At 53.1% G+C, this 54223-nt stretch carries 46 protein-coding genes and 3 pseudogenes (1 of these 49 running past the window's edge); 25 read left to right on the top strand and 24 right to left on the bottom strand.

Annotated elements, in window-relative coordinates:
* The 3 genes in view from nanK to V6942_RS19780 are tightly spaced (at most 50 nt apart) and all read right to left on the bottom strand, a layout consistent with a single transcriptional unit that may run on beyond the window.
* Positions 1–150 carry the beginning of an N-acetylmannosamine kinase gene (gene nanK / locus V6942_RS19770; protein WP_333501703.1) on the bottom strand. It extends 723 nt beyond the left edge of the window, so the window shows 150 of its 873 coding nt (coding positions 1–150); it begins with the start codon at positions 148–150; the stop codon falls past the left edge of the window.
* A complete protein-coding gene (locus tag V6942_RS19775) occupies positions 147–836 on the bottom strand; it encodes an N-acetylmannosamine-6-phosphate 2-epimerase (RefSeq protein ID WP_333501704.1) in 690 nt (229 codons plus the stop codon). The genes nanK and V6942_RS19775 overlap by 4 nt, the downstream gene beginning before the upstream one ends.
* Positions 837–886: 50 nt before the next feature.
* Complete coding sequence (locus tag V6942_RS19780) at positions 887–2377, bottom strand: MFS transporter (RefSeq protein WP_182934657.1); 1491 nt, start codon at positions 2375–2377, stop codon at positions 887–889.
* Between the two features lie 321 nt (positions 2378–2698).
* Between V6942_RS19780 and V6942_RS19785 the strand changes: the two genes are divergently transcribed.
* The 3 genes from V6942_RS19785 (at position 2699) to V6942_RS19795 (ending at position 6238) form a co-directional block, all read left to right on the top strand.
* Positions 2699–3586 (top strand): MurR/RpiR family transcriptional regulator, encoded by an 888-nt coding sequence (locus V6942_RS19785; protein ID WP_106928205.1) that lies wholly within the window; start codon positions 2699–2701, stop codon positions 3584–3586.
* A gap of 122 nt (positions 3587–3708) precedes the next feature.
* A complete protein-coding gene (locus V6942_RS19790; protein WP_333501705.1) occupies positions 3709–4599 on the top strand; it encodes a dihydrodipicolinate synthase family protein in 891 nt (296 codons plus the stop codon).
* Positions 4600–4906: 307 nt separating this feature from the next.
* Positions 4907–6238, top strand: a complete 1332-nt coding sequence (locus V6942_RS19795; RefSeq protein WP_106928161.1) for an MFS transporter — start codon at positions 4907–4909, stop codon at positions 6236–6238.
* Here the strand turns inward: V6942_RS19795 and V6942_RS19800 are convergent.
* Positions 6210–6902, bottom strand: a complete 693-nt coding sequence (locus V6942_RS19800) for a transcriptional regulator (RefSeq protein ID WP_106928163.1) — start codon at positions 6900–6902, stop codon at positions 6210–6212. The genes V6942_RS19795 and V6942_RS19800 overlap by 29 nt on opposite strands.
* Before the next feature lie 62 nt (positions 6903–6964).
* On the opposite strand from V6942_RS19800, the gene V6942_RS19805 reads away from it, so the two are divergent.
* The 7 genes from V6942_RS19805 (at position 6965) to V6942_RS19835 (ending at position 15614) form a co-directional block, all read left to right on the top strand.
* Positions 6965–9223 carry an FAD-dependent oxidoreductase gene (locus V6942_RS19805; RefSeq protein WP_333501706.1) on the top strand — a complete coding sequence of 753 codons (2259 nt, stop codon included), beginning with the start codon at positions 6965–6967 and terminating at the stop codon, positions 9221–9223.
* Positions 9224–9546: 323 nt separating this feature from the next.
* Positions 9547–10458 (top strand): WYL domain-containing protein, encoded by a 912-nt coding sequence (locus V6942_RS19810; protein ID WP_182934654.1) that lies wholly within the window; start codon positions 9547–9549, stop codon positions 10456–10458.
* 30 nt (positions 10459–10488) lie between these two features.
* Positions 10489–11322, top strand: a complete 834-nt coding sequence (locus tag V6942_RS19815) for a GTPase (protein WP_182934653.1) — start codon at positions 10489–10491, stop codon at positions 11320–11322.
* Between the two features lie 11 nt (positions 11323–11333).
* On the top strand, positions 11334–11867 hold the full coding sequence (locus V6942_RS19820) for a hypothetical protein (protein WP_333501707.1): 534 nt from the start codon (positions 11334–11336) through the stop codon (positions 11865–11867).
* Between the two features lie 18 nt (positions 11868–11885).
* Positions 11886–13715: a dynamin family protein gene (locus tag V6942_RS19825; RefSeq protein ID WP_333501708.1), complete on the top strand. Its 1830-nt coding sequence runs from the start codon at positions 11886–11888 to the stop codon at positions 13713–13715.
* Between the two features lie 4 nt (positions 13716–13719).
* Complete coding sequence (locus V6942_RS19830; protein WP_333501709.1) at positions 13720–15363, top strand: dynamin family protein; 1644 nt, start codon at positions 13720–13722, stop codon at positions 15361–15363.
* Positions 15360–15614, top strand: a complete 255-nt coding sequence (locus tag V6942_RS19835; RefSeq protein WP_182934649.1) for a YkgJ family cysteine cluster protein — start codon at positions 15360–15362, stop codon at positions 15612–15614. Before V6942_RS19830 ends, V6942_RS19835 begins: the two co-directional genes overlap by 4 nt.
* On the opposite strand, the gene urtE is transcribed toward V6942_RS19835, so the two are convergent.
* The 5 genes from urtE to V6942_RS19860 all read right to left on the bottom strand — a co-directional run bounded on the left by urtE (position 15611) and on the right by V6942_RS19860 (position 21359).
* Positions 15611–16309: an urea ABC transporter ATP-binding subunit UrtE gene (gene urtE, locus V6942_RS19840; RefSeq protein ID WP_182934648.1), complete on the bottom strand. Its 699-nt coding sequence runs from the start codon at positions 16307–16309 to the stop codon at positions 15611–15613. The genes V6942_RS19835 and urtE overlap by 4 nt on opposite strands.
* A gap of 1 nt (position 16310) precedes the next feature.
* Positions 16311–17102 (bottom strand): urea ABC transporter ATP-binding protein UrtD, encoded by a 792-nt coding sequence (gene urtD / locus V6942_RS19845; protein WP_182934647.1) that lies wholly within the window; start codon positions 17100–17102, stop codon positions 16311–16313.
* On the bottom strand, positions 17095–18171 hold the full coding sequence (urtC, locus tag V6942_RS19850; RefSeq protein ID WP_333501710.1) for an urea ABC transporter permease subunit UrtC: 1077 nt from the start codon (positions 18169–18171) through the stop codon (positions 17095–17097). Before urtC ends, urtD begins: the two co-directional genes overlap by 8 nt.
* Positions 18171–19745: an urea ABC transporter permease subunit UrtB gene (urtB, locus tag V6942_RS19855; RefSeq protein ID WP_333501733.1), complete on the bottom strand. Its 1575-nt coding sequence runs from the start codon at positions 19743–19745 to the stop codon at positions 18171–18173. The genes urtC and urtB overlap by 1 nt, the downstream gene beginning before the upstream one ends.
* Positions 19746–20138: 393 nt before the next feature.
* Complete coding sequence (locus V6942_RS19860) at positions 20139–21359, bottom strand: MFS transporter (RefSeq protein ID WP_333501711.1); 1221 nt, start codon at positions 21357–21359, stop codon at positions 20139–20141.
* 277 nt (positions 21360–21636) lie between these two features.
* Here V6942_RS19860 and fos point away from each other — a divergent pair, with 277 nt between their 5' ends.
* The 7 genes and pseudogenes from fos (at position 21637) to V6942_RS19895 (ending at position 27597) form a co-directional block, all read left to right on the top strand.
* On the top strand, positions 21637–22035 hold the full coding sequence (gene fos / locus V6942_RS19865; protein WP_333501712.1) for a fosfomycin resistance glutathione transferase: 399 nt from the start codon (positions 21637–21639) through the stop codon (positions 22033–22035).
* 239 nt (positions 22036–22274) lie between these two features.
* Positions 22275–22751, top strand: coding sequence for a GNAT family N-acetyltransferase (locus V6942_RS19870; protein ID WP_106928187.1), 477 nt, complete (start codon positions 22275–22277; stop codon positions 22749–22751).
* A 344-nt stretch (positions 22752–23095) separates the two neighbouring features.
* Positions 23096–23410 (top strand): annotated as a pseudogene (locus V6942_RS19875) (IS30 family transposase); the annotation flags it as partial.
* Between the two features lie 170 nt (positions 23411–23580).
* Positions 23581–24471 carry a LysR family transcriptional regulator gene (locus V6942_RS19880; protein WP_333501713.1) on the top strand — a complete coding sequence of 297 codons (891 nt, stop codon included), beginning with the start codon at positions 23581–23583 and terminating at the stop codon, positions 24469–24471.
* A 149-nt stretch (positions 24472–24620) separates the two neighbouring features.
* The gene (locus tag V6942_RS19885; RefSeq protein WP_333501714.1) at positions 24621–25613 is read left to right on the top strand and encodes a zinc-dependent alcohol dehydrogenase family protein; all 993 of its coding nucleotides are present in this window, start codon (positions 24621–24623) and stop codon (positions 25611–25613) included.
* A 79-nt stretch (positions 25614–25692) separates the two neighbouring features.
* Entirely contained in the window at positions 25693–26568 is an 876-nt protein-coding gene (locus V6942_RS19890; protein WP_333501715.1) for an MBL fold metallo-hydrolase, read from the top strand.
* A gap of 399 nt (positions 26569–26967) precedes the next feature.
* Entirely contained in the window at positions 26968–27597 is a 630-nt protein-coding gene (locus V6942_RS19895) for a hypothetical protein (protein WP_333501716.1), read from the top strand.
* Between the two features lie 201 nt (positions 27598–27798).
* Here the strand turns inward: V6942_RS19895 and V6942_RS19900 are convergent, their stop codons facing one another.
* Both V6942_RS19900 and V6942_RS19905 read right to left on the bottom strand, forming a co-directional pair.
* Entirely contained in the window at positions 27799–28791 is a 993-nt protein-coding gene (locus V6942_RS19900) for a radical SAM protein (RefSeq protein ID WP_333501717.1), read from the bottom strand.
* 21 nt (positions 28792–28812) lie between these two features.
* Entirely contained in the window at positions 28813–29037 is a 225-nt protein-coding gene (locus tag V6942_RS19905; RefSeq protein ID WP_333501718.1) for a hypothetical protein, read from the bottom strand.
* 396 nt (positions 29038–29433) lie between these two features.
* On the opposite strand from V6942_RS19905, the gene vapB reads away from it, so the two are divergent.
* Both vapB and V6942_RS19915 read left to right on the top strand, forming a co-directional pair.
* Entirely contained in the window at positions 29434–29664 is a 231-nt protein-coding gene (gene vapB, locus V6942_RS19910; RefSeq protein ID WP_333501719.1) for a type II toxin-antitoxin system VapB family antitoxin, read from the top strand.
* Positions 29661–30016: pseudogene (locus V6942_RS19915) on the top strand (type II toxin-antitoxin system VapC family toxin). The gene vapB and the pseudogene V6942_RS19915 overlap by 4 nt, the downstream one beginning before the upstream one ends.
* 112 nt (positions 30017–30128) lie before the next feature.
* Here V6942_RS19915 and V6942_RS19920 read toward each other — a convergent pair.
* The 3 genes from V6942_RS19920 to V6942_RS19930 form a co-directional block, all read right to left on the bottom strand.
* Positions 30129–30719, bottom strand: coding sequence for a GGDEF domain-containing protein (locus V6942_RS19920; RefSeq protein WP_333501720.1), 591 nt, complete (start codon positions 30717–30719; stop codon positions 30129–30131).
* Positions 30719–31660 carry a cache domain-containing protein gene (locus V6942_RS19925; RefSeq protein ID WP_333501721.1) on the bottom strand — a complete coding sequence of 314 codons (942 nt, stop codon included), beginning with the start codon at positions 31658–31660 and terminating at the stop codon, positions 30719–30721. Before V6942_RS19925 ends, V6942_RS19920 begins: the two co-directional genes overlap by 1 nt.
* Positions 31661–32190: 530 nt before the next feature.
* Complete coding sequence (locus tag V6942_RS19930; protein WP_333501722.1) at positions 32191–33054, bottom strand: DMT family transporter; 864 nt, start codon at positions 33052–33054, stop codon at positions 32191–32193.
* A gap of 183 nt (positions 33055–33237) precedes the next feature.
* On the opposite strand from V6942_RS19930, the gene V6942_RS19935 reads away from it, so the two are divergent.
* Positions 33238–34032 (top strand): helix-turn-helix transcriptional regulator, encoded by a 795-nt coding sequence (locus V6942_RS19935; protein ID WP_333501723.1) that lies wholly within the window; start codon positions 33238–33240, stop codon positions 34030–34032.
* A 118-nt stretch (positions 34033–34150) separates the two neighbouring features.
* Here V6942_RS19935 and V6942_RS19940 read toward each other — a convergent pair whose 3' ends face one another.
* Positions 34151–34603 carry a GNAT family N-acetyltransferase gene (locus tag V6942_RS19940; RefSeq protein WP_333501724.1) on the bottom strand — a complete coding sequence of 151 codons (453 nt, stop codon included), beginning with the start codon at positions 34601–34603 and terminating at the stop codon, positions 34151–34153.
* Between the two features lie 254 nt (positions 34604–34857).
* Here V6942_RS19940 and V6942_RS19945 point away from each other — a divergent pair, with 254 nt between their 5' ends.
* The gene (locus V6942_RS19945; protein WP_333501725.1) at positions 34858–35478 is read left to right on the top strand and encodes a histidine phosphatase family protein; all 621 of its coding nucleotides are present in this window, start codon (positions 34858–34860) and stop codon (positions 35476–35478) included.
* Positions 35479–35621: 143 nt separating this feature from the next.
* On the opposite strand, the gene V6942_RS19950 is transcribed toward V6942_RS19945, so the two are convergent.
* Complete coding sequence (locus V6942_RS19950) at positions 35622–36125, bottom strand: DUF2569 domain-containing protein (protein WP_182934640.1); 504 nt, start codon at positions 36123–36125, stop codon at positions 35622–35624.
* Between the two features lie 282 nt (positions 36126–36407).
* The gene (locus V6942_RS19955; protein WP_106930895.1) at positions 36408–36974 is read right to left on the bottom strand and encodes a hypothetical protein; all 567 of its coding nucleotides are present in this window, start codon (positions 36972–36974) and stop codon (positions 36408–36410) included.
* Between the two features lie 277 nt (positions 36975–37251).
* Between V6942_RS19955 and V6942_RS19960 the strand changes: the two genes are divergently transcribed.
* The 3 genes from V6942_RS19960 (at position 37252) to iutA (ending at position 41006) form a co-directional block, all read left to right on the top strand.
* Positions 37252–37830 carry a TetR/AcrR family transcriptional regulator gene (locus V6942_RS19960; protein WP_182934639.1) on the top strand — a complete coding sequence of 193 codons (579 nt, stop codon included), beginning with the start codon at positions 37252–37254 and terminating at the stop codon, positions 37828–37830.
* A gap of 45 nt (positions 37831–37875) precedes the next feature.
* Positions 37876–38352, top strand: a complete 477-nt coding sequence (locus tag V6942_RS19965) for a DUF1348 family protein (RefSeq protein ID WP_106930899.1) — start codon at positions 37876–37878, stop codon at positions 38350–38352.
* Positions 38353–38810: 458 nt separating this feature from the next.
* The gene (gene iutA / locus V6942_RS19970; RefSeq protein WP_413774317.1) at positions 38811–41006 is read left to right on the top strand and encodes a ferric aerobactin receptor IutA; all 2196 of its coding nucleotides are present in this window, start codon (positions 38811–38813) and stop codon (positions 41004–41006) included.
* Positions 41007–41150: 144 nt separating this feature from the next.
* Here the strand turns inward: iutA and urtA are convergent, their stop codons facing one another.
* The 5 genes from urtA to V6942_RS19995 all read right to left on the bottom strand — a co-directional run bounded on the left by urtA (position 41151) and on the right by V6942_RS19995 (position 50134).
* Positions 41151–42422, bottom strand: a complete 1272-nt coding sequence (gene urtA / locus V6942_RS19975) for an urea ABC transporter substrate-binding protein (protein ID WP_106930903.1) — start codon at positions 42420–42422, stop codon at positions 41151–41153.
* Between the two features lie 64 nt (positions 42423–42486).
* On the bottom strand, positions 42487–43194 hold the full coding sequence (locus V6942_RS19980) for a GntR family transcriptional regulator (RefSeq protein WP_182934638.1): 708 nt from the start codon (positions 43192–43194) through the stop codon (positions 42487–42489).
* Positions 43184–46822: an urea carboxylase gene (uca, locus tag V6942_RS19985; protein ID WP_333501726.1), complete on the bottom strand. Its 3639-nt coding sequence runs from the start codon at positions 46820–46822 to the stop codon at positions 43184–43186. Before uca ends, V6942_RS19980 begins: the two co-directional genes overlap by 11 nt.
* Entirely contained in the window at positions 46815–48617 is a 1803-nt protein-coding gene (atzF, locus tag V6942_RS19990) for an allophanate hydrolase (protein ID WP_333501727.1), read from the bottom strand. The genes uca and atzF overlap by 8 nt, the downstream gene beginning before the upstream one ends.
* Before the next feature lie 191 nt (positions 48618–48808).
* Positions 48809–50134 carry a sensor domain-containing diguanylate cyclase gene (locus V6942_RS19995; protein ID WP_333501728.1) on the bottom strand — a complete coding sequence of 442 codons (1326 nt, stop codon included), beginning with the start codon at positions 50132–50134 and terminating at the stop codon, positions 48809–48811.
* Between the two features lie 337 nt (positions 50135–50471).
* Between V6942_RS19995 and V6942_RS20000 the strand changes: the two genes are divergently transcribed.
* Positions 50472–51098 carry a LysE family transporter gene (locus V6942_RS20000; RefSeq protein ID WP_333501729.1) on the top strand — a complete coding sequence of 209 codons (627 nt, stop codon included), beginning with the start codon at positions 50472–50474 and terminating at the stop codon, positions 51096–51098.
* Positions 51099–51141: 43 nt separating this feature from the next.
* Here V6942_RS20000 and V6942_RS20005 read toward each other — a convergent pair whose 3' ends face one another.
* Both V6942_RS20005 and V6942_RS20010 read right to left on the bottom strand, forming a co-directional pair.
* Positions 51142–53865, bottom strand: coding sequence for an autotransporter outer membrane beta-barrel domain-containing protein (locus V6942_RS20005; protein ID WP_333501730.1), 2724 nt, complete (start codon positions 53863–53865; stop codon positions 51142–51144).
* A 155-nt stretch (positions 53866–54020) separates the two neighbouring features.
* A pseudogene (locus tag V6942_RS20010) lies at positions 54021–54223 on the bottom strand (hypothetical protein); the annotation flags it as partial.

Consider the following 54223-nt stretch of genomic DNA (forward strand, 5'->3'; position numbering starts at 1 on the left):
CATAATCAGCGCATGCAGCGCCTCGCGCAGCGCGGTAGGCGTCTGGCTAGCGGGCGTCGGCAGTTCTCGGCGTGCAAGCACCTGCCGTTGAGCATTAATCAGCCCTGCAGCAAGTTTGGTGCCGCCGATATCAATCGCCAGCATCGTCATACGCGCTCTCCGGTTATCGCCTCGCGATACCACTGGCAGATATGCTCAAGGCGGGTAATGGCCGACCCTACGGTGACAGCCCAGGCACCGTGCTGCATCGCCTGAGCGGCCTGCGCTGGCGAGTTGTATCGCCCTTCGGCTATCACCCGGAAGCCTTTGTGGCTCAGTGTCGCCACCAGCGCCAGATCCGGCGCCTGCGGCACCTCGTCGGTGGTATAGCCCGATAGCGTCGTTCCCAGAATATCCGCGCCCAGTTCATGGCAGGCCGCGGCGTCCTGGATCGACGAACAGTCCGCCATGGCCAGACGCTGATGGTGATGAATGCGGGCAATCAGCTCCGCTACCGCCACCGGGCGCGGGCGCTCGGTGCCGTCGAAAGCGATAATGTCGGCACCGGTCTGCGCTAGCGCATCGACATCCTCAAGGTAGGGCGTGATACGCACCGCGGAATCGGCAAGATCGCGCTTGATAATGCCAATAATGGGGACGTCGATGAGCGGCCGCGTGGCCAGTAGGTTATTGATCCCTTCAATGCGCACCGCCACGGCTCCCGCCTGCACCGCCGCCAGCGCCATGGCGGCAACGATTTCCGGTTTATCTAACGGGCTACCGGGCACCGGCTGGCAGGAGACGATCAGTCCACCGTGCTGTTGAATGTTTGCATCCAGATTTTCTAACAACGACATAAGTACATCCTTAACTTCATTGTGCGCCCGGCGCGTCCGGGCGCCTTTAATTAATGCTTACCGCACGCCGGAACCGATTTCTCTGCATGCCGCGTCAACGCGCCGCTGAACGGCTTGCCGTCGATAGCATCATGGGTGCGCAGCGCTTCCGGACGGATCCAGCGCTGTACGCGGGAGGGCATATCCAGGCCGATGAGCAGAATCACGACAAACGTCAGGCCGAAGGAGAGCGAACCCAGCGCACTGCCCAGGCTCAGATGCTGCGCAACCAGTGCACCGATGACCGGTGCCGCCGCGCCGCCCAGCGCCCCCACGTTGTAGGTAAAGCCCAGACCTGCCGCTCGCTGGTCTGTATCGAAATACCCGCCGATAAGCTTCGGCAGAATCCCGGCAATCCCCTGCCCCAGCATCTGCTGGAAGAACAGCAGGATCCCCAGCCCCCAGATGCTGGAGCCGCCGATGGCAAATACGGGAATAATCAGTAACTGAGACGCCAGCAGGCTGCACACATAGGCTTTACGTGTCCCCAGCCAGTCGCCGAGGAAACCGCCGACGATGCAGCCCACCGCCGCGCCGAAGCCGCTGAAGAACAGCACCTGCGCAACGGTCGCCGGGTTGTAGCCAAGTTCGCTTTTCAGATAGGTTGGCAGCAGCGCCTGAATAGGCCACGAATAGAGGAAGGCGAACAGCACGACCACCATCAGCATGACGCCCGTTGGCCAACGCTTGCCGCTGCTTTGCACCATAAAGCTGATAAAGATCGCCGCACACAGCAGCGCCAGCAGCAGGATAATGGCCGGGTTATGCAGGTTTCCGGCAAAGCAGAACCACAGCGCCGCAGCGGCCAGGCAGGTCATCAGCACATTCAGCGCCCGCAGCCTGCCGCGATACAGAATATCGACCATGGTACGCACCGGAGTCTTATTGGCCTTGCGTTCTTTCCAGTCCTGCGTTTCAGGAATATTTTTACGCAACCACAGGGCGAAAATGATGGGCAGAATGCCGATGAAAAACAGCGCACGCCAGCCCCACACGGGGACAATCAGGCTGTAGACCTGCGCGGCGACAACCGCCCCTACTGAGAAGCCGGAGATCAGGAAACCGCTGGCCTTATTGCGCAGCTGTTTTGGCCAGCTTTCAATCACGTAGGTCGCACTGGAGCCGTACTCGCCCGCCATCCCCATGCCGATCACCATACGGGCGATAAACATGGAGGTGTAGCCCGGCGCCAACCCGCAGGCCAGCGTCCCCACCGAGAAGAGAATGATGCTGGTCACCATCGCCAGGCGTCGGCCATAGCGATCGCCCATCGCCCCTAACAGCAGGCCGCCGAACCAGCGAGAAATAAAGGCGGCGGAAATAATACTCGCCGCCTGGACGGTAGTGAGCTGAAACTCACTTTGAACCTCGGTTAACACCAGGGCAATTAAGACAAAGTCAAAACCATCAAGCAAATAGCCAAGCCATGCGGCTGAAAAAGCCCGCCACTGGGATTTATTAAGGTGTTTGTACCATGGAATGGCCTTTGTAATTCCACTCATGTTGCTCTCCTGTGATGAGCAAATTCCACTACCTATGTGCCTAAGGAGAGGGCGTCTCGCCCCCAAATGAAGTAAAACTCCATTTAATTTATTTACAAGAAGCAAAGCACCACAAGAAGCCTGCATGAAATCTGTGAACAACGTCATAGAGGTAAGCGTCAGGAAGTTTAAAAAAGGGATCTGAGTCACAGCATTAGCCCACACGGCCAGCCGCACGCGCAAAATGGCGGCAATTACGCGGTTTTTACGCCGATTTTCTTGCCTGACCGCAGACGCTGCCCCATCATGAACATCCACCGTCAGCGCGAAGAGCAGGAAGCAATGGAGAGTCCGAATTCACCGGTTAAGGCCGGAAAAATACTTGATACTCTGGGAGCCATGCAGAGCAGTCTGACCCGCGTCGGGCAGCGCATTGCCCACTACATCATGACCTCCCCACACCGAGTGACGCAGCTTTCTATCGCCGATCTTTCGCAGGAAATTAACGCCGGAGAAGCCTCGGTCATTCGCTTTTGTCGCCAGCTGGGCTACAAGGGTTTTCAGAATTTCAAAATGGAGCTCGCCATTGAGCTGGCGATGGTCGATAGCGACGACAGCAGCACGCTGCTGGACGCTGAAGTGGTGGAAAATGACGATGCCCATACGATTGGCCTGAAGCTACAGGGCGTCATCGCCAACGTGCTCTCTGAGACGCTCAACCTGCTGGACATGCACCAGGTTGAACAGGTCGTCGACGCACTGTACGCCTGTAACAGCGCCTATATCTTCGGCGTGGGTGCCTCGGGCATCACCGCTGAAGAAATGAAGCACAAGCTGATGCGCATTGGTCTGCGGGTAGACGCCCTGACCAATAATCACTTTATGTATATGCAGGCCTCCCTGCTTAAGCCAGGCGATGTGGCGGTCGGCATCAGCCATTCCGGCCATTCACCGGAAACCACCCACGCGCTGCATCTGGCGAAAGAAGCGGGCGCCACCACCGTTGCTCTCACCCACAATCTCGGCTCACCGTTAAGTAAAGTGGCTGATTTTACTCTGATTAATGGTAATCGACAGGGGCGATTGCAGGGCGACTCGATAGGGACAAAGACCGCACAGCTGTTTGTGCTGGATCTGATCTACACCCTGCTGGTGCAGAAAGATCCGGAACAGGCTAAAGCCAACAAACTGCGCACCATGGATGCGTTAACGGTTCCCCGTCAGGCTTGATTTAGTGCTATCGATCACACTCTGATACTCTCGCTTTTCGTCGTGGGTATCATTTCATCGCAAATTGGAGTTATGCTTCATTTAACTTTTAGTTAAGAAGAAAAACACCAATTGAGGTTTACATGGAAAAGCTAACAGGTCTTATCGCCGCACCGCATACCCCTTTCGACGCCCACGGTGAAGTGAACTATCCGGTCATCGACCAGATTGCCGAGCATCTTATTGGCCAGGGCGTAAAGGGCGTGTACGTGCTTGGCACCACCGGTGAGGGCATTCATTGTTCCGTTGCGGAGCGTAAACAAATTGCCGAACGTTGGGTGGCAGCCAGCCACGGTAAGCTAAGCATTACGTTGCATACCGGGGCGCTGAGCATCGCCGACTCCCTTGAGCTGAGCCGCCACGCCGAGACGTTAGATATTTTCGCGACTTCAGTCATTGGCCCATGTTTCTTCAAACCGTCCAGCGTCGACGATTTAGTCGAGTACTGCCGGCTCAACGCCGCCGCTGCGCCGTCAAAAGGCTTCTACTACTATCACTCGGGGATGTCGGGTCTGAACCTGGATATGGAGCAGTTCCTGATCGCGGCGGCAGATAAAATCCCGAACCTGTCCGGTATGAAGTTTAACTCCAGCGACATGTATGAATTTCAGCGCTGCCTGCGCGTCAACAACGGCCAGTTTGATATTCCCTTCGGCGTGGATGAGTTTTTACCGGCCGGGCTGGCCTGCGGCGCGATCGGCGCGGTTGGCAGCACCTACAACTACGCCGCGCCGCTGTATCACCGCCTGATCGACAGCTTTAATCAGGGCAACCACCAGGACGTCGCGGCCTGCATGGACAAAGTGATCGCCATTATTCGTGTACTGGTGCAGTACGGCGGCGTGGCGGCCGGCAAGCTGGCTATGCAGCTGCACGGCATTGATGTTGGCGACCCGCGTCGTCCGCTGCGCCCTATGACGGCGGAGCAGAAACAGGACGCACTGGCGAAATTCCGCGCGGCTGAGTTTATCTGAATGTGAGAGGGCGGCACGCACACCCTCGCCCCGGCCCTCTTCCTGAAAGGGAGAGGGGACATTTGAGTACCACAGTCTCCACCCGCACATTCAGTCCCCTCTCCCCTGCGGGGTGAGGGGGATACACTCCACCCCACATCCCTCCCCCAAATCCTGAAACCGGTTTTATTCCTGTACAAATCCAAGGCAGATCACACTTCTCCACATCCCACTTTGCATCACGCCAACTGTTTCTATAAAAGAAACACCAACAGCAATGATATGACGTCTCGTACCTTTAACACCCTCAAACCATGAGAACACCTCTATGTCAGAACAACCGATAACAGGATCTGCCGCCCGCTCGACCGGACGAGTACGCTTCTTTGTACTAGGCCTGGTGTTTATTAATATAATTATCAATTACATGGATAGAACAAACCTGTCCGTTGCGGCAACCCAAATGTCCGGCGAGCTGCAGTTTACCCCGCTGCAAATGGGGCTGATTTTCTCTGCATTTGGCTGGATCTATGCCGCTTTACAGATCCCCGGCGGCTTTCTGATTGACCGACTCGGTTCGCGTCTGGTGTACGGCGTGGGGCTGTTTATCTGGTCGTTGATTACCGCGCTGCATGCCATCGCCAACAGCTTTGGCTCGCTGGTTGGCCTGCGTTTAGGCGTGGGGGCCTTTGAAGCACCGGTGATGCCGTCAAACAACCGCGTGATCTCAAGCTGGTTCCCGGAGCAGGAGCGCGCAACGGCAATCGGTATCTACTCGTCCGCGCAGTTTGTCGGCATGGCGCTGATGACGCCGGTACTTTTCCACGTTCAGGATCTGTTCGGCTGGCGCGGGCTGTTCTTGATTACCGGCGTGGTGGGGATGATTTGGGGCGTGCTGTGGTACTGCGTATATCGCGATCCGCTGGATCACAAAACCGTATCGAAAGCCGAGCTGGATCATCTGCGTAAAGGCGGCGCGGTGATGGAGAGCCGCGAGAATGCCGCTAAACGCCCGTTCAGCTGGCAGGATCTGGGGCTGATGTTCAAAAGCCGCAAGCTGATTGGCATCTACTTCGGTCAGTTCACGATTTCAGCCACCTTCTGGTTCTTCCTGACCTGGTTCCCGACCTATCTGGTGCAGTACCGCCATATGGATTTTATTAAGTCCGGCTACGTCGCCTCTGTCCCTTACCTTGCCGCTTTCGTCGGCGTATTGCTGGCCGGGTTTGTATCGGACCGCCTGATTCGTCGCGGCGTCTCCACCAGCTTTGCGCGTAAAGCGCCGGTGATCCTCGGCATGGCGCTGACGCTGTTTATCCTTGGCGCCAACTACACCGATGACCCGACGCTTATCATCCTGTTTATGTCCATCGCCTTCTTCGGCAACGGCCTGGCAACGATTACCTGGGTATTTGTGACCGCACTGGCACCGCGTCATCTGATTGGTCTGGCGGGCGGGGTGTTCAACTTTACCGGCGCGCTCTCTTCCATCGTCGTGCCAATCGCCATCGGCGCGCTGATCGACGGCCACAACTTCGCGCCAGCGCTCGGCTTCATCGCCGTACTGGCCTGTCTGGGGATCGGCTCTTATCTGTTCGTGGTCGGCAAGATTGACCTCGACGGCGACAAAACTATGCCGTCAACCGGTCGCAAAGCGTAATGAGCTCGGCCAGCCGCGCGGCGGTCTGCTCCGGGGTGGCGTGATACATGCCGGCAAAGGCCAGCGCCGCCTTATGTGAGCCGAACTGAATCGGCTGCGCGAGGGAGAGTTCGCCGTCCTCGTGTGGCCAGACCACATGGCCCAGCTGGCGCTGCTGTTGAAGAAACGGCGCGATGCGCGTCATCTCTTCGGCGCTGAAGCGCTGAGCCAGTACCTCGTCCTCTTCGGCGGCGAGCAGCGCAATCCCGATGACCGACTGACAGGCCGGCATCATGTGAAAACCCGCCAGCGCCTGGCTGATATGGCTCCCCGGGCGTGAGTGGAAAATATAGATAACCTGGTCCTCCCACAGGACGCCCATCGCCACCACGATATCTTTCGGGGCGTAGGTTTCCAGCAGCGGGAGGGCCTTTGAGAACAACGTTGAACCACGGATCGCCTGGGCGGCCAGCGCGTGAATGCCGGGGCCCGGCAGGTAGCGGCGCTGCGCGTCCTGGGTGGTCAGGCCAATGGCCGCCATGGTCATCAGCAGACGGTTCACGCGGGTGGGGTTGATCCCCATCAGCCGCGCCAGTTCGCGACAACCGATAGCCCGATCGCTGGAAACCAGATATTGCAGGCAGCGAATGCCGTCGATAAGGCTTTGATTAGGTTGAGACGACATAGCGGGATCCCGTTTTTTTAAAGACTATTATTTTATCGCCAGAAAGGCAGGAATTACAATTTATGCAAATTTTCCAGCAAACCCATCAACGTGATTTTCCGCATCAGACCCTGCGTACCGATCTGCTGGTCGCCGGCGGCGGGCTGGCGGGACTGTGCGCCGCGCTGGCCGCCGCCCGCGACGGTTTACAGGTCGTGCTGGTGCAGGACCGTCCCGTCTTAGGCGGCAACGCCTCCAGCGAAGTACGCTTATGGGCCAACGGTGCCACCTCGCACATGGGTAACAACAATCGCTGGTCGCGCGAAGGCGGCATCATAGGTGAGATCCTCGAAGAGAACCTGTGGCGCAATAAAGAAGGCAACCCGATGATGTTCGACCTGCTGCTGCTGGATCTGGCGCAGCGCGAAAAGAACCTCACCCTGTTGCTCAACACTGCCATTTACGCGGTGGAACGCGAAGGCCTGCGCATCACCGAAGCCACCGGCTTTAACGCGGTTAACGAAACCTTCTACCATATTCAGGCCGCGCAGTTCTGCGATGCCACCGGCGACGGCGTGCTCGGGCATCTGGCGGGCGCTGAGTACCGCGTTGGCGCAGAAGACGCCGAAGAGCTGGGCGAAAAAATGGCTCCCGGTGATAACTTCGGCCACAAGCTCGGCCACTCAATCTATTTCTACACCCGCAAAAGCAGCGAGCCGGTAAAATTTGTACCGCCCTCTTTCGCGTTGCAGGACATTGAAACCATCCCACGCTACAAGCGACTCACCTCCACGCTGAACGGCTGCGATCTGTGGTGGCTGGAATGGGGCGGCCGTCTCGACACCGTGCATGACAGCGAGCAGATCAAATGGGAGCTGTGGAAAATCGTCTGGGGCGTCTGGGACTACATTAAGAACTCCGGCGAATTCCCGGAAGCTGAAAACCTGACCATCGAATGGGTTGGCTCGATTCCCGGCAAGCGCGAAAGCCGCCGCTTTATTGGCGATCATCTGCTGTGCCAGCAGGACATTATTGAGCAGCGTGACCACTACGATGCGGTGGGCTACGGCGGTTGGTCCATCGACCTGCATCCGGCGGACGGCGTTTACAGCCAGCACGACGGCTGCCGTCAGTTCCACAGCAAAGGCACCTACACCATTCCGTACCGCAGCCTCTACAGCCGCTCGCTGGACAACCTGTTCCTCACCGGACGACTGATTTCCGCTTCTCACGTTGCCTTCGGCAGCGCCCGCGTGATGTGCACCTGCGGCCTGCTCGGCGAAGTGGTGGGCCGTGCGGCCGCCCTGTGCCATCAGCATCAGTTGAGTGCGCCGCAGCTGGCAGAAAGCGCGAACATCGGCAAATTACAGCAGCACCTGCAGCAAACCGGCTGCTACATTCCACGCCAGCAGCTGCATGATCCGGCGCGCGGCGCGCGGGTGAGCGCCAGCAGCGAACTGGCGCTGACGGCCCTGCCCGCCAGCGGTCGCTGGATGGCGCTGGATGAGCGCATGGCGCTGCTGCTGCCGGTGAAAGCGGGTGAATCCTTACCGGCAATGCGCTTTACCCTGCGCGCCGCCAGCGCGCAGCCGGTCAGCATCAGCCTGCTTGCCAGCGACAAAGTCGCCAATTACTGCGCCGATACGCTGCTCGACGAGCAGACGTTAACGGTGCAGGAAGCCGGTGACTACAGCGTGGAATTTGGCTGGCGTAGCGATGTCGATCGCTATGTCTTTATCGCCTTCACGCCCAATAGCCACGTCGAAATCGCGCTGAGCGATGTGGCGCTGCCGGGTATTATGACGGTGTTCAACAGCCAGAACGCCCGCGTGGCGAAACATCCACGTCAGGTGGTGGACGGCGATTTTGGCGTCGACGCGTTTGATTTCTGGGTACCGCGTCGCCGTCCGCATCAGATTATGCCCGCAATTCAGTTTGCCGCGCCGCTGCGCTGCTATGACGTACAGAGCCTGCTCAACGGTCGCCTGCGCCCCGAACAGCAGATTAACGGCTGGGCTCCCGCACTGGACGACGCTGCACCGCGTCTGACCTGGACGTGGGATGCGCCACAACCCCTACAATCGCTGACGCTGATGCTGGATAACGACTTTGATAACGCGATGGAAACCGTGCAGATGGGCCACGCGGAAGCGGTCACGCCACACTGCACCACCCACTACCGCCTGTGGGCTGACGATACGCTGATTGCCGAGGTGAAGGACAACCACCATTCGCTGTGCCAGCACACGTTGGAAGCGCCGCGCGCGGTGTCAAAAATCACCCTTGAGCTGGTGAAATCGGCGGGGGCCGTGCCTGCCGTCTATTCGCTGAATATCACCTGATTCCGCCCCAACCACATTGCTCGGCCTCTCTCCCTTGCGGGAGAGAGGCCGACATTACACATTATGCAGCTTCCTCTCCCTCGCCACTTCAGCTATCACCGAGGTGTTCTGTCTTTTGCCACTTAACGCCTGAATTTTTTCCCACTGTCACAACCTGTCAGAGTTCTGCTCTACCCTCGTTATATCGCTCCATAAAAGAACACCGTTTTGCTCTTAAGTTTTGGGGGTTCTGGCCGTTAATTATGTTTAAAGGGCGAGTAAAAAAGGGCGCGGGCAGGACCGCCTGCGTAATGATTTTCTGAATCACACTTTTCAGGATCATAATGAAAAAGAGCTCCGGGAAAAAAAATAGGTTACTCATAGAAAGAGTATGTGAAACGTTTAGCGCGCTTTATCAGGGTTCGATTATTGATAAAGACTGGCTCTGTTCGCGTTTTGATATTGCCGAACGCACCGCTTATCGGGATTTAGCCAGGCTCTCACCGCTGCTGGATGATATCGGCAACGGGCGCTTTAAGCTCAGCAGCCACCTTATTCCCTCGCTGCATTCCGGTCATCTGAAGGAATTTGCGCACTTCGCAGGCGTATCGCAGATTTTCCCGCACACCGATGGAAAGTCGCTCCTTAACCGAATGAAAAAATCGGATAATATAGAAATCGTTGGGGTGAAGAGCAGGGATAATCACTCGCTCAGCGCACTGTTCGATAATCTCGATAACGCCATCACCGCACGACGTATCGTCACCTTCCGCTACCGTGAGAAACCACGCTGCGTTCAGCCGTATAAACTCATTAATCACTATGGTTTGTGGTATCTGGCTGGCGTTGATGACGGACGACTTAAAGCCTTTGAACTGGCTAGTATTGGCGGCTTTTCCCTGTCAGAGACGAGCTTTACCCCAACCGATAACATTATGGCTGAGCTCAATAGCGCAAGCGGCATTCGCTTTGGCCAAGGTATCGAGGCGACGCTGTGGGTCTCTGCCCACGCCGCGCAGTTTGTCACGCGCCGCCCCCTGTTCCCCGAGCAACGCATTGTTGAAAAGCACCCGGATAACAGTCTGAATATCACCTGCGTCGTTAACGATAAACATACCCTATTTCGCTGGCTACGCTATTGGATGCCGGATATCCACATTGCGGCACCTACCGCGCTTAAAGACGATTTTGTTGAAGACTTTCACTCGCGTATCGCCTCGGCCGACATGACTAACGTTTCCGAGATTTCTTCTTAATCGCCTTTTAACCGAATGAGAAATGAATTTATGGTTGATTCAACGCAGTCTCTACACACACAGCTGTTACATAAAGCAGATGCTTTACTCGCCCAGAATATGACTGCGGGTAAACCCGTGGTTGTCGCCTGGGGCTTAATGAATGCGGGCAAAAGCTATCTTTTAAATATGTTAACCGATCATCTCCAGACCGAGTGTTTTCGGACAAATGACATCCGCGAAACGGCGGAATTGAAAGCGTTCGAAACCCCGGATTTTATATTTCTCGACACTCCCGGATTGGATGCAAATAGCAACGACGACCTGATTGCCGGAGAGGGCGCGGCAAAAGCGGATATCGTCCTGTTTGTTCATCAGCCGCAGGGGGAGCTGGAGAAAATTGAAATCGATTTTCTTCGCGAAATTAAAGCATCGTTTGGCCAGTATGCCGAACAAAATATCATTCTGGTTCTTAGCAAATCGGATGTTGAAACGCCTGAGAAGATTGAAGAGATCAGGCAGCGTATGCTCGAACAGTGTCGTGATAGCCTGGGATTCAACCCCCGCTGCTACGCCCTTTCCGGTTCTCGCTTCCATGCGGGAATGACGCAGAAGAAAGAGGGCCTGGTGCGCGCCAGCCACCTCGGTGATTTGACGAAGACGCTACAAACGCTGAATCGCGATGCCCGCGCCGTTAAGCAGGAACGCCAACGCCTGGCGATAGAGAACGTGCTTGAGGAGATAGCCAGCGCCCAACACGCCATTCGTAAACAGCGACTGCAAACGCAAAAAACCATCCGCATTGGGCTTGAGCCATTCGACCTGGCAATGAATGACTTTCGCAACTTAATGGCTACTCAGCTCAGTAAATTCCCGGCAGCGTAAGGAGAAAACACATGGCATTACCCTGGTTAATTGGCGCTGCCGTCCTCGGCATTGGTGCAATTATCGCGTCATCCGGCGATGACAGCAGCTCAAATAACAATGGCGATGATGAAGAACGCCGTCGCAGAGAACGGGCCGAACGCGAACGACGAGAGCGCGAAGTCAACGAACAGCGCCAATCGATAAAAGAAACCCTGCTGAACGAAGGTGAAAAGCGATCGGCTGATTTTCAACAGCTGTTGTCCGGCTGGTTTAATGCCGAGTACCAGAGCCAGCCGCCGTTTAAAGCGAAAATCCTCGAGACCGGAACGCAGTATAAGCGCATTGTCCCCGAGTATTTCACCGATGCTCAGCAGCTGTCCCTGCTTTATGAAAAAACGCGCGAAAACCTGAACGAGTTTGAAGCCTGCTACGACGTTAAGCTCAGTATGACGGCTAACCTACGTGAGAAAGTTAACGCCTGCGCCCTGGGCCAGCAGCAGCTTGATGAATTGCAGCAGTATCGCCGCAAACTGGAAGCACGCCTCCAGAAACTCACAAGCTAAGCGAGCAGGGATAAAAACATGCACAACGAGATGCTACGCGAGGAACTCCTCGCCTCTTTTCAACAGCTGCAAAATCAGTTCAACTCTTCCCTGGAAGAGGCGAAAATATTGGATCGCGAATTCGCAAGCCGCTACCAGCAATTCAAACACAACCTCTCCGGCCAATTGGCTGAAGCACGCGTAAAGCTGCCAAAAAACAGCCCGCTGAGCCAGTCGCTCACGGAGTTCATCACCGGACTGGAAAAGCAAGATAGCGCATGGAAAGCCAAACTCGAAAGCCAGGATAAGGGGCTGAGTTTCCGCAAAAATTTCGAAGACTCTTTATTGGTCTACGTATACGGCAAGGTCAAATCAGGCAAAAGCTCACTGGGCAACTATATGGCCTGGGGATACACCGATCCCACCGAACAACAGCAGCAGCATGGTCAGAGCGCTCTGGAGTATAAATCTTACGAAAACTCTGACGCGGAAAATGGCGATGCTCACCATGAAGCCGAACGTCGGGAGAAATTTCGCGTAGGTGCCACGGAAGCCACCAGCTCGATCCAGAGCTTCCGTCTACCGGGGCTGACCTGGGTCGATTCGCCGGGCCTGCACTCCGTACGCATGCAAAACGGCGATCTCGCCAGAGAACATGCCGATCATGCGGATCTCATCCTCTATACGATGAAATCCGACGCGCCCGGCCGGGCGAGCGATCTGGCAGAGATCCGCACGCTGTGTAGCAAAGAAAAAAATATCATGCTGTTACTGACCGGTAGCGACAAAAAAGAGCACGACTGGGATGAGGAAAATGATGTATTTCTCGACCGTCTGATCATGAAATCGGCGAACGATCGCCAACTGCAACGTGAATACGTCAAAAAAGAACTTATTGCTGCCGAACTGGACGCTGACAACGTCGAAATTCTCTCAGTGTCTGCACGCTATGCCGAGCATAACGCGAATGATGCCGCCAGCATTCGCGAAAGCGGCATGGGACAACTGTTCTCCACCCTGCACCGTATTTCTCAAGAGAAAGGGGTAAGGATGAAGCGGGCCGTGCCGATCCGCAACTTCACCCACTTCCTCAACGGTTGCATTACAGAGGTTGAACAGTACCGCACGTTGACGGGCGAATTCACCCAGCTTGTTGCTGAGATGAAAAGCCGAACCGACCTACAAATGCGACCGGCCATTCTTGAAGCACAATCCACGATGCGCAGGAATATTCAGGCACAATTCGATGCGCTGACCGCACATCGCGATAACAGAGATCACATCAACAACGTGCTGACAGCAGCCAAAAAGACGTGGGATGAAGACGCGGAGACGCTAATTACGCAAGCGCTGGATCGCATTTTAAGCGATGTGATGACCAACTTTAAATCGAAAGTCATCGCGACCTGGACCGCATCTGAACTCAAACTGCCTGAGTTTTCCGTCCAGACGGTCACCGAGAACATTCCGGATGGCTACATCAAAAGCACCCGGGGCCGCCGAAGCGGCATTGGCGCAGCACTCGGCGGCCTTGCCGGTAGCCTTCTCGGCCCGCTGGGCACCGTTGCCGGGGCAAGCCTTGGAGGAGCGCTAGGCGCAGCGGCGGGAAGCAACGCCAGAGTCAGCACGCGTTCAATTGAGATTGCCGTCGGCGATAACCTGAACGATCTGCATGTCCAGATTCAACATCTGTATAACGGCGTCGTTGGTAAAGAGATCGAACATCGCGTTAATACACTACTCAGCACGCTACTCATCGACATGGGTGACGCCTGCACAGCGATCAATGGTGAAATCAGCAGTTTTAAGGCCGCGCTGGAAAAACTCCAGAAAAACGCAAAAGATAAATTAATCAGCGAAGAGGGTTAACGCTATGGAAATCACCACCCCTGCACTATTCAGCGCCTATGACCGCACCGTTGAGCTGGTTAACCAGCATCCCGCGATGGCCGCCGGTTTTGCCACCGTACAGCGTCAGTTTGATGACAAACGTCGCCAGCCGGATGCCAGCATTATGGTGTATGGCGTTTACAACGCAGGTAAAAGCACGCTCATCAATGCGCTTATCGGCGATAACGTAGCGAAAACCGGCGATATTCCACTCACCGACAGCGTCGATGCATACTCCTGGGGTAATACCCGGATTTTAGACACTCCAGGCGTTGACGCGCCCTTGGCGCATGAACAAGTGACACGCGAGCAAATGCTCGCTGCCGATGCGATTATTTTCGTCGTCAACCCCTCAGGGGCCGCGGAAGAAGAGAAAACCCTTCAGGTATTAGTCGATATCTTACAGGCCAAAAAGAAGCTGTTTCTGGTACTGAACGACAAAGATAATATGGATATTGAGGCCCTGACGCGGCTCAAAAATGATATCCGTATCCGTCTGCAAACGTTAGCGGAAGCACGCGGTATGCAGGAAATCTTGCATGATATTCCAATCCTGCGCGTGAATGCAGAAATGGCGCTCAAGGCAAAGCTTGCCAACAAACCGGGATTACTCCAGGTGAGCGAATTTCCTGCCTTTGAAACGGCACTGGCGACATTTGTTGCCGGGATCGATACGCAGCATATCAACCGCCGCCTGGCCAGCACGCTATACCAGTTTCTGGACAGCGCGCTCCAATCACTTGATAAACAAACCACTAGCGAAACCGTGCGCAGCTTTGATGCCTTAATCAAAAGTATCGTGGAGCAGCAATACGCGTGTAAAAAGAACCTGATGGCTGAAATCAAGCGCCAGAGCGAAGAGATGTGCTACGGCAGCAAGGCCGCCCTGCGTCAGGGAGCGGGAAATCCGCAAGATAAGATTGAAGCCATATTCAATCAGGCCTGCGAGCGCATTGACACGTTACAACGACAAGAGGTCGAGTATCTGGTGACGCGCTTCAAGCACGATCTGGATCATCTCGAAACGGTTATCTGGGCGCAGTCGAAAACGCATCAGGATGTTCCGCACATGCCGGAAGAGCAGGTCCACCAGGAGGCTGAAAATGCGGATAAGTCCAGCGCCATAAACGCCGATATGGTCAGCAATGCGGTCACAACGCTGGGATCGCTGGCCAAACCGGAACACATCGTATCAGGCCTGAAGCTGGTAAAAGAGTGGGCCCCATCACTGATGAAAGGCATTGGGACCAAAACCATGGAAAAATGGGGCGCAGCCGTCATTGGCAAATGGATTCCTTATGTCGGGCCTGCGGTCACCGTGATCAGCTCACTCTGGGATATTTTCGCTGAGGATAGCGAAACTAAAAGAGCGCGTGAGCAGAGCGAGCAGTATCGACGCGAATGGGAACGCTATCAGCAGGAGGTTGAAGATTTTGCCCGCACCACGGCGGCACAGTTTGAATCTTCAGCCATCAAGCAAATGAACAGCTCGCTCGATCCCTGGTTTAAAACGCTACTGGAGGAGCTCAACGCTTCGCGTGATATCGCCAGCCAACAAGATCGAGCCATCGGCGACGCCGTGCTCGCCGCCCAGCAGCTTGCCTCAGAGCTGAAGGCCTACGCGTGACGCTTTCGCCGTTTCCCTGCAACGCCTGCGGCAAATGTTGCCGCAGGGTTCATGCCAGCGAGCAAACCACATTTCTCGATCGCGGGGATGGGGTTTGCCGCCACTTTGTCGAAGAGACGCACCTCTGCGCCATCTACGAGACTCGTCCGCTGGTATGCCGCGTGGAAGATTACTACCGCGCTCATTTACAGGACGTCATTGAGTGGGATGCGTTCGTGAAGCTGAACATGGCAATTTGCGAGAAACTTTAAATAGCCACTAACTGCCTGACGCCCTGCGCTTCCATTTCATCCCCGCGCCCGCGCGCAATGATGGTGCCGCGCGACATCACCAGATACTGATCCGCCAGCTCCGCGGCAAAATCGTAAAACTGCTCCACCAGCAAAATTGCCATATCGCCGCGGTTGGCAAGGCTGCGGATCACTGCGCCAATCTCTTTGATCACCGAGGGCTGAATGCCTTCGGTCGGTTCATCCAGAATCAACAACTGAGGTTTGCAGGCCAATGCTCGCCCAATCGCCAGCTGTTGCTGCTGCCCACCGGAGAGATCGCCGCCTCGCCGCCCTTTCATTTCGCGCAGAACGGGAAACAGGTCATAAATATCCTCCGGCACACTTTTCGCGTCGCGACCAGAAAAGCGCGACAGCCCCATCAGCAGGTTCTCTTCGACCGTCAGGCGCGGAAAGATTTCCCGCCCCTGCGGTACGTAGGCAATGCCCTGCTGCACCCGCTGGTGCGGCTTGCTGGCGTTAATCAGCTTGCCCTGCCAGTGGATAGTGCCGGACTTCGCCGGAATCAGCCCCATCAGGCACTTCAGCAGCGTGGTTTTCCCCACGCCGTTGCGCCCTAACAGGCAGGTAATTTCACCCGGCGTGGTGTCAAAAGAGAGGCCGCGCAGAATATGGCTACCACCGTAATACTGATTTAAATCATTAACCTGTAACATATTAGCGCCCCAGATAAACGTCAATAACCTGCTCATTGGCCTGCACATCGCGCAGCGATCCTTCTGCCAGCACCTGCCCCTGATGCAGGACAGTGACGTGGTCGGCGATGGTTTCCACAAAGCCCATATCGTGCTCCACGACCATCAGCGAATGCTTGCCGGCAAGCGTACGGAACAGCTCGGCAATATAGTCCGTTTCCGCATCGGTCAGCCCGGCTGCGGGTTCATCCAGCAGCAGCAGGTGCGGCTCCTGGACCAGCAGCATGCCAATTTCAAGAAACTGCTTTTGCCCGTGCGAAAGCAGGCCTGACGGGCGATGACGATGGGCGGTGAGCCGCAGCAGCTCCAGCACTTCATCAATACGGTCCCGCTGGCTACCGGTGAGTCTCGCCCGCAGACAGGTCCACACCGACTTATCCATTTTGAGCGCGATTTCAAGGTTCTCCATCACGCTCAGCGCCTCAAATACCGTCGGCTTCTGGAACTTACGCCCGATACCCGCTCGCGCAATCTCCACCGATGACATGCCCATCAGGTCGATATTCTGGTCGTAAGTCACCGTACCGCTGTCCGGCCGCGTTTTGCCGGTGATCACATCCATCAGCGTGGTTTTCCCCGCACCGTTGGGGCCAATCACGCAGCGCAGCTCGCCGACGCCAATTTTCAGCGACAGGTTGGTCAGCGCACGGAAAGCATCGAAAGTGACGTTGATATTATTCAGCTCCAGCACAGGGTCGGTGGTATGACGGTAGCGATCCTGCGGTAGCGCTTGGGTGAACAGGGAATCAGTCATGCTTCCTCCGTTTAAGCAGGCCAATCACACCGCGCGGCAGGAACAGCGTGACGAGAATAAACATGAGTCCGAGGAAAAAGAGCCAGAAGTCAGGGAAGGCAACGGTGAAGTAGCTTTTGGCGCCGTTAACAATGCCCGCGCCGAGAATCGGGCCAATCAGCGTACCGCGTCCGCCGAGCGCCACCCAGATGGCGGCTTCAATCGAGTTGGTCGGCGACATTTCGCTGGGGTTGATAATCCCCACTTGTGGGACGTACAGCGCCCCCGCCAGGCCGCATAGCACCGCGGACAGCGTCCAGACGAACAGCTTGAAGCCTTTCGGATCGTAGCCGCAGAACATCAGACGGTTTTCCGCGTCGCGCACGGCGGTCAGCACGCGGCCAAACTTACTGCGTGTGAGCAGCAGGCCAATCGCCAGCGAGCCTGCCAGCAGCAGCACAGTGGCGACAAACAGCGCGATACGCGTGCCGGTAGCAGAGACAGGGAAACCCAGCAGCGTGGTAAAGCCGGTAAACCCATTGTTCCCGCCAAAGCCGGTTTCATTGCGGAAAAACAGCAGCATCCCGGCGTAGGTGAGCGCCTGGGTCATAATGGAGAAGTAGACATCTTTGATGCGTGAACGGAAGGCAAAATAGCCGAATACCAGCGCCAGCAGGCCAGGTACGAGGATAATCAGACACAGCGCCCAGGCGAAGTGCTGAGTACCCGCCCAGAACCACGGCAGCTCGTTCCACGACAGAAAAGACATAAACGCCGGCAGCCCATCGCCGGACGCCTGGCGCATCAGATACATCCCCATGGCGTAGCCGCCCAGCGCAAAGAACAGGCCGTGTCCCAGCGACAGCAGCCCGGCGTACCCCCACACCAGATCCAGCGCTACGGCCACTACCGCATAGCAGAGAATTTTGCCGATAAGCGTGAGCGTATAGGTCGACATCGCCAGCGGATGCGCCGCCGGTAGCAGCGCGAAGAAAGGCAGCGCCAGCAACGCTACCAGCACCAACGCCGCCAGTGAGCCGGTCAGGCGCGGCGCGCGGCGCGCAATAGTTAACGTAAGTGGTTGGCTCATCAGTCAATTACCCGCCCTTTGAATGCGAACAATCCTTGCGGCCGTTTTTGAATAAACAGCACAATCAAGACCAGAATGGCAATTTTGCCCAGCACCGCGCCTATCTGCGGTTCCAGCACCTTATTGAGGACGCCAAGGCCCAGCGCTGCCGCCACGGTGCCGGCAAGCTGGCCTACGCCGCCGGTCACCACCACCAGGAAGGAGTCTATGATGTAGCCCTGCCCCAGCTCCGGGCCCACGTTACCCAGTTGCGACAGGGCAACGCCGCCCAGCCCGGCGATGCCGGAGCCTAAACCGAAGGCCAGCATATCGACGCGCCCGGTCGGCACGCCGCAGCAGTCGGCCATACGGCGGTTTTGCGTCACCGCACGCACGTTCATGCCAAGACGCGTTTTGTTCAGCAGCAGCCAGGTCAACGCCAGCACGCCAATAACGAACAGGATCACGGCAATGCGGTTATAAGGCAGCACCAGGTTAGGCAGCACGCTCCAGCCGCCCGACAGCCAGGCGGGGTTAGCCACTTCAAGGTTCTGCGTACCAAACAGGACGCGCACCAGTTGAATCAGCATCAGGCTGATCCCCCAGGTCGCCAGCAGGGTTTCCAGCGGTCGCCCGTACAGGTGGCGAATAATCGTGCGCTCAAGCAGCATGCCGATCGCGGCGGTGATAAAGAACGCCACCGGCAGCGCCACCAGCGGATACAGCGCCAGCCACTCCGGCGCCAGCCGCTGGAAAGCGTCCTGCACCAGCCATGTGGAATACGCACCGAGCATCAGCATCTCACCGTGGGCCATATTGATAACGCCCAGCAGACCGTAGGTGATCGCCAACCCCAGCGCCGCCAGCAGCAGGATCGAGCCCAGCGAGATGCCGCTGAACGCCTGGCCCAGCCAGTCGCCCCATCTCAGACGCTGCTGCACCTGCTTCAGACTTTCCGCCGCCGCTGCGCGCACCGTCGCATCCGGTTCATTTTGCGGCTGCGTCAGGCGGCTAAGGCTCGCCTGCACCTGCGGATCGCTGGCTTCACCCAGCAGCTTAACCGCCCGCAGACGCTGCTCCGCGCGGCTGTCAGAGAGCTGCAGGTTGGCTACGGCAATCGCCAGCGCGGTATGTACGCGCGCGTCCCGCTCGGCCGCCAGGCGCTGAGTTAACATGGGCAACTGATCCTGCTGCGCGCCGTTTTGTAACGTCAGGGCCGCCGCTAAGCGGACGTTCGGGTCATTGCTGACCAACTGGTGCGATGCCAGCGCGCTGGCCACCAATCCGCGAAGGCGGTTATTCATAAACACTTTTTTGGTCTCGCCCTGCGGCGCAGCGTGCCCTTCCAGCGGTACCAGCCTGCCCCCCTGCTCGCTGAAAAGCTGGCCATCGGCATCGCTGACCACCGACGCCTGGCTCAACGCTTCGAGCAGCGGCAGGCGCACAGCATCAGGTTCTGCGGCCCAGCGCTGGAGCAGGGTCGCCTGCTCGCTGCGGCTCGCCTGCCCGTAATCGGCGGCCGGGCCCGCCAGCGCCGGGGCGCTGAACAGGAGAAACGCGAAAGCCAGAAATAGCGCTTTTGGCGATCGTTTCATTATGAATGTCATCGTTGAATTCCTGTTGGTATACAAGATGGAATTCATTTAGCAAGGCTTGTGCCAAATACATAATGATATGTTTTTAAAGGAATTAAAATAAAACCATCGGTTTTTGTTATTATTAACGCGCACCGCCACAGGACATCCGCGCACGATAATAGCGCAGCCTGTCATAGGTAAATTAAATAACCCTAGCGGTGAGTCAGAATATTTTTTGATAAATAAAAGCGTGGTATTTGAGGATAAGAACACCTCGATAGCTATTTTTGAGGTTTTCTATACTGAGTACGTTGTGACAATTTAAACTTATTCGGCAAAAAGGACGCTGTTTAGAACACCGTGGGCGAGCAGGCAGTAAATTTACCTGCTCGCAAAGATGGGATTCAGTGATTATTCGTTACTCGTTCGACTAAACCAGAGCAATAAACAAACCGCCCCCAGACTCAGCAACGAAACGCTATAAAGCGCGGTAAAAGCGCCAAAATACTGAGCTATTGTGCTGGTTAAACCGGTAGCAACAGCGGCTGTCAGAACCTGTCCACGCCATGATATTGCACTCGCTTTCGCAACATCCTTTTGCGAGAAATTCCTCAGAATACCGAACGTCCCCAAAGCAAATACAATATTCGACGCCATATGGGCACAGAAGATCAGAACAAGCCCGGCAAAGGAGGCGCTCAGGAATAGGGGTAATAAGAAATAGGCTCCGATAAACAGCACCAGACATATCAGCAGCAGGCCGTTATTGGCACTATATCGCTGCAATTTACTGGCATCCAGCATGAGTGGCCCACAGAGCTGTCCAAGGCTGCGGGCAAAAAGTAGCGGTAATGCCAGCCCGGCGGAATCTTCAGGCCTCATTTCTTGTGCCAATGCGGGTAAAAGCGCCATCGCCGGGGATCCCACCGCAGCAAGCGCAGGTAACAGCAAAATGCTTCTTTTTTGCATGGGCGATATAACGTGCCAGAGCGGAGCCTGGCTGTCAGAAGAAACCTCCGCAGGCTGGCGTTCTGCGTCGCGAAAAACCGATCCGGAGATCATAAGCAGCGCCACAGCCGCCGTAAAACTGAGGGCATCAAGGGCAAGCAGATACAGGGAATCAATCAGGTCAAACAGAACAACACCCAGCCCGGTCCCCAACAAAACCTGTGAGGCAAAAATGAGGGTTTCCATGGCCGTTGCCGCAGGAAGTTCATCAGTGCGCAATCCACGTTTGAACAGCAGCGTCAGCGCCGGGTAGCTCATGCCGCTGAGCAGTGCTTCTGCACACTGCACGACCAGCAGCGCTGGAATACTATGATGCAGCAAACCATACAATGGAAAAATGAGCACCAGCAGACCCGATATCTCAGTAAAAATCAGGACCCGCAGTGGTGATGTTTGCTTACACAGCGTCTCGCCCCAGATGCTGCCAATAAAGCTGGGTAGCATCGACAGCATATACACCATGGTAAGCGTCGCAGGAGAAGCCTGCCAGTGCAGAAGTTGACCGAAAATAATGACCTGAGTCAGCCCATTACCCAGCGATGACAGAATATAGGCAAAACCAAGCAGGCGTAACCAGCGATGGTTACGCAGTGCGCCAAGAAGCGCAAACAGTAACGTGTTCATACAGAAAGATTCTCAACTTAAATAACAGAAACCCACGCAGCCATCAGGCAACGCGGAAAATAAACACTGTTAAAAGAGAAAATCGTTACATGGGGAACGGTACGCTACTGGAAACGGATACAGCACTTTAGCACAGAAAAAACAGATAGCTATCGTGAGATAGGATGTTCGAACCGTGCCAGAAGCTGAAGTTTAGGCTCAGTACCTACCCAGACGATGAGTTGATGGGGTTTTATGATAGTTTATAACTCCCTTCACCATGCATAAGAGAATGTTAATGATTACCGGACTGAATCACATAACAATCGCTGTGAACGATATTTCCAGAAGTTTTAATTTTTATGTAGAGGCGCTAGGTTTTACACCTAAGGCCAAATGGGCCTCTGGCGCTTACCTTTGTCTGGGTGATTTGTGGCTGTGTCTTTCTGCTGACAAGGTTGCTCCCCGGCAGGATTACACCCACTATGCATTCAGTATTCGAAGCGAAAATTTTGATATAGTTGCTAACCACCTGAAATCATATGGTGTTATGGAATGGAAAGCTAATAAGAGCGAAGGAAAATCTATCTACTTTTTGGATCCGGATGGGCATAAACTGGAAATCCATGACGGTAATTTAGATAGTCGCCTTAGTGCATGTTTGAAGCACCCATATAAGGATATGGTGTTTTTTTAATGGCTGGATGAAATTGGACAGAAATAATTTAGCAACCCAGAAAATCAGCTAGATTAATTCAGGCACATTGTAGCATTTCTACTCGTGTCAAAGCTAAGTTCAGATATACGGGGTAGAGCAAAGATGAAATGTCAACTCCGTGCCAGAAGCGGATTTTCCTCTTTTGTTAAACAAAAATGTTGAAACGAAACCATTTCATGATAAATCTATAAATATAATAAGACGAAAAGGAAGAACAAATGAAAATCAGACTTGCAGTACCTGAAGAGGCAGAGGAGTGCTGGAATATAAGGAATCTTTCTATCCGGGAAGGATGTAAGCCAAGTTATTGTGCCAGGGTGCTTGAGGCCTGGACACCTGAAGCTATGCCTGTACATTACAGGGAGGTTATTACGGAAAATCCTTTCTTTGTTGTAGACCTACCTGATGCAGGATTGGTGGCAACTGGGTATCTGGATCTTACCGGGGGGAGCGTAGAGGCTATTTTTACATTGCCAGATTATTTTGGTAAAGGTTTTGCTAGCCTGATTATTGAAACGATTAAAGATGAGGCGATTAAGAGAGGGCTGAAACAGTTAACCTTGACCTCAACACCCAACGCGCAAACGTTCTATGAAAAGCATGGTTTTATGTTTATCAAAGAAACTACATCCCCATCAAGACTTGCCCAAACAGATCTGCGTTGCATGGATATGTCCATCGCATTATCAACCTGAGTTTTCTTTTGCTTTTGGCAGGAGAACTCACCAAGGAAATCTAATCGCTACGAGTTCAGTACGGCAGCTTCGAAGCCATGGGCGGATAACTCATGTGTTCAATGTCCGCTTTTCGCTGTGATTTCAGCGGGTCGATGCAACGCTATTCTTAATCAAGAGGGACGTTGCAATGAAACGAAGAACGCGCATTTACTACACGCCCGAACAGAAAGCGATTATCTGGGACAGATATAAGCAAGGTGATTCCCTGCATGATATCGCCAGAATATTCGACAGATATCACTCTTCTATAATGCCCAGTATCCACCAGACTGGTGGATATGCCTGTACTCATCAGATAAGCCCGGGAATTACCTGCTGAGCTTTATAAAACATTAAATTGAGATCGTGGCGCTGAAATGATCAACCACACACGATTTACTGTAGCGACAGACATTCAGATTTATTTTTGTGATCCTCAATCTCCCTGGCAACGTGGCTCAAATGAAAATACGAACAGATTGCTCAGACAATATTTTCCAAAAGGAACTGACTTATCGGTTCACAGCCAGCAAAGACTTAACAGTGTTGCCAGACAACTGAACGAGAGACCGAGAAAAACGCTAGACTATGAATCACCCACAGAACGGTTCAATAAGTGTGTTGCGTCCATCAGTTGAACTCACAGCTCATTGCGGAACGTCAGCGTCACGCGTTGGTCTGCTGAGTACCAGAAGCGGACATTTTGAAAGCCATCAAATCTTTAACTTAATGCCCATCGGAATTGTTTACTTTACAATGCCAACTACAAACAGCCTAAATAAAGCCAGGTGATCACGTGCATTCTAACATGATTGAATACCTTAATATTTTCATACAGGTTGTTGAGCGTGGCAGCTTTACAAGAGCCGCTGACATTCTGCAGATTCATCGCCCCACCGTGAGCAAAGCGATACAGCAGATAGAGGACGACCTCGGCGTAAAACTCATCCATCGCACTACTCGTAAACTGAGCATTACGGCTGAAGGGGAGGAGTTTTATCATCGCGCCAGGCTCGTATTGACTGAAGTTAATGACATGATGGCTAGTTTTTCACCGACCCTTCCACCCCGGGGGCGGCTCAGGCTTGATGTCCCGCTGGCGCTAGCTCACGCCATACTGATCCCTAATCTCAAACATTTCCAGTCACTGTATCCTGACATTGACGTCATACTGGTTTCATCGGACAAAAAAACCGATTTGATCACTGAAGGTGTGGACTGTCTTGTCCGCTTGGGCGAGCTTCAGGATTCGAGTTTTATCTCCAGACGCCTTGGTGACATCAGAATGGTTACCTGCGCAGCCCCATCTTACCTGCAACAACATGGACGACCGGAAACACTTGCGGATCTGGACCAACATCGGGCGATAAACTTTTTCAGCGACCACAGTCGTGACGTGATGGAATGGAAATTTACTAAGGACGGGAACGTCATTTCGTTGCGTCCCGTCAGCAGCATGCTTGTTGATAATTCAGATATTCTACTTTCCTGCTGCCTGGCGGGCCTCGGCATAATCCAGGCCACCTTTAACGCCCTTGCCCCACATATTGCTTCCGGAGCTCTTGAAGAGATTCTGACACAATACCCTTCGGTGCCTAAGCCCGTGTCGGTGATGTATCCGGACAGGCGCTATCTTTCTCCAAAAGTACGGGTCTTTATAGACTGGTTCAGTGAAGTTCTGGCGATGCAGATCCGCTGAAACCAATGGATTGTTAACAGATAATTAATACTGAAGTTCCCTGTCAGCTATTTTTGGTACGTTTATAGCAGCGTAGATTGTCAGTAAATGAACCGGGCATGTCTTCAACAATATCCTGAAGATGTGCTGCTAACTGACGAGAGCTGAATATGTCTAAAGTTGTTACCTTTAACCGCACCGGTGGTCCGGAAGTGCTGGAAGTTGTAGATGTGGAGGTACCCGCACCAGCAGCGAGTGAAGTTCAGATTCGCGTACATGCTATTGGTCTTAACCGTGCAGAAATCATGTACCGCAACGGTCAGTATGTCATTGAACCGGAATTTCCGGCTCGCCTGGGTTACGAGGCCTCGGGCATAGTGCAGACCGTCGGTGAGAATGTTGAAGGGATTGTTAGTGGAGATCGGGTCAGCGTTATCCCTTCGTTTATGTTTAATGAATACGGCATGTACGGCGAACTGGTCAATGCTCCGGCAAATGCTGTGGTGAAGCATCCTGAAAATCTTTCCTTCGAGGAGGCAGCTGCAAGTTGGATGATGTATGTCACTGCATATGGCGCGCTGGTTGAATATGGCAACCTTCAGGCTGGGCAGAATGTTGTGATCCGCGCGGCATCAAGTAGTGTAGGCTTGGCTGCCATACAGATAGCTAACATGCTGGGTGCTAAACCCATTGCGCTTACTCGGACTACCGAAAAAAGCGAAATGCTTCTTAAAGCTGGCGCCGCCACAGTTATAGCTACAGCTGAGCAGGATATGGTTTCGGAAATCAATCATGCGACAGATGGCATGGGTGCGCATATTGTTTTTGATCCTGTCGGTGGTCCGGAGGTGGCAAAACTGACCCAGGTGATGGCACCGCAAGGTATGTTCTTCCAGTATGGCGCGCTCGACAGCCGCGACATGCTTGTGCCTGTCTTTGATATTCTCGGTAAGCATCTTACGCTCCGTGGATACGAGCTGTTTGAAATCACGACGGACCCTGAAAAAATGGCACGCGCAAAATCCTTCGTCACCGAAGGGTTACGTTCCGGCAAACTGAAACCTGTCATTGATAAAACATTCCCGCTTCAAGATATTGCGGATGCACAGCGTTATATGGAAGCAAATGGACAGGTTGGCAAAATCGTCGTAGTGGTTGGGTAAACCCCAAACCCACTATGAGAAAGTTGCATTCACCAATCGGTTTATTTTCTGTAATAACTTCATCGCAGCGGAGTAACACATGATTTCACAACACAACTGGCAGGCACCGGCCATTAATCGAAAAAAAGTGGGCGATATGGCTGTAACCATGCTTAGTGATGGTTATCTGGACGTATCTTTTGAGTTGTTGTCTGGGATTGATGGCTCCCGGGCGGAGGCGTTACTCCAGAAGCGTGGTGCACCTGCATTGCCTCGTATTAATATCAACGTATACGTTATTCAGACCCCTGAGCGCACTATCCTGGTAGACAGCGGTGCTGGCGGTATTAATGGCTGGGGCGGTCGGCTTCAGGTTGCTCTGGCCGCTGCCGGTATTGACCCACTCGCTATCGACACCATTTTACTGACTCACGCTCACCCGGATCATATCGGTGGTCTTGCAGGTCCTCTCCAGACTCCGGTGTTCCGTAATGTCCAACAGCTTTTTGTACATGAAAAAGAACTCGCTTTCTGGCGCGATGAAACTATTGCAGCCAGCGCACCTGATGCGTTCAGGCCGTTCTTTGAGGTAGCTAAAAACGCTTTTAACGCGTACGACGACAAACTGGTGCCTTTCCGCGAGGAAGCCATCCTGCCGGGGATTCAGAGCGTTGAACTGTTTGGCCACACACCCGGTCACAGCGGATACCTGCTGGGCGATGAAAAGGAATCTCTGCTCATCTGGGGCGATATCGTTCATTTCCCGCATGTCCAGGTCGCTCAGCCTGATGTCACTATCGCCTTCGACAGCGATCCTGCGGCCGCTGCTGCCGTCAGGGCGAGACTGCTTGACCGTGCCGCGAGTGATAATCTGGCCGTTAGCGGAATGCATTTTAACCTTCCAACCACTGGTAAAGTTGTACGAGATGGCAGCAGCTTTGCACTGAACTATGATCTCTGGTCACCAACAGTCTGAGCCAGTCCCTTCCCGGCAGATTCACCGGGAAGGCATTTCTTACCTTCCCGCGATTATCTATGGTCTTGTGAATATTACATCTTCGCAAACAAATGGATTATTGCTACCACGCCCTGGCTCCTTGTTCTTATCTTGAGTGCAGGCTTTGTTCCGGCGAGATTCACCGTTCAGTACAGCGCAACGTTTCATCTCCTGTTCTTACGCGGGCTTTTTTCTGGTTGATATTTGTTGCTTGTCTGCTTTTAAGGTTCAACGTCTGCTCTTCGCTCACAACTGACCTTCAGCTCACTAAGCTCGTCCGCTTAGTGCCAGAAGCGGACATGCCTAGTCCCTGGGTTCATTGACCAGCAGGCCATCCATCCTTTAACATATCGTGATGAGATAAAAAGGATCGATGTTATGGCTTTTGAATTAACTTACAGACCCCTAGAATACGGAACGAATGAAAATTATTTTCGCAGAAGTTTGGAAAACCCTTCATTACTAATTCCTGAAAAAGAAATAGGATGTTTTCTAGTTCTGCAATCCTCATATGCACTACATGAAACCATTGGTCTTTCAGCTCAGAACCTAGATATTTCATGGCAGGCTAACCAAAATTACTTATCGTCAAATTGTGCTGAAGAGGCCCCTCTAGCTTGTTATCCTATTTATTTGATTACAGTTGGGGATGATGAAAATGAAAAACTAGTTTACATCGGAAAGACATCGTCGAAGAGCTCACGATTTTCTTCAGGCCACCGCGCAATTACAAAGTTACACCACCCAAAATATGACGGCTTGTCAAAGAAAATATATTTGTGCTGCGTTGTTTTTTTAAAAGGCAGTAAAACCATTCCAATAGAATGGATTAAGCCTTTTGATTTCGCTGAAAAACTACTGAGTGAATTTGAAGCGAACTTAATTTATTGGAATAAGCCAGAGTTGAATACGCAGCATATAAAGAAAGAACCTATATTTGAATATGGGCAAGTTCATGCACAAAATGTAACCGGTACGACTTATTTTTGGCATGATAAATTCATTTAGAATGATATAAGAAAGATTTGAGTTAATGCTCTATATTTTTCACGCACTTCCCAATGCGTCCTACACATTGTGTCAATATTGTGCTCCAGGGGGGATAAAATTGGTATTATGTCTGTAATTCGCTCACAGCGGACCGTTAGCTCGTCCGCTGCGTGCTATGAAGATACGTTCTAATATTAGTAGATTTCAAATGTTGGCGAATTATTCATAACCATTTAAATTTATTACTTCTGGCATATTCCGTGATGGATCTTTAGGGGGATGGATTCCACCTCTAGCTCCATGCAACCATTGTTCGTATTTTTCAAGTACATCTTTCGTTGCAAGTCTATTAATAATTTCATCCAAGGATGTTTCGAATAAATTCCCAAGATAGATATTTGGAGGTGCCAACGCGACTGTACCAAAATGATTGATACTAACTCCGAGAGGATTTTCTATTTTGAAATCAGAAAAATAAGATCTTGCACACTTCGACATACTATTACCATTAGGAACTGCATCAGAACGAATATCAAACACGTAAATGTCTTGGTAATACTCACCGAATGGTGTAAAGATATCGCTAAGTGTTAATATTTCCATTCGATATTCTTCATCAGTTATAGCCATTTTTTTTGCAAATCTTTCTCCGCGGCCACTAGGTGTGAATTTTATGCAATTAAAATAACTAGCACCAAGTCGTGATGCCAATTTGGCAGTATCTAGTGCATATCCGAAATTGTTTTTACAACATACATAATTAACCCCCCAAAGTATCTTTCCAAACGCTGACAATTGATACATCCCAAATAATGTTTTTGCAAAGCTATTAGCCCCACGGATGGTGGAGTTAATATCTTCGCTCGGCCCATCTAAGCTTATTGATAAATTATATCTCATGCCAAATTCATACAACAATTCAAGTCGTTCGGTAGAAATAACATGGCCATTTGTAGAAATGCTTGGTAATACTTCGTTTTGAAACATATGTTTTACAACTTCTTCTAGACCATTGTGAAGAAAAGGCTCTCCGCCACCCAAGAATATTTGCTTCACGCCATGCCGCCGTAGAGTGCTTACAATACTTTTTAAATGGTCCGTACTCAAAAACGCTTTAACTTTTGGACTTGATTCTGAATAACAATGCTTACATGCTATTGTGCATTGTCCTGTCAGAGATAATGCTCCAGAAACTAATGATATTTCAGCCATTTATCGCTCCCAAATATGAAGCTAAGATTCATGAGTAGGTTTACTACGCGAACCCGGATCCATGCCAACCCTGATACCTTCAATAGGTTGTCCAGCAGGTTGTATTTTACAGACTGTTAACTTTCTGTCTTTATAGCTAATTTCATCAGAAACCAAGGGATCATTAGATGGTCGAACAATCATTAACCTTAAACCACTTTCAACATCTTCAAGTATGACACCTAATTGGGTGATTTTTTTTGACATGCTAATACCCTCGCAAGATGCGTAGTTTAATTGAATGGACACTTATCAAGCGTAGTTAGAATTTGAATAAATGCTAATTTTGAATGCCCTGCTTTAGTAAATAGTCGTCGACCATAAAGCGAACTAAAGTGAGGTAGTCTGAGGTAGACGGCTATGCACTTTTAGTCTGCTTCTCGCTCAAAGTGGACCTTCCGTTCCCACCTGCCTTTGCCTTGAACTCCTTCCTGTCGTTGCTCCTTCACCCTTCCATACGATTAGCCAACCGAGATCCGACTTTAGCTTTTTTCGGATCTTCGCAAAAAAAGAGAGAGCAAAGCATATCCTTAACATATCCATATGCTTACCATCTTCCTATACTGAGCATATGCATAAAGGCCATTCGGCCAGGAGGACATCATGAGAACCGTATCGATTTTTAAAAACGGCAATAACCGTGCTATCCGTCTGCCCCGTGATCTGGATTTTGACGGGGTGAGCGAGCTCGAGATCGTCCGCGAGGGCGACAGCATCATCCTGCGTCCCGTCCGGCCGACTTGGGGCTCATTCGCGCAGCTCGAAAAAGCCGATCCGGACTTTATGGCGGAGCGCGAGGGGATCGTCAGCGACGAAGGACGCGTTGAACTATGAAACAAACTCGCACGAAAACCTATATGCTTGATACCTGCATCTGCTCGTTCATCATGCGCGAGCAGCCGGACGGGTTGCTGAAACGCCTGGAGCAGGCGGTGCTGCGCAATCACCAGATCGTGGTGTCGGCCATCACCTACGCCGAGATACGATTTGGTGCCACCGGCCCGAAGACTTCCCCATGCCACATCGAGCTGGTTGGCGCGTTCTGCGCACGGGCGGCACGCCGATTGGTCCCAATGACACAGCGATCGCCGGGCACGCCATTGCGGTAGGGGCCATCCTGGTGACCAATAATGTGAGAGAGTTTGAGCGGGTGCCGGGGCTGAAACTGGAAAACTGGGCTGAATAATATAGTCCATTAATGATGGATATGACAAAAACAGCTCAGGGCATCTCGCCGGTGTCAGCCGGTTGTAACGGAAGTTTCAGTCCTGAAAAGACCGAAACTTCCATCCAAGTAACTATGAATGCTTGATGATTCTGTTTTTACCCATATTTTTAGCTTGATAAAGAGCGCTATCAGCTTTTTCTATCAGAGAGGACAAGTCTTCATCTTTTCTTTCGACCAGACCGCCACTGAATGTAACCGTGAGATTTTGTTCTCGCCAACGGCGTCGTGAAACACGCATCAACCATTTGTTCATGGTATCCATACATTCAGTCGTAGTGTTATCGATGAATAAAACCACAAACTCTTCACCACCATATCGAAATACATCCGTATTTTCATTACAAATATCTATACCCGTTTTACCAAGATACGCCAGAACACTATCTCCAAAAGTATGCCCGTAATTATCATTAACCCCTTTGAAATTATCTATATCAATAATAGCTAAATGCACTTTCTTTTTATTATTAATATTTTCCGAAAATGCCTGCTCTAGTCCACGCCTGTTTTTTAAACCAGTTAATGAGTCTGTAATTTCTTTAACCTTAGATTGTTGAAGTGCATTGTTGTTATTATCAATTTTGGAAAATACAGATAACAACCCACCCCCGCCACCCACTTTATTTAAATCATACCCGTGAAGCTTGAGCTTTATTTTCATTAGAATGTTATAACAAATAAAATGACATAGTATTGCAAAAAAAGATAATATAATGACGAGCTTAATAATGCCACAAGAAAACCAGCATCCATTTTACCCACTTCCTTGTTATAATCCTTTTCACTAATGACAGCGAAAATCACCCACTCTGGATTAGGATAGGTATAATAAAAAATATGATTGCGACTTTTTTTATCATAAAAACTACCCTGCTTATTATCTGCTGCTTCAACCCACTCCACAGGAACCCGTGCCGTCATATTTTTATTAATGCTATCGTTTATGATATACATGCCTTTCTTATCAGTCACTTTAAGATGGCTATTAAATGGTAACGTTATATACTTCAACTTTTCAGACAGATAATTCATATCAAGATCATAGGCTACAGTACCAATTTTTCTCTTGTTGGAATTGAACACATTCATTGCTGCCGTAATAATCATCCGATTATCACCGCGATATTCTGAGTATGAACTGGTATATGCATTACTATAAACAACCTCTCCATCCTTGCCGTAATGCGGGAACCATGGTCGTTCCTCTACGTCATATTCTGAAATATTTATCTCCGGCAGTATAATAAACTCTTTTTTATTATTGGAAATAATCACACCAGATAAATGTGGCGTCCGATTAAATGAACTTATTGCTGCTTTAATAAATTCATTGTTATCATCATTTAAATCCATCAGATTTACGCTGGTAGATTTATCATTTCTCAATAACATAAATTCGTTGTTAATTCTTTCTACATGTGGCTTTATATACATAAAAGAAACATTGCTCACAAATTGAGTCATTGTTTCATTTATAGTATTTTTAATTTCGTTGCGGTTATTATTATAAAGCCATAAACTAAGTGTTATGAATGGTATCAGCATTACAATGAATACTACGTTAAGCATTTTGGTTAGTGAAACTTTATCATAATTTATCATAATTTACCCTTTACCTATTACTCTTTACTCACACTTACGGTTTGGATGCGTGTTTTTTGTTTAGTATTATTAATGATTTAGTATTAGTCAGGCCGTAGTCTTACATACACTTCCACAATTCAGGCTGATATAAATCAAGGATCTTTTGCTGAATGATAAATACATAAGAAAAATTACACTTGAGAATGTGCATTCAGGATACTTTCTGGCAGAAGCAGAGTATTAAACGGCGGGATATTCAACTAAAAAGAGCCAGAAACTCCTCCGGTATTTTCGTTACAGTAAGGATAAGTCACTTATTTGTGCTGCGTACACAGCACAAATCAGACTACAATTCTCGTCAGTGGATATTTTGATAAATGGACATTGACTGCCCGCCTTGTGATGTACTGGCTCTCCGTGGCGCACCAGTCCCACATAACTCCTGTCGATATCTTATTGCTCGGTAGCCAGACGTCTGCTTACGACCGGTGCAGCGACTTACTGGTTTTCTTTCCGGTATGGTGATGGGCATCGTTACCGGCCACCGCCTAGCTGCCTTTGAAAACCTCAACAATTACCACGCCGCCCAGGGATAACACGCCACCAACGAGCAGTGACCTGGTGAACTCTTCGTTAAGCAACAGGATCGCCATGATTGCGGTAAAAATCGGGATCAGGTTAAAGAACAGCGACACACGTGAAGGGCCGAGACGTTTTGAGCCGACCATCCACGTCAGTGGCGCCAGAATCGACGCGCCAATCGCCGCATACAGAACCATTCCGCCGGAAACCAGGGTCAGGGTGTGTTTTTCACCTATCAGGTAAAATGGCAGTAACACGACGGCTGCGGTTGTCGCCTGAACATACAGGGACAAAATCAGCGGCACGTTGACATGCCAGCGTTTCAGCAGAATGTTATAAATCGCCATTGCAAAGGTCGCCACAAGCATCAGCCCGTCACCGATATTCATCCCCTGTGTGATCAGCTTTGATGGTTCTCCACCTGAGATGACCAGCACAACACCGGCCAGGGACACCAGTGCACCTACAACAGTACCTGCCCCCGGTTTATTTCTGAATACCAGGCTTGCCAGGATAATCGCCATCAGGGGCATCAGAGCCTGAATAATTCCCATATGCATTGCGGAGGTATACGCCGCTGCGTTATATGCCATACTCTGGAAAATGACGCTACTTAATAAACCCAATATCATTAACTTAGGTATATTTGGCAAAACTTCTTTCTTATGTTTTTTCATTGGACGCCAGATAACCGGTGTCAGAATAATTACAGCAATCAGCCAGCGGAGAAAACTTATCTCACTTGGTGAAATGACGCCGGACGTCATTTTGGTAATTATTGTGTTGGTGCCCCAGAGGAAAGCGGCCAGAAGTGGGAATAAGTAACTCATAGTAATATCCTGCGTTTTTGAATCAATGCAGACTTTAACATTCGTCCCAAATGGAATATATAATCATTTTGCGACATTTGATGCAGATCTTTAGACAGGTTTAACCGTGGGTATCCCGCCACCTTATTTAGTCTATAATTAATGATATTGTGAAAACGCGACAACTGTACGTGGAGAGATTGGGTGAGAGAGTCCGGAGTTATTCCTGTTATTAATGATTTGCCTGGCGAGATTTATTTCCGGCATGCTCAGCTTGCGGCGATGGACTGGCAGACTCACTCTCATTCATGGGGACAACTAAACTATGTCTCTTTCGGGGTCATGAATCTCGAAATTAATGGTATCCGGTTTTTGTCGCCACCTCAGTATGCCATCTGGATCCCCCCAAACGTGGAGCACTTCTCCTATACGCTTCAGGAGGCTATTTACCGTTCGGTTTACATTGGAGTTGAGACCTCGGCAAGACTGCCCTTAGCGCCATGCACAATGAGTGTCAGCCCGGTGTTAAGAGCCATTTTTGACGACTTTGCGCTAAGGGACATCCGTTCGCCAGAAACAGAACAGGATATCCGCATGGCTCAGGTCGCACTGGATCAAATCCTGAAGGTAGAAACACATGATAACTACCTGCCGTACGCCTCTTCCGAAGAGCTGAACCGGTTACTGAGATTCGTTCAGGATAATCCCGGGGATAAGCGAAGTGTAAGGGAACTGGCGGCAACGCTTCATACCACGTCACGTTCTCTTGAACGCAGATGTCAGCGTGAGCTGGGGATGTCCTTCGGTGAATGGCGCCTGAGACTGAAATTTATGTATGCACTGGAATGTCTTGATGCGGGGCATACTGTACAAAGCATTGCCCTTGATTTGGGGTACTCAACCACGTCTGCGTTTATTGTCATGTTCAGACGATTTACCGGTACTTCCCCCGATCAGTACAGGACCACACGACGCATGAGTCAGGTGAATAAAATGTAGTGGTGCACTAATTAGTGCTAACGGAACAAATATGTAAATGTCCGCTCCTCGCTCATAGCGGACCTTCAGATCCAAGAGGCTGTCCGCTTGGTACTGTGAGTTCAACCGATGGATGCAATCAGTCCAATGTTTTTGAGAAACAGACAGCTTCTTCTCTTCCTATGTATGGGCCATAATTATCAATACGAACATATCCATTTTTCTCGTAAAAATTGACGGCCCGTTGGTTGATATGTCGGGTTTCCAGCTTCAGTTCTCGATATCCCATTTGCTTTGCAGAGGTTTCCAGAAAAGTAAGTAATGCACTCCCCACGCCTGGCTCGCTTCGGTCCGAAAACATTCTTTTAAGCTCAGCTATGTTTTGTGTTAATGGGCGGATAGCCCCGCATCCTATCGCATAGCCATGTACATTTTTTGCCAATGCCCATACTGCTTTGTCATTGTTCATCGCTTCAACGGTGAAGTTGGTTTTGCCATTATCGCCAGTAATAGCGGCAAGTTCAGCTGACAGCATCTCGATTAAGCGATGAGATTCTGAAGAAAATGGATCTGATTTCTCTACTGTTATCATGGTTATATCCTGCAAAGGGAGTTCAACCAAAATATAGTACCCTGCCTGAAAAAGCATCATCCTGGAACAAGTAATGGGGCAACACTGATTTGTGGCTTTATTGGGGCTTCTCGCTCACAGAAGATCTTCATCGCTGCCCGCCGCTGCCGACGTTATCTAAAACGGCAACCCGCTTATTCGTCTACACTTCGCCTGAATTGATGCACATATTGTGCAGTGCAAGCACTCCTGCGGGCTGGCGGAAATAAATAACGATGAAAGTAATACTGGTAAGGCATGCTGAAACAGAGTGGAATCTAAGCAGGATAATCCAGGGGCATAGCGATAGCCCGATTACCCCCCGGGGTATGCGAGAAACATCGGCATTACTGGCCGCACTGTTGGAAAGCGCCTACCCGATAGCATGTATTTACAGCTCTCCTCTCGGGCGCGCACGGCAGATGGGGTTGAGCCTGGCAACAGGCCTTCACTGCCCACTGATCATTGAACCGTCACTAAAAGAACAGGCTTTTGGTCGTTTTGAAGGGCTCGCATCCGCGCAGCTCACGCGCAGCCATCCGGATGATGTAAATGCGCTATTCATGCACGATGCAAACTATTGCCCTCCTGAAGGGGAAACTCTGGCTCAGGCTACCCAGCGAATCATGGATTTCTTTTGTCACCTGCAAATAGCCAATCAGCATCGGACGGTTTGTGTGGTGTCTCACGGCCAGGTTAGCCAGGGCGTTCTGGCGCAGCTAAAAGAGGGGGTTATCGATAATTTTTCTCGCTACGCCCAGCCCAATGCGAGCTACTCTGTTCTGGAATGGGTAGACGGGAAATGCACAAATCTTCAATGGGGAATGGCTACACATCTCATGAAATTAGCAAGATAGCGGCTTTGGGGTATGACGACGAACGGAACAACGTTTATCCTGGCCACTCGCAGAGCGCCCGCCCCTGGTTTTGCTGGCTGAAGCGCGGCAAGCATACTCTGCGTATCCAATAATCAGCGATAAAAAGCCACGCCAATGGCCTCTTAGCGGATAAACGTTCTTTTTACGCGCACGGATGTTATGAAATACGGAATCCAAATGAACGCTGATATCACATTTCTGAAAACAGGAACAAGTTCATTATAGCCAATATTTACGCCGGGAATTAACCTATAAAGCATATAGAGATTTAATGACATTGTTACTACAATAGATATCAAAAACAGCATATAAAGCTTGGGTAAAAATCTTTTCTTTCTCAAGAAAAAGGAAAGTACCGTCAGAGAAAATAAAAACTCTACGGCATAAATAGCAAGAGAGAGTGCAAAGAATGTTTTCGCACTGACATTCAAATGCGTATAATTCTCTGCCATAAATTTAAATGCATCTGTCATTGCAAACAGATACCCCGCAGCGGTAACCACTAACCCGATGAGAGGTAAAAATAAAAAACCGCCAATTTTCCTGAAATGTTTTTCTTCACAGACATCGCAAAATTCTCTTTCCTGAGGTATGGCTACCCCGCACTTTATACATCCCCATTCCATAAACGATCCTTTGATATATTTTTATAGTTGTTATGATACTAAAACAAGCATATCACAGAGGCAAGTGAACAAAATAATAGAAAACACCCCAGTAATTGTTATCTAAAGCACTATTTAAGGTAAATTTGACAGTATTAGTATTCATCTTTTAAGACACAGCTCAGGGGAGCTATTTCCCCATCCCGATAGACATTTCAAATCCATCATGATTGGCGGCCAAACCAGAGGGGCCGGAGGCTTCCGTCCCCCAACGCCTGGTCGTTTCAGAAGCCGCCCTTTCCCTCAGATGCAGGGCCCGGTGGCACATCCGTACATCATGTACAGTGGGAACAAAGGGACTAAGGGGATCATGGCGATCTCGCCAAGGGAGCTTAACGTTTTAGTCTTATCATTGATTGATACCACAACGGGCTGTTCTAACCGATACTCTGCAGCCAGTTCTGGCGCGTACGATGAAGACCAAAACCCCGTCGCTTTAAACAAAATACCGAGGCGATCGTTATCAATCTGCACCGCATGATACTGATTGACCAGCTCGGCATGCTGCCCGGCATCCAGTTTGCGTTTATCCACCACAACCACGTATTCCGCCGTCACTTCATGTTGATCGACAACAAAGTTAACCCGCACGCCAGAAGCCTGCTGGTGAAAACGTTCATAAAATGTCTTATAACGCTGATATTCTTGGGGGAAGCCGGTACGAAAAAAACGATAACTGTACTTCGCCGAGCTGGCGATAATGCCGGAGTCAACCGGTTTTACCGCCACAATAGTATCCGTAGGCGGTAAGTTTGGCGCACTGGTACATCCTACGAGCATCACCACCACCAGCAATAAATATTTGATCATTTTCAGCCGTTCCTGTTCGCTATTTTTTCTGTAACATCAAAAGATTGTTTTAACACCAGGAGTACACCTGTCTCTCCCTGTTTAGCACACCGCCGTCCCATTATTAACGCCCAAATTTTTCCTGGCAGCGTGTTTTTTCCGAAAAGCACTTTCCCGCGATTTTTTTTGACTGACTTTTAATTGATTTAAAAGCACTTTTTAAACATCCCCTCCTCTGCCTAAACATCATCCATGATTAACACTTGATCAGGTAGAACGATCGTTCTACCTTTAAAGCATGAACAGAAAACCAAGTGACACACGAGAAAAAATCCTCGCCACCGCTGAACAGCTTATCTATCAGAACGGCATCCACGCCACGGGCATGGACCTTCTGGTAAAGACCTCAGGCGTCGCAAGGAAGAGTATTTATCGCTATTTTGCGAACAAGGAGGACGTGGCATCGGCCGCGTTGAATGCGCGTGACGAACGGTGGATGCAGTGGTTCAGAACCGAGTCGGATAAAGGCGAAACGCCTCGGGATCGCATTCTGAACATGTTCACCGTTCTGAAAAGCTGGTTTGAGTCCGAAGGCTTCCGCGGCTGTGCCTTTATCAACACAGCCGGAGAAGTGGGAGACCCGGACGATCCTGTTCGCCAGATAGCAAAAATGCATAAGCAGAAACTGCTGGATTACACGATCGCGCTCTGCGAGCAGCTGCACGCAGAACACCCTGTCGTTCTGGCCAGACAGCTGCTGATGTTGATCGAGGGGGCAATCACCATGACATACGTGATGGGCGATCGGAACGCCGCTGACGACGCACGGAACGTGGCAAACGTTTTGCTGGAACGGCTCTCGGCCGGGCCTGAGTAACGATTAGGGCGATTCCCTAAAACCGACACGAACAGGAATTTTACCATGACTGACACACCCGTACGTCCGCCGCTTCCGCCCTTCACGCTGGAAACGGCCATTGAGAAAGTCCGTCTGGCTGAAGACGGCTGGAACACCCGCGACGCGGCAAAAGTCGCGCTGGCTTACTCGCTGGATACCCAATGGCGTAACCGTACCGAATTCGCGAGTCATCGTGAAGAAGCCGAAGGGTTCCTCGCGCGTAAGTGGAAAAAAGAGCTCGAGTACCGACTCATCAAAGAGCTGTGGGCGTTTGGTGGAAACCGTATCGCCGTCCGTTACGCTTACGAATGGCATGATGACTCAGGTAACTGGTTCCGTTCTTACGGTAACGAAAACTGGGAGTTTGAGGCCGACGGTCTGATGAAACGTCGCTTCGCATGTATCAATGACATGCCAATCAAAGAAAGCGAGCGCAAATTCTTCTGGCCACTGGGGCGTCGTCCTGACGATCACCCAGGCCTGTCTGACCTGGGTCTGTAATGCCTTGAGCTATCACGAGTAAGGCCCGCCACATCCGTCGTGACCGGGCTTTACTCAACCCGTCGGCTTCATCGGCCGGCCGTTTTACCCTCTGCTCATTGCTCGCACGCAAATTCAGGGGACACAGCCCCTTCAACATTTTCATTCTTCTCTTTAAACGTGCGACGGGCGAGGTTCCCTCCTGCCTGGCGTTAACACGCATATAAATTTTTTAACAAAAATCGAAACAAATGTTGATAATGAGAAACATTATCTGCAAAATTCTCATTATCACGCCTAATGCATTCTGGACGAGCCGCAGACGCTCGCTGGAAGTGATTTGCCCCCACTCAGGAGATCGCCGTCAGATTCAGCGACGCCGCGGTATCCGGGAAAACTGCAGCGCTACGCTGCTTCTTTAACTCACGGAACGCATTTTTGGGCCGCCCTTTATCGGCCCATGCGCAGGAATGATGATGATGACGATCAAAAAGAGCCTCTGGGCGCTCAACCCTTTACTTCTCGCCATGATGGCACCCGCGGTGGCGCAAACTACCGATGATGAAAGCATGGTGATCTCCGCCAACCGTAGCAACCGCACGGTAGCGGAAATGGCGCAGACCACCTGGGTGATTGAAAACGCCGAACTGGAGCAGCAGATACAGGGCGGTAAAGAGCTCAAAGATGCGCTGGCCCAGCTGATCCCCGGCCTTGACGTAAGTAGCCAGAGCCGCACCAACTACGGCATGAACGTACGCGGTCGCCCGCTGGTGGTGCTGATTGACGGCGTACGCCTCAACTCTTCGCGCACCGACAGCCGCCAGCTGGACTCCATAGACCCCTTCAATATCGAACATATTGAAGTCATCTCCGGCGCGACCTCGCTGTACGGCGGCGGCAGTACCGGTGGCCTGATTAATATCGTGACCAAAAAGGGCCAGCCGGAAACTCAGGTGGAGTTTGAAGCCGGTACGAAAAGCGGCTTCAACAGCAGCAAAGATCACGATGAACGCGTTGCCAGCGCCGTTTCAGGCGGCAACGATCATATTGCCGGACGGCTGTCGGTGGCGTATCAGAAGTTTGGCGGCTGGTATGATGGCAACGGCGATGCCACCCTGCTGGATAACACCCAAACCGGGCTGCAGTACTCCGACCGTCTCGATGTGATGGGTACCGGCACGCTGAATATCAATGAAACGCAGCAGCTACAGCTAGTGACGCAGTACTATAAAAGCCAGGGAGACGATGACTACGGCCTGAACCTGGGGAAAGATTTTTCTGCCCTCACCGGTAAAAGCAAACCGTACGTCAGCAGCGGCCTCAGCTCCGACCGTATTCCCGGTACCGAACGCCACCTGATGAGCCTGCAGTATTCCAACAGCGATTTCCTCGGCCAGGAGCTGGTCGGTCAGGTTTACTATCGCGATGAATCCTTGAAGTTCTACCCTTTCCCGAGCGTGGATAAAAACTTCAACCTGACAAGCTTCTCGTCATCGCAGCAGGACACAAACCAGTACGGCGCGAAGCTAACGCTCAACAGCACGCCGTTGGACGGCTGGCAGCTCACCTACGGACTGGATGCCGATCACGAGCGCTTCACCTCTAATCAGATGTATTTCGATAAGCAAAAGGCCAACGCCTCCGGCGGCTTAAACAACCAGCAGATATACACCACCGGACGCTACCCGAGCTACGATATCAGCAACCTGGCCGCGTTCCTGCAGTCGAGCTACGATATCAACGAAATCTTCACCCTCAGCGGCGGCGTGCGCTACCAGTACACCGAGAACCGCGTCGACGATTTCGTGGGCTACAACGAGCAACGTTTAATTGCCGACGGCAGCGCCCGTTCCGCCGACGCCATTCCCGGCGGCTCAACCGACTACGATAATTACCTCTTTAACGCCGGTCTGTTAGTACACCTTACCGAGCGCCAGCAGACGTGGTTTAACTTCTCTCAGGGCGTCGAACTCCCGGATCCGGGTAAATACTATGGTCGCGGGCAATACGGAAAGGCGGTGAACGGCCATCTGCCGCTGGTGAACAGCGTCAACGTCGACGACAGCAAGCTCGAAGGGATCAAGGTGAACTCCTACGAACTCGGCTGGCGCTACACCGGCGACAACCTGCGCACGCAGATCGCCGCCTACTACTCGTTGTCCGACAAAAACGTGCAGGCGAATAAAGATCTGACCATCAGCGTGGTGGACGATAAGCGCCGCATCTACGGCGTAGAGGGCGCGGTGGATTACTTTATTCCAGACAGCGACTGGAGCGCCGGGGGGAATTTCAACGTACTGAAAACCGAATCAAAGGTGGACGGCAGCTGGCAGAAATATGACGTGAAGGTGGCGAGCCCGTCGAAAGCGACGGCCTACATCGGCTGGGCACCGGACCCGTGGAGCCTGCGCGTGCAGAGCACCACGTCCTTTAAGCTGAGCGATGATGCAGGTAATGAGATTGATGGCTACACGACGGTCGATCTGCTTGGCAGCTATGCGTTGCCGGTAGGGAAACTGAGCTTTAGCATTGAAAACCTCTTTGACCGCGACTACACCACCGTCTGGGGACAACGCGCGCCGATGTACTACAGCCCGGGCTATGGCCCTGCCTCGCTGTATGACTACAAAGGCCGTGGCCGGACGTTTGGGATGAACTACTCAGTACTGTTCTGATATGAGAAGCCCTGGGGAGGCGTTGGCAGGGAAGATCTGAAAATATCTTTGATGACTGTACGTTAACCCTCCCCCTCTCCCCCTCGGAGAGAGGGTCAGAGTGAGGGGGGCAGACACTCGGCCCCCCTTATCCGCGAGCGAACCTTACTTACCGCCCGTTTTCACCGGCGTATCCGGCTTCTTATCGTTACCGGCAATGTACGGGCTCCACGGCTGGGCACGCACCGGTTTATCGGTGTTCCACACCACGTTAAACTGACCGTTCTCTTCGATTTCGCCGATCATCACCGGCTTGTGCAGGTGATGGTTGGTGGCATCCATCGTCAGGGTAAAACCGCTTGGCGCATTGAAGGTTTGCCCCGCCATCGCCGCGCGCACTTTATCCACATCGGTGGTGCCCGCTTTTTCAACCGCCTGTGCCCACATATGGATACCGACATAGGTCGCTTCCATCGGATCGTTAGTCACCACCGTATCCGCATTTGGCAGCTTATGTGCTTTGGCGTAGGCGCGGTAGTCGGCGACAAACTTCGTATTCACCGGATTGCTGACGGACTCGAAGTAGTTCCACGCCGCCAGATGGCCGACCAGCGGTTTGGTATCAATCCCGCGCAGCTCTTCTTCACCCACGGAGAACGCCACCACCGGCACGTCGGTCGCTTTAATACCCTGATTCGCCAGCTCTTTGTAGAACGGTACGTTGGAGTCACCGTTGATGGTGGAGATCACCGCCGTTTTCCCGCCAGCGGAGAATTTTTTGATGTTGGCAACGATGGTCTGGTAGTCGCTATAGCCGAACGGGGTATACACCTCTTCGATATCTTTATCCTGAACCCCTTTCGAATGCAGGAACGCGCGCAGAATCTTGTTGGTGGTGCGCGGATAGACGTAATCGGTCCCCAGCAGGAAGAAGCGCTTCGCGCTGCCGCCATCCTCGCTCATCATGTACTCCACCGCCGGAATCGCCTGTTGGTTCGGCGCCGCGCCGGTGTAGAAGACGTTTGGCGACATCTCTTCCCCTTCGTACTGCACCGGGTAGAACAGCAGGCCGTTTAGCTCTTCGAATACCGGCAGCACCGATTTACGCGAAACCGATGTCCAACAGCCGAACACCACAGCGGCTTTGTCCTGAGTCAGCAGCTGGCGCGCCTTTTCAGCAAACAGCGGCCAGTTGGATGCCGGATCAACCACCACCGGCTCCAGCTTCTTGCCCAACACGCCGCCCTTGGCGTTGATTTCATCAATCGTCATCAGCGCCACGTCCTTGAGCGGCGTTTCGGAAATAGCCATCGTGCCCGACAGGGAATGCATAATCCCCACTTTAATGGTGTCTGCTGCGTACGCCTGCAAAGAGAAGCCCATGCTCAAAAAGGTGGCCGACAGGGCAAATGCTTTCAGTAAAGAACGTCTTTTCATGACCAAAACCCCTAAACGATATTGAGTGATAAATGTGCCCCAGCAAAATGGGGCGGAACCACAGCTACGGTGAAACGGGTTGCAAACGGGCCTGCTGAAGCCGGTGTAAGGTTATTTTTCTGACCTCGGCTTTACTCTGGGAAATATGCGCAGTGAGGATCCGCTGCGCCTCTTCCATCTGCTGTTGCGAAATCGCCTCAAGAACCTGGGCATGTTCGCTGTAGGTGGCATCGACCCGGTCCTCGCGGGTAAAGTCGAGGTGGCGGATGATGCGCATTTTCTCGGTCAGTTCCACATGCACGCGGACCATTTCGCTGTTGCCCGTGGCACGCACCAGCGCGGTGTGGAACGCTTCATCCTGACGTGATAGCGCCTTGCCCGGCGCCATCTGCGGTGCGTCGCACCAGAAGGCCAGCAGCGGCGTCAGATGCTCACGCCTGGCCTCAGCCGACATCATGCACAGGCGCTTCACCGCCTCCATCTCAAGGACAATGCGAAAGTCGTACAGCGCCTCAAAATAGGTAAAATCGAACGGTTTTACCTGCCAGCCGCTGCGCGAATACACCTGCACATAGCCTTCATGCTCGAGCCAGAACAGCGCCTGACGCACCGGCGTCCTGCTCGCCGCCATGCGCTCGGAAATTTCGTTTTCGCTGAAGTGCTCGCCCGGCATCAACCGGAAATCAAAAATGTCGTTTTTCAGCGCCAGATAGATTCGCTCAGCTAACCCGGCCTGGCGTTTCTTGCCCACGCAGTCGTTATCATTCGTCATAGACGGCCTCCTGCTCGAGCCACAGCAGCGCGTCGCCGGGGCTGACCGGACGCCCCGGCTGACAGCCGATACGTTTAACGACCCCCGCCTGCGGCGCGTGGATAGCCAGCTCCATCTTCATGGCTTCGACGATGATCAGAGGCTGCCCTGCGTCTACTGCCTCACCCGGGGCCACCAGCACTTTCCAGATATTGCCGTTCATATCGGCGGTCACCGCCAGCGCGCCGTCATCCAGGGTGACGTCCTCGATCGGTAGCGGACTTTCAATCACGGCCTGCTGCTCGTCGAGCTGCCAGCGCGCCACCTCTTCCTCAAACGCGGCGGACTGGCGCTGGCGGAACTGGGCAATATCCTCAGCATGAGCATCGAGGAAGCGCAGATGTTCCTGGAAGTCGAACGTCGTCTCTTCAATACGAACTGCCGCGCGCCCTTCACGGAAATCGTCACGCAGCCGATCCAGCTCCGTCTCGCTGACCGGATAGAAACGGACCTGGTCAAAGAAGCGCAGTAGCCACGGTTCACCGGCGCTGAACTGCTCGTTTTTGAGGAATTTATTCCAGATAGGCAATGTGCGCCCCACCAGCTGGTAGCCACCCGGCGAGTCCATGCCGTAAATGCACATATACATGCCGCCAATACCGACGGTACCTTCCGCAGTGAAGGTGCGCGCCGGGTTATATTTAGAGCTCAGCAGGCGATGGCGCGGATCGACCGGCACGGCGCACGGCGCGCCAAGGTAAACATCGCCAAGGCCAAGAATCAGATAGCTGGCGTCAAAGATTGTCTCCTTCACCGCCTCACGGCTCGCCAGCCCATTGATACGCTGAATAAAATCAACGTTATTCGGCAGCCACGGCGCGCTGGCGCGGACGGTATCGGCGTAGCGGCTCACGGCGTCCAGCGTCGCGCTGTCCTCAAACGCCATCGGCAGATGCACAATACGCGACGGCACCTTCATCTGGCTGACATCACCAATACGCGCTTCCTGCTCCAGCAGCAGCGCCACCAGCGCCTGTTGGCTGATTTCGCGGCTGTCGTAACGCACCTGCAACGAGCGCACGCCGGGCGACAGCTCTTTAATGCCCGGATGAGCCAGATCGCGCAGATGCGCCATCAGTACGTGAACCCGCAGGCGCAGCGCCAGATCCAGCACGTTTTCACCGTACTCAATCAGGATGTAGTTATCTCCGGCCTGGCGATAAACAATGGCCGGCGACGTAGCGCTGGCTGGCAGAGAAACCAGCCCGGCGGCAGAAACGCCGTCACGGTCGGCCAGCGACGGCACCGGAAACGCGGGCAGCGCGGTGGTTTGCAGCGTTTCGATGCTGCGATCCAGCGCATTTTCACGCGCCACTGCATCTTCCACGCTGATGGGGTAAAAACGGATACGATCGCCCGGCTTCACCTGCCCCACTTTCCACAGCTCGGCTTTGGCGATCGTCACCGGGCAGACAAAACCGCCAAGGCTGGGGCCATCGCGGGTGAGGATCACCGGGAAGTCACCGGTGAAGTTGATGGCCCCGATGGCGTATTCGCAGTCGTGCACGTTGGACGGGTGAAGCCCCGCCTCGCCGCCGTTGGGCCGTGTCCAGCTCGGTTTCGGGCCCACCAGGCGCACGCCGAGGCGGTTGGAGTTGTAATGAACCTGCCAATCGCTGGCAAAAAATGCGTCAATCGCTTCCTGGGTGAAAAAGTCCGGCGCGCCGTGCGGCCCGTAGAGCACGCCAATCCGCCAGATCTCCCCGTAGCGTGGGATCAGCGCCGGCGACAGCGCCCTAGCCTCGCTAATCGGCGCAGGCGTGGTGCAGGCGGCGAGCTCAGGACGAGAAATCGGCAGCTGATCGGCCACCTTCAGCGTGCGCCCGGCGTGTCCGCCAAACTGCCCCAGCGCGAAGGTGGAGCGGCTGCCGAGATACTCCGGCACGTCGAAACCGTTGCGCACCGCCAGATAGCCTCGACAGCCGGTCTGTGCGCGCCCGAGCGTCAGCGTTTGCCCGGCCCTGACCGCTACCGGCTGCCACAGCGCAACGGCCTCGCCATCAAGCTGCGCCTGGCAGTCGGCGCCGGTCAGAGCAATCAGTGCATCGCTGTGGAAATGCAGCACGGGCCCCTGAAGCGTAAATTCCAGCCCCGCCGCCGATTCATGGTTGCCGACAATGCGGTTGGCCAGGCGGAAGGCAAAATCGTCCATCGGGCCTGACGGCGGTACGCCGATATCCCAGTAACCCTGACGGCCGGGGTAATCCTGTATGCTGCTCCAGGTCCCCGCCTGAATCACCTCAACCACCGGCGACTGCGCCACCACGCCGTCGAGCATACGCGTCCATGCCGTACCGTCGACAAAGGCATCGCTGGCGGTAATCTGCCGCAGGTAGTCAAGGTTGGTGGCAATGCCGTGCAGGCGCGTGGCGTTCAGCGCCGTGCGTAGCTTCGCCAGCGCGGCTTCGCGGGTGTCGGCGTGCACAATCAGCTTGGCGATCATCGGATCGTAAAATGCAGAGACTTCGCTGCCGGTGGTCACGCCGGTATCAATCCGCACGTCGTCCGGAAACACCACTTCGGTGAGAATGCCGGGGGCGGGCTGGAAGTTTTTCAGCGGGTTTTCGGCGTAGATGCGCACCTCGATGGCCGCCCCCTGCGGTGCCTGAGCCAGCCGCGCCCAGTCGATGGATTCATCAGCCGCCACGCGCAGCATACACTCCACCAGGTCCAACCCGGTCACGCTCTCGGTCACCGGATGCTCAACCTGCAGGCGGGTGTTCACCTCAAGGAAATAAAAGGCATCCAGCGCGGCGTCGTAGATGAACTCAACCGTGCCGGCACTGCGATAGTTGACCAGTTTGCCTAACTGCACGGCGGCGTTGAGCAACGCGGTGCGGGTGGCGGCTGGCAGGTTCGGCGCGGGCGTTTCTTCCACGACTTTCTGGTTGCGGCGCTGGAGTGAACAGTCGCGCTCGCCGAGCGCCACCACGTTGCCTTTGCCATCGCCAAAAATCTGCACTTCGATATGGCGCGCGCGGTCAACGCAGCGCTCGACGAATACGCCTGCATCGCTAAAGAACTGCTCACCCAGGCGGCGCACGCTCTCCCAGGCCTGCGCCAGCGCTTCGGCGTCCGCGCAGCGCGTCAGGCCAATACCGCCGCCGCCGGCGGTACTTTTTAACATCACCGGGTAACCAATTTGCTGCGCAGCGGCCAGCGCCTCATCAAGCGAGTTGAGCAGTCCGGTGCCCGGCGTCATCGGTACGCCCGCCTGAGCGGCCAGCTCGCGAGCGCGGTGCTTCAGACCAAACTCGCCAATCTGCTGCGCGGTCGGACCAATAAAAACAATCCCCGCACGATCGCAGGCGTCAGCAAACGCCAGGCTTTCCGAGAGAAAGCCGTAGCCAGGCCAGATGGCCTGCGCCCCGCTTTCGCGAGCGGCGGCAATAATGCGCTCTATTTTCAGGTAGCTGTCGCTCGCTTTCTCGCCGCCCAGCGCCAGGGCGATGTCGGCCTGCTTCACGTGCTCGGCGTTTTTGTCTGCATCTGAGTAAACCGCGACGCTGGTGATCCCCAGACGCTTCAGAGTACGAATGGCGCGGCAGGCAATTTCACCACGGTTAGCAATCAGGACAGTGTTAAACATGGTCGTTCTCCTTGCGGGCAATCCAGTGGCGCCAGCCCTTGAATTCGGTAATGTCCACGGCGTCGTGCAGCGCTGCCGGTTCACAGATAAAGCCTTTTACCCAGCGGCCGTCGCTAAGCTCCAGCGACCCCATCCCCAGCGGGGCCGGGATTTCCGCGACAAATTCACCAAAGCGCGCCAGCGGGATATCCCACAGCTCGACCTCTATCGCCGCACCGGCGGCATCGCGCGCAATGCCCGGCTTCTGCGGCTGGGTGTTGGCCAGCGCAAACAGGCGGTAGTGCGGCGCGGTCTGGGTTGCTTCGACAAACGCCGCGCATCGGGTCGTTAGCTGGAAGTTAAGCGGCATGCCGCGCAGGTGCGCGCCAACGACCGCCACGCGGACGTGCTGTGCGGAGAGCGGCAGCGTGCCTGCGTTCTGGCTGAGCGGCCGCCCGGTGGCGCCCAGCGGCAGCGCCAACTGCTGTTGCCAGCGCAGGCCAAACGCCGCCAGCGCGCGGTCGTGCCATGCCGGGGCGATCAGCGTGATGCCGGCAGGCAGGCCATCGGCGCGCATCGGCGCGGGCAGCGCCAGGGCAGAGAGATCTGCCAGGTTGGTGAAGTTGGTGTAGGTGCCGAACTGCGAGTTAAAGCGAATCGGCTCCTGCTGCATCTCGGCAAGGGTATGGATGGTGGGTGAGGTCGGAACAACCAGCGCATCGACCTCAGCCAGCGCGCGCTGGATTTTTTGCGTCAGCTCGGCGCGCAGATATTCCGCCTTGAAGGCCTCTACAGCGCTGTAGTTCAGCCCGGCGGAGATAATGCGGTGAACGGTAGGATCCATCTGTTCAGGGTGTTGCAGCATCTCGCCGACCGCCGCGGTACGTTCGGCTACCCACGGCCCCTGGTATAGCTGTTCCGCTAGCTGAGAGAAGGCTGAGAAATCAATGGGCTTGAGCGCTACGCCGCTTTCACGCAGCACATCGAGCGCCCGTTCCCAGGCGGCCTGCGCCTGCGTATCACCGAAGAAGTTCAGTACGTCAGGCACGGCAAACACCGGCTGAGCCGGAAGGGCGGCTGGCACGGTCGCCGGATGGACGCGGGAGTAGGCGTCTTCGGCATCGTAGCCGCCTGCAAGGGTGGCAACGGTAAAAGCATCATCCACCGTCAGCGCAAAGACCGACAGCGTGTCGTTCAGGCGGCAGGCAGGAACCACGCCTTTTGCCGACAGCCAGCCTTTCGTCGGCTTGAGGCCGACAATATTGTTGAACCCCGCGGGCACGCGCCCGGAGCCGGCAGTATCCGTACCCAACGCGAACGGTACCAGACCGCGCGCCACCACGGAGGCCGAGCCGGAGCTGGAGCCACCGCTGACGTAGTCGGGGTTAAAGCTATTCACCACCGCGCCGAACGGTGAGCGGGTGCCCACCAGCCCGGTGGCAAACTGGTCAAGGTTGGTTTTGCCAATCACGATGGCGCCAGCGGCTTTCAGTCGGGCCACCGCCGTGGCGTCTTCCCCGGCAACGTAGGCAAATGCCGGGCAGGCCGCGGTCGTCGTCCAGCCCGCGACGTCGACGTTATCCTTCACCGCAAAGGGCACACCAAATAAGGGCAGCGCGTCAGGATCCTCCCGGTAGAGGGGAAGCAACGCGTCCAGCTGCGCCCACAGCTGCTCGTCATTGGCGATCGCCAGCCACGCGTTGTCATCTGTCGCCAGCGCCTGAATATGCGTCTGTAAGAGAGTGAAAACCGCTTCGCTATTTTGTCTGATATCGCGACGCCAGCCGTCCAGCGTTTTTCCAGTCATTAATGCCATCGTTGAATTCCTGTTGGTATACAAGATGGAATTCAATTAGCAAGGGCTGTGCCAGATGTTTAATTCACTGTAATGTAAGGAATTAAAATAAAAACGATTTTCATATTAATGTTAGCGCGCACCATCAAAGAACATTTACGAGCAATGACAGTGCACTATCTATTGTAAAAATTAATACATTGAACTCGACATCAGAATATTAAATTATGATGATAGACCGCTACCCTGTTTCTTCCCTGACGTTTCGCCGTATATAACGCACTGTCTGCCATGTGCGCCAGTTCATTGGCTAAAAGTGTATTTTCACGGGTACTGGCAATGCCAAGACTTAATGTAATCTTTTTTGGAAAATCATTTCCGGTCGATTCAGGCGTGGCTATTTCAACATGACGACGCAGGCGCTCGGCAATGATCGTGGCTTTGTGCATATCGGTATTTTGTAAAATAATGGCAAACTCTTCACCGCCAATCCGCGCGACAATATCGTGCTGACGCACCGTGTTCATCATCATCTGCGCCAGATGAATAATGACCCGGTCGCCCTGCAAATGGCCGTAGGTATCATTAATGTTCTTAAAATGGTCGAGATCGCAAAAAATCAGGCTTACCGGCTGGCCGGGTGAAGCCCAGGCAACGATTCGGCTGAGTTGCTCATAGAAATAACCCCGGTGATATAAGCCGGTCATGGGGTCCCGAACCGAATTCTCATAAGATTGAGCATAGGCTCGGCAGGAATTCTGATAGCGGCTGAAAATATCCGACATCAGCGCAATCATAATCAGCATGATGCCGATACTTTCCGTCGCCCGGGAAACGTACCACCCGCCGGGATATACGGGCCACAGCAGATAGGTCGCGGCCAGGCTCAGTAGATTCGATACCGCGGTAATAAACATGCTGAACCAAAAGAAGGAACGGAGTTCAATACGCATCAGCAGCCCTATGGCGGCCCCTAGCCAAAGCGGTGCCAGCACATAAAAAGGTAAGGACGGGGCGCTGCGCTTCATCATGGCAAAACGCTCGCTAAACGCCTGCGGTACGATCAGGTACAGCGCCATAATGAGAATACTCAGCCCTAACCCACCGACCATAATACCCGCCAGCAAGCGGGCGTTTGATACAGCCTCTTTTTTATAATACAGATACAGGATGGCACCAAAAAATATGCCGATCACGATATTTCTGAGCAAATACAGATCGGAAACATTGGCAAAAAATGCCTCCGGAAGGAATTGAAAGACGAACCACAGTTTAATTGCCAGAATAAAAAACAGTCCGGACAGACCAAACATCAGTACAAAGGGCAGCAGATAGCTTTTCTCTACATGGCATAAATAACTCATCGTCGCTACGCTGGCAATCTGTAGCTGAATAACACAGAGAAATGCCGCAATAATCGGGTAGAGACTGAGCCCACTCACCCTATTTTGATAAATAAACGGCGACATCAAAAAGGCAACGGCAATGAAGAAAAACAGTACGATAGCAAATATGCCTAATAACGATAATTTTTTCATTGATAACCACGACAATTAAGGGATAGATACCTCCTTGCCATGCTGACAATCGATAATAAAAGACATTTATTATCATCCTCCTATCCCAATCAAGTCGTAAAACAACGCGTTGAATTTTTTTGCCGCCATTATGGCGAGGTCATTTTCAGAGTTCAATGACTGGAAATCATATAGTGCTATATATATTTTCACTTTATACGCATAGCCATGCACTTGCTCTCGCCACGCGCTGACACCGCCTTCGGGCCGCAGAATCACAAGAATCGTTGATGCTGGTCATAGTTGGGAGTGTGATCAAGATCTAATTTATCCGCCTTCCTGATAAGAGGTTCACTCCATGTTTATACCGTCTTTGGGGGCAACGGCGTTTGTTGCGTCGATTGCCACGCTCGGCATTCTGTCTCCTGGCCCTGATTTCTTTATGGTTATCAAAAATGCGGCGCGCTACCGCCGTCTTCCGGCAATGATGACCGCGCTGGGCATCACCGGGGGCGTGTTAACACACATGTCCTACTGCGTCGCCGGGCTGGCGGTGGTGATCACCACCACGCCGTGGCTATTCGATATTCTGAAATATGCCGGTGCGGCGTATCTCATCTGGGTGGGCCTGCTGGCGCTGCTGGCGCGCGGGCACAAGAGCATGGACGTGACCCATATCGCCCCGCAGGAAACCACGCTGAAAAGAGCGTTTATTCAGGGCTATCTGTGCAACCTGCTCAACCCCAAAGCAACGCTATTTTTCCTGTCGATTTTTACCCAGGTGCTGAACGTTAACTCCGGCGTGGCCGAAAAGCTGTGGTATGCAGGAGTCATTCTGGCGGTGTCTATCGTGTGGTGGCCGCTGCTGGTGGTTCTTATTCAGAGCGCCCCGGTACGTCGTGGGCTGGCAAAAGCGCAGAAGATTGTCGATAAAATGCTGGGCGGGCTGCTGATTGCGCTGGGGATTAAGGTCGCGCTGAGCTGAGAATAAAGGGCACCATGACGTTCAGCCATGGTGCCCTGGGCCGCTAAAACCGATATTCAAGCCCCAGTTGGCCGTAGGTATCGTTATAGCCTTTATCCCCTAGCGACACGCCAACGCCTCCCCACACATTCAAGGCAGCGGTGAGCTGCCCCTCAATACCGGTTTTCACTTCACCAATATTGCGCGCGCCTTGCTGGCTCAGGCTGTCGCCATCCATCCGCACCGCATAGCGTTGCGTATTATGGATCCAGTTGGCTTCAACGTAGGGCTGGAAGCTGCGCCCCGTGGTATCGTCAGCGGCGCTATGGCCTTTGAGGAATGCCCGAAGACCAAGACGCGTCTGGAGGTTATTGTCGCCCTCCCCCTGTACCCGCGTTCCGGTGTTATCTCGATGGTCGTCCGCGTTTACCCCCATCCAGACCAGTTGCGCCTGCGGCTGAAGATAAGCGGCCGTACGTTGAGAAGGGTAAACGTTAAAGGTATAGCCGCTTTCAACGGAGGCAGTCAGCCCCTGACTGTCATAGCGGTCTTGCGGCTGACCGGGTTCACTGACACGGTTACGGAACCCGTTGTACTGAGCCCAGCTGTCCAGATACAGTCCCGTACGCTGCGCGGCGTTCTGATACCAGGTCGCATACAGCCCCGTGCTGTAACCGTGGATCCGGGAGTCCGCTCGATTGCCGCTCAGGCTGGCGCGGGTATTGCCCTGCTGATTGGCATATCCCGCCATCAGCCCTAAATTCCATCGATCGCTGCCGGTAAAGCTTCCGTGCGCCAGCTCTCCTCCGAGCTGGGCGACATAGCGATTAGCGCTGGTCCGCAAGCTATCGCTATGAAAAGCCGTGCGCCCTCCGACCTGGCGCAGCCAAAGCGAGGTCACGCTGGGCTGCCCGGTCACCGGATCGCGATATTCCGTGCTGCCTTCACGATCGGCAAGCCGCTGCGCAAAAAGCGTGTTCGCGGCGGCCAGGTTGGCGATATACCCGCCGGCAACCGCACGGATATTTTTCGCGCCCCCCGGGTTTGCGCTGCTTCCTGACCCGACGTAATCGCTGGTGAGATAAAAATTCTGCCCACGCTGCACAACGCTGTAGTTATACAGGCCCGCGCTGATATTCTGGCTGTTATAAAACGCCCCTGGCTGGCTAGTGCCCCCTACCTGAACAACTTCAATGCCATTAATCGTCGCGTCACCCTTCCCGCCCAGGTTGGCCACCTGAACGTCCGTGGCACCGCTGGCATTGCCGCTAATCAGCAGCCTGGCGGTTGATGAAGCGTCATTTCCCAGCGAGCTCCCCAGGATCAGGCGCCCGCCTGAACTGGTGTAATCACCGTTGACCGTCAGCGTGCTGCCCGTCGCTGCCCCGCTGCGATTAACGGTGATTAATCCGCCATTGCTCAGGCTACCGGTGGTGAAATTGACCGCCCTCGCGCTGGTATCGGCCCGTTGCCCGACGATCAGCTGACTGCCGCTCGCCAGGGTCGTCTCTCCGACTTGCCCTGTGCCTGATAGCTTCGCGCCAGAGGCAACATTAAGCGCAGCGGCAGAAAGATCGCCGTTCACTTCGACGCCACCGGCATTCACATCTATAGGGCCAGCATAAGTGGCGCTGTTGCCGCTAAGCACCAGCGTACCGCTGCCTGTTTTAGTCAGCGAGCCGGTGCCGCTAATCTGCCCGGCAAATTGCGTATCGCTGGCCTGATCCACCGTCAGCGCATTGGCGCTGCCCAGCTGTAATATGCCCCCGCTCCCCGCAAGGCTGCTCATGGTGAGCGGATAGCCGTTTAAATCCAGCGTACCGCCGTTGATGGTGTACGCCGTAGCCTCTGGTAATGCGCCGCTATTTTGCGCCTGCAGCACGCCATCGGCGATAATCGTGCCTCCCTGCCAGCTGTTCGTCCCCGCCAGCAGCATCTCACCACTGCCGGTTTTGGTAATACTACCTGCGCCGCTGATGCCGCCGGTTGATTCAAATAGCGCCCCATTTGCGACCTCGATAGTCGATGCCGCCGTCGTTTGCAGGGCGAAGGTAAACACCGTATGGTCAGGGAAACCCGGGGCCGGCACGCTGAGATCCACCGGGTTTATCAGCAGCGTACCGCCATTCAGATTAAACTGCGTGGAGGCTTCAGATAGAATCATTCGAGCATTCGTGGCAAATACCCCGCCCTGGTTAATATTCACTATCGCCGTGCCGGTCCCATCACCGCTATTCAGCTCAGAGCCCAGCACGAGCCCCAGCGTCATCAGATTCAGCGTACCGTCAATATTCAATGTTCCCGTTGCGCCATCAATACCGATGGCCAGTAAGCCTGACGACGTCAGCAGATTAACCGTCCCGCCCTGCGCGATATTCATCACGCCGCTACCTCCGGCGCCGAAGGCCGTGCCCTGCCCAATCGTGATAAAGGGAGCATTCACCACGGAGCCACTGCCCACGTTGAGTACGCCAGAAGAAGCGCGAGTAAGCGGGAAGCCCCCCGCATTTCCCAGAGATAACGCATCCCCCAAAGTGAGCGTTGATTGATTAAGATTGAGCAGACCACTGCCCCCCAGCCCGCCGATATCAACATCACGGGTCAGGATAAATGTGGTGTTATTGGCATTCATTACCGCCGCCAGCCCGTTTCCATAGGCGATGGTCATATTCGTATCAGAGATCTGCTGGTTGGTCAGAGTGGTATCGGTAAGATAATCGACGGCCCAGACGCGCTCACCCCATGTCAAAGCCACCGCACAGCACAACGCTAGATTGGTTAATCTCATGAGTTATTTCCTGCCCGAAACGGTACGCCTGTTTTTCAACGTTACGCATTCAAGTGTAGGAAAAAGTCGTTATAGCTGGCGGGATTTCATTAGCCACAATAGAAATGCGGATTAGGGCTGGAGGTAGCGTCGATCGCCGCGGACAACCCGGTTATTTACTGGCATTCTTCTGAAAACTTAATAAAGTTTGCGTTGTAGACAATGTATTTATCACCTCGCTGACGCAACATCGTATTCAACACTTCATCTCCGGGCCGGAGATACCAGACTTTGCCCTGCTCTTCTGTTGAATCACAGTCAGGTTTAGGGAAGGTGCGAACAAGTTCCTGATATGAGATCATCATATTCATCCGGAGCG

The organism is Kluyvera genomosp. 2 (assembly GCF_036759865.1).
GTDB classification, from domain to species: Bacteria; Pseudomonadota; Gammaproteobacteria; order Enterobacterales; family Enterobacteriaceae; genus Kluyvera; species Kluyvera ascorbata_B.

Excerpts from the sequence above, each read along its gene's own strand:
- V6942_RS19800 (WP_106928163.1), bottom strand. The coding sequence starts at position 6,902 with ATGTCGTCTCAACCTAATCAAAGCCTTATCGACGGCATTCGCTGCCTG.
- V6942_RS19780 (WP_182934657.1), bottom strand. The coding sequence starts at position 2,377 with ATGAGTGGAATTACAAAGGCCATTCCATGGTACAAACACCTTAATAAA.
- V6942_RS19950 (WP_182934640.1), bottom strand. The coding sequence starts at position 36,125 with ATGGAATGGGGATGTATAAAGTGCGGGGTAGCCATACCTCAGGAAAGA.
- vapB (WP_333501719.1), top strand. The coding sequence starts at position 29,434 with ATGAGAACCGTATCGATTTTTAAAAACGGCAATAACCGTGCTATCCGT.
- V6942_RS20000 (WP_333501729.1), top strand. The coding sequence starts at position 50,472 with ATGTTTATACCGTCTTTGGGGGCAACGGCGTTTGTTGCGTCGATTGCC.
- atzF (WP_333501727.1), bottom strand. The coding sequence starts at position 48,617 with ATGGCATTAATGACTGGAAAAACGCTGGACGGCTGGCGTCGCGATATC.
- V6942_RS19955 (WP_106930895.1), bottom strand. The coding sequence starts at position 36,974 with ATGATCAAATATTTATTGCTGGTGGTGGTGATGCTCGTAGGATGTACC.
- V6942_RS19890 (WP_333501715.1), top strand. The coding sequence starts at position 25,693 with ATGATTTCACAACACAACTGGCAGGCACCGGCCATTAATCGAAAAAAA.
- uca (WP_333501726.1), bottom strand. The coding sequence starts at position 46,822 with ATGTTTAACACTGTCCTGATTGCTAACCGTGGTGAAATTGCCTGCCGC.
- urtB (WP_333501733.1), bottom strand. The coding sequence starts at position 19,745 with ATGAAACGATCGCCAAAAGCGCTATTTCTGGCTTTCGCGTTTCTCCTG.
- V6942_RS19785 (WP_106928205.1), top strand. The coding sequence starts at position 2,699 with ATGGAGAGTCCGAATTCACCGGTTAAGGCCGGAAAAATACTTGATACT.
- fos (WP_333501712.1), top strand. The coding sequence starts at position 21,637 with ATGATTACCGGACTGAATCACATAACAATCGCTGTGAACGATATTTCC.
- urtD (WP_182934647.1), bottom strand. The coding sequence starts at position 17,102 with ATGACTGATTCCCTGTTCACCCAAGCGCTACCGCAGGATCGCTACCGT.
- V6942_RS19945 (WP_333501725.1), top strand. The coding sequence starts at position 34,858 with ATGAAAGTAATACTGGTAAGGCATGCTGAAACAGAGTGGAATCTAAGC.
- V6942_RS19810 (WP_182934654.1), top strand. The coding sequence starts at position 9,547 with ATGAAAAAGAGCTCCGGGAAAAAAAATAGGTTACTCATAGAAAGAGTA.
- V6942_RS19790 (WP_333501705.1), top strand. The coding sequence starts at position 3,709 with ATGGAAAAGCTAACAGGTCTTATCGCCGCACCGCATACCCCTTTCGAC.
- V6942_RS19905 (WP_333501718.1), bottom strand. The coding sequence starts at position 29,037 with ATGTCAAAAAAAATCACCCAATTAGGTGTCATACTTGAAGATGTTGAA.
- V6942_RS19860 (WP_333501711.1), bottom strand. The coding sequence starts at position 21,359 with ATGAACACGTTACTGTTTGCGCTTCTTGGCGCACTGCGTAACCATCGC.
- V6942_RS19885 (WP_333501714.1), top strand. The coding sequence starts at position 24,621 with ATGTCTAAAGTTGTTACCTTTAACCGCACCGGTGGTCCGGAAGTGCTG.
- V6942_RS19825 (WP_333501708.1), top strand. The coding sequence starts at position 11,886 with ATGCACAACGAGATGCTACGCGAGGAACTCCTCGCCTCTTTTCAACAG.
- V6942_RS19960 (WP_182934639.1), top strand. The coding sequence starts at position 37,252 with ATGAACAGAAAACCAAGTGACACACGAGAAAAAATCCTCGCCACCGCT.
- V6942_RS19965 (WP_106930899.1), top strand. The coding sequence starts at position 37,876 with ATGACTGACACACCCGTACGTCCGCCGCTTCCGCCCTTCACGCTGGAA.
- V6942_RS19925 (WP_333501721.1), bottom strand. The coding sequence starts at position 31,660 with ATGATAAATTATGATAAAGTTTCACTAACCAAAATGCTTAACGTAGTA.
- urtA (WP_106930903.1), bottom strand. The coding sequence starts at position 42,422 with ATGAAAAGACGTTCTTTACTGAAAGCATTTGCCCTGTCGGCCACCTTT.
- iutA (WP_413774317.1), top strand. The coding sequence starts at position 38,811 with ATGACGATCAAAAAGAGCCTCTGGGCGCTCAACCCTTTACTTCTCGCC.
- V6942_RS19895 (WP_333501716.1), top strand. The coding sequence starts at position 26,968 with ATGGCTTTTGAATTAACTTACAGACCCCTAGAATACGGAACGAATGAA.
- V6942_RS19995 (WP_333501728.1), bottom strand. The coding sequence starts at position 50,134 with ATGAAAAAATTATCGTTATTAGGCATATTTGCTATCGTACTGTTTTTC.
- urtE (WP_182934648.1), bottom strand. The coding sequence starts at position 16,309 with ATGTTACAGGTTAATGATTTAAATCAGTATTACGGTGGTAGCCATATT.
- V6942_RS20005 (WP_333501730.1), bottom strand. The coding sequence starts at position 53,865 with ATGAGATTAACCAATCTAGCGTTGTGCTGTGCGGTGGCTTTGACATGG.
- V6942_RS19795 (WP_106928161.1), top strand. The coding sequence starts at position 4,907 with ATGTCAGAACAACCGATAACAGGATCTGCCGCCCGCTCGACCGGACGA.
- V6942_RS19980 (WP_182934638.1), bottom strand. The coding sequence starts at position 43,194 with ATGACGAATGATAACGACTGCGTGGGCAAGAAACGCCAGGCCGGGTTA.
- V6942_RS19815 (WP_182934653.1), top strand. The coding sequence starts at position 10,489 with ATGGTTGATTCAACGCAGTCTCTACACACACAGCTGTTACATAAAGCA.
- V6942_RS19805 (WP_333501706.1), top strand. The coding sequence starts at position 6,965 with ATGCAAATTTTCCAGCAAACCCATCAACGTGATTTTCCGCATCAGACC.
- V6942_RS19880 (WP_333501713.1), top strand. The coding sequence starts at position 23,581 with ATGATTGAATACCTTAATATTTTCATACAGGTTGTTGAGCGTGGCAGC.
- V6942_RS19820 (WP_333501707.1), top strand. The coding sequence starts at position 11,334 with ATGGCATTACCCTGGTTAATTGGCGCTGCCGTCCTCGGCATTGGTGCA.
- V6942_RS19920 (WP_333501720.1), bottom strand. The coding sequence starts at position 30,719 with ATGAAAATAAAGCTCAAGCTTCACGGGTATGATTTAAATAAAGTGGGT.
- V6942_RS19930 (WP_333501722.1), bottom strand. The coding sequence starts at position 33,054 with ATGAGTTACTTATTCCCACTTCTGGCCGCTTTCCTCTGGGGCACCAAC.
- urtC (WP_333501710.1), bottom strand. The coding sequence starts at position 18,171 with ATGAGCCAACCACTTACGTTAACTATTGCGCGCCGCGCGCCGCGCCTG.
- V6942_RS19900 (WP_333501717.1), bottom strand. The coding sequence starts at position 28,791 with ATGGCTGAAATATCATTAGTTTCTGGAGCATTATCTCTGACAGGACAA.
- V6942_RS19830 (WP_333501709.1), top strand. The coding sequence starts at position 13,720 with ATGGAAATCACCACCCCTGCACTATTCAGCGCCTATGACCGCACCGTT.
- V6942_RS19870 (WP_106928187.1), top strand. The coding sequence starts at position 22,275 with ATGAAAATCAGACTTGCAGTACCTGAAGAGGCAGAGGAGTGCTGGAAT.
- V6942_RS19940 (WP_333501724.1), bottom strand. The coding sequence starts at position 34,603 with ATGATAACAGTAGAGAAATCAGATCCATTTTCTTCAGAATCTCATCGC.
- V6942_RS19775 (WP_333501704.1), bottom strand. The coding sequence starts at position 836 with ATGTCGTTGTTAGAAAATCTGGATGCAAACATTCAACAGCACGGTGGA.